This window comes from Myxococcales bacterium, from assembly GCA_016716835.1.
Classification (GTDB): Bacteria; Myxococcota_A; Polyangia; order Haliangiales; family Haliangiaceae; genus JADJUW01.
In genome coordinates this window covers 461,372-519,042 of the sequence record JADJUW010000001.1, presented here as the reverse complement: position 1 = coordinate 519,042, position 57,671 = coordinate 461,372, and the positions used below count along the sequence as shown (strand labels likewise).

The 57,671-nt window shown below is 64.5% G+C and carries 47 protein-coding genes and 3 pseudogenes (2 of these 50 running past the window's edge); 26 read left to right on the top strand and 24 right to left on the bottom strand.

Features of this window, described 5'->3' with window-relative positions:
* Together IPL79_02195 and IPL79_02190 are read left to right on the top strand one after the other, a co-directional pair.
* Positions 1–871, top strand: the 3' portion of a protein-coding gene (locus IPL79_02195) for a hypothetical protein (protein ID MBK9069810.1). Its footprint begins 116 nt before the window's first position; only the last 871 of its 987 coding nucleotides appear in the window; its start codon lies beyond the left edge, outside the window; it ends in the stop codon at positions 869–871.
* 64 nt (positions 872–935) lie between these two features.
* The gene (locus IPL79_02190) at positions 936–1,907 is read left to right on the top strand and encodes a squalene/phytoene synthase family protein (GenBank protein MBK9069809.1); all 972 of its coding nucleotides are present in this window, start codon (positions 936–938) and stop codon (positions 1,905–1,907) included.
* A 24-nt stretch (positions 1,908–1,931) separates the two neighbouring features.
* On the opposite strand, the gene IPL79_02185 is transcribed toward IPL79_02190, so the two are convergent.
* Together IPL79_02185 and IPL79_02180 are read right to left on the bottom strand one after the other, a co-directional pair.
* Positions 1,932–2,189 carry a hypothetical protein gene (locus IPL79_02185; GenBank protein ID MBK9069808.1) on the bottom strand — a complete coding sequence of 86 codons (258 nt, stop codon included), beginning with the start codon at positions 2,187–2,189 and terminating at the stop codon, positions 1,932–1,934.
* Between the two features lie 20 nt (positions 2,190–2,209).
* A pseudogene (locus tag IPL79_02180) lies at positions 2,210–3,516 on the bottom strand (replication-associated recombination protein A).
* Between the two features lie 231 nt (positions 3,517–3,747).
* Here IPL79_02180 and IPL79_02175 point away from each other — a divergent pair.
* A complete protein-coding gene (locus IPL79_02175; protein ID MBK9069807.1) occupies positions 3,748–4,290 on the top strand; it encodes a hypothetical protein in 543 nt (180 codons plus the stop codon).
* 28 nt (positions 4,291–4,318) lie between these two features.
* On the opposite strand, the gene IPL79_02170 is transcribed toward IPL79_02175, so the two are convergent.
* On the bottom strand, positions 4,319–5,857 hold the full coding sequence (locus IPL79_02170) for an ABC transporter substrate-binding protein (protein ID MBK9069806.1): 1,539 nt from the start codon (positions 5,855–5,857) through the stop codon (positions 4,319–4,321).
* Between the two features lie 14 nt (positions 5,858–5,871).
* Between IPL79_02170 and dacB the strand changes: the two genes are divergently transcribed.
* From dacB to greA, 5 genes are all read left to right on the top strand, one after another.
* A complete protein-coding gene (dacB, locus tag IPL79_02165; protein MBK9069805.1) occupies positions 5,872–7,416 on the top strand; it encodes a D-alanyl-D-alanine carboxypeptidase/D-alanyl-D-alanine-endopeptidase in 1,545 nt (514 codons plus the stop codon).
* Positions 7,417–7,473: 57 nt separating this feature from the next.
* Positions 7,474–8,169 carry an SDR family oxidoreductase gene (locus IPL79_02160; protein MBK9069804.1) on the top strand — a complete coding sequence of 232 codons (696 nt, stop codon included), beginning with the start codon at positions 7,474–7,476 and terminating at the stop codon, positions 8,167–8,169.
* A 1-nt stretch (position 8,170) separates the two neighbouring features.
* Entirely contained in the window at positions 8,171–8,815 is a 645-nt protein-coding gene (locus tag IPL79_02155; GenBank protein MBK9069803.1) for an LON peptidase substrate-binding domain-containing protein, read from the top strand.
* A gap of 103 nt (positions 8,816–8,918) precedes the next feature.
* Positions 8,919–12,182, top strand: a complete 3,264-nt coding sequence (gene carB, locus IPL79_02150; protein MBK9069802.1) for a carbamoyl-phosphate synthase large subunit — start codon at positions 8,919–8,921, stop codon at positions 12,180–12,182.
* A 6-nt stretch (positions 12,183–12,188) separates the two neighbouring features.
* A complete protein-coding gene (gene greA, locus IPL79_02145) occupies positions 12,189–12,704 on the top strand; it encodes a transcription elongation factor GreA (protein ID MBK9069801.1) in 516 nt (171 codons plus the stop codon).
* A gap of 478 nt (positions 12,705–13,182) precedes the next feature.
* On the opposite strand, the gene IPL79_02140 is transcribed toward greA, so the two are convergent.
* The 3 genes from IPL79_02140 to IPL79_02130 all read right to left on the bottom strand — a co-directional run bounded on the left by IPL79_02140 (position 13,183) and on the right by IPL79_02130 (position 18,444).
* A complete protein-coding gene (locus tag IPL79_02140; GenBank protein ID MBK9069800.1) occupies positions 13,183–14,496 on the bottom strand; it encodes a hypothetical protein in 1,314 nt (437 codons plus the stop codon).
* Between the two features lie 54 nt (positions 14,497–14,550).
* The gene (locus tag IPL79_02135; GenBank protein MBK9069799.1) at positions 14,551–15,699 is read right to left on the bottom strand and encodes a hypothetical protein; all 1,149 of its coding nucleotides are present in this window, start codon (positions 15,697–15,699) and stop codon (positions 14,551–14,553) included.
* Positions 15,700–15,918: 219 nt separating this feature from the next.
* Positions 15,919–18,444: a sodium-translocating pyrophosphatase gene (locus tag IPL79_02130; protein ID MBK9069798.1), complete on the bottom strand. Its 2,526-nt coding sequence runs from the start codon at positions 18,442–18,444 to the stop codon at positions 15,919–15,921.
* A gap of 147 nt (positions 18,445–18,591) precedes the next feature.
* Here IPL79_02130 and IPL79_02125 point away from each other — a divergent pair, with 147 nt between their 5' ends.
* Together IPL79_02125 and IPL79_02120 are read left to right on the top strand one after the other, a co-directional pair.
* Complete coding sequence (locus IPL79_02125) at positions 18,592–19,122, top strand: hypothetical protein (GenBank protein ID MBK9069797.1); 531 nt, start codon at positions 18,592–18,594, stop codon at positions 19,120–19,122.
* A gap of 146 nt (positions 19,123–19,268) precedes the next feature.
* Entirely contained in the window at positions 19,269–19,532 is a 264-nt protein-coding gene (locus tag IPL79_02120) for a GlsB/YeaQ/YmgE family stress response membrane protein (GenBank protein ID MBK9069796.1), read from the top strand.
* 16 nt (positions 19,533–19,548) lie between these two features.
* Here IPL79_02120 and IPL79_02115 read toward each other — a convergent pair whose 3' ends face one another.
* From IPL79_02115 to IPL79_02105, 3 genes are read right to left on the bottom strand one after another with little or no spacing between them, the layout of a single operon-like run.
* On the bottom strand, positions 19,549–20,463 hold the full coding sequence (locus tag IPL79_02115; protein ID MBK9069795.1) for a phosphotransferase: 915 nt from the start codon (positions 20,461–20,463) through the stop codon (positions 19,549–19,551).
* A gap of 4 nt (positions 20,464–20,467) precedes the next feature.
* Positions 20,468–21,199, bottom strand: coding sequence for a HEAT repeat domain-containing protein (locus IPL79_02110; GenBank protein ID MBK9069794.1), 732 nt, complete (start codon positions 21,197–21,199; stop codon positions 20,468–20,470).
* Positions 21,200–21,203: 4 nt separating this feature from the next.
* Positions 21,204–22,874 carry a hypothetical protein gene (locus IPL79_02105; GenBank protein MBK9069793.1) on the bottom strand — a complete coding sequence of 557 codons (1,671 nt, stop codon included), beginning with the start codon at positions 22,872–22,874 and terminating at the stop codon, positions 21,204–21,206.
* A 206-nt stretch (positions 22,875–23,080) separates the two neighbouring features.
* Here IPL79_02105 and IPL79_02100 point away from each other — a divergent pair, with 206 nt between their 5' ends.
* Positions 23,081–23,692, top strand: coding sequence for a hypothetical protein (locus IPL79_02100; GenBank protein ID MBK9069792.1), 612 nt, complete (start codon positions 23,081–23,083; stop codon positions 23,690–23,692).
* 134 nt (positions 23,693–23,826) lie between these two features.
* Positions 23,827–24,342 (top strand): hypothetical protein, encoded by a 516-nt coding sequence (locus IPL79_02095; protein MBK9069791.1) that lies wholly within the window; start codon positions 23,827–23,829, stop codon positions 24,340–24,342.
* A 143-nt stretch (positions 24,343–24,485) separates the two neighbouring features.
* On the opposite strand, the gene acs is transcribed toward IPL79_02095, so the two are convergent.
* Positions 24,486–26,441, bottom strand: coding sequence for an acetate--CoA ligase (gene acs / locus IPL79_02090; GenBank protein MBK9069790.1), 1,956 nt, complete (start codon positions 26,439–26,441; stop codon positions 24,486–24,488).
* A gap of 100 nt (positions 26,442–26,541) precedes the next feature.
* Here acs and IPL79_02085 point away from each other — a divergent pair, with 100 nt between their 5' ends.
* Both IPL79_02085 and IPL79_02080 read left to right on the top strand, forming a co-directional pair.
* Positions 26,542–29,088, top strand: coding sequence for a U32 family peptidase (locus tag IPL79_02085; protein MBK9069789.1), 2,547 nt, complete (start codon positions 26,542–26,544; stop codon positions 29,086–29,088).
* Between the two features lie 28 nt (positions 29,089–29,116).
* Positions 29,117–29,605: a hypothetical protein gene (locus tag IPL79_02080; GenBank protein MBK9069788.1), complete on the top strand. Its 489-nt coding sequence runs from the start codon at positions 29,117–29,119 to the stop codon at positions 29,603–29,605.
* Positions 29,606–29,648: 43 nt separating this feature from the next.
* Here the strand turns inward: IPL79_02080 and IPL79_02075 are convergent, their stop codons facing one another.
* Complete coding sequence (locus IPL79_02075) at positions 29,649–31,505, bottom strand: hypothetical protein (protein ID MBK9069787.1); 1,857 nt, start codon at positions 31,503–31,505, stop codon at positions 29,649–29,651.
* 505 nt (positions 31,506–32,010) lie between these two features.
* Between IPL79_02075 and IPL79_02070 the strand changes: the two genes are divergently transcribed.
* The 3 genes and pseudogenes from IPL79_02070 (at position 32,011) to IPL79_02060 (ending at position 37,126) form a co-directional block, all read left to right on the top strand.
* Complete coding sequence (locus tag IPL79_02070) at positions 32,011–34,158, top strand: (Fe-S)-binding protein (protein MBK9069786.1); 2,148 nt, start codon at positions 32,011–32,013, stop codon at positions 34,156–34,158.
* Positions 34,148–35,709 (top strand): annotated as a pseudogene (locus IPL79_02065) (MFS transporter). Before IPL79_02070 ends, IPL79_02065 begins: the two are co-directional and overlap by 11 nt.
* A 109-nt stretch (positions 35,710–35,818) precedes the next feature.
* Entirely contained in the window at positions 35,819–37,126 is a 1,308-nt protein-coding gene (locus IPL79_02060) for an NnrS family protein (protein ID MBK9069785.1), read from the top strand.
* A gap of 21 nt (positions 37,127–37,147) precedes the next feature.
* Here the strand turns inward: IPL79_02060 and IPL79_02055 are convergent, their stop codons facing one another.
* On the bottom strand, positions 37,148–38,524 hold the full coding sequence (locus IPL79_02055) for a tryptophanase (GenBank protein MBK9069784.1): 1,377 nt from the start codon (positions 38,522–38,524) through the stop codon (positions 37,148–37,150).
* A 132-nt stretch (positions 38,525–38,656) separates the two neighbouring features.
* On the opposite strand from IPL79_02055, the gene IPL79_02050 reads away from it, so the two are divergent.
* Positions 38,657–39,463, top strand: a complete 807-nt coding sequence (locus IPL79_02050; GenBank protein ID MBK9069783.1) for a hypothetical protein — start codon at positions 38,657–38,659, stop codon at positions 39,461–39,463.
* Between the two features lie 50 nt (positions 39,464–39,513).
* The gene (locus tag IPL79_02045) at positions 39,514–39,720 is read left to right on the top strand and encodes a hypothetical protein (protein MBK9069782.1); all 207 of its coding nucleotides are present in this window, start codon (positions 39,514–39,516) and stop codon (positions 39,718–39,720) included.
* On the opposite strand, the gene IPL79_02040 is transcribed toward IPL79_02045, so the two are convergent.
* The 3 genes and pseudogenes from IPL79_02040 to IPL79_02030 form a co-directional block, all read right to left on the bottom strand.
* Positions 39,700–40,107 (bottom strand): hypothetical protein, encoded by a 408-nt coding sequence (locus IPL79_02040; protein MBK9069781.1) that lies wholly within the window; start codon positions 40,105–40,107, stop codon positions 39,700–39,702. The two genes, IPL79_02045 and IPL79_02040, sit on opposite strands and share 21 nt — an antisense overlap.
* 400 nt (positions 40,108–40,507) lie before the next feature.
* Positions 40,508–41,041 (bottom strand): annotated as a pseudogene (locus tag IPL79_02035) (GMC family oxidoreductase N-terminal domain-containing protein).
* An 81-nt stretch (positions 41,042–41,122) separates the two neighbouring features.
* Positions 41,123–41,272 (bottom strand): hypothetical protein, encoded by a 150-nt coding sequence (locus tag IPL79_02030; GenBank protein MBK9069780.1) that lies wholly within the window; start codon positions 41,270–41,272, stop codon positions 41,123–41,125.
* A 63-nt stretch (positions 41,273–41,335) separates the two neighbouring features.
* Between IPL79_02030 and IPL79_02025 the strand changes: the two genes are divergently transcribed.
* A complete protein-coding gene (locus tag IPL79_02025; protein ID MBK9069779.1) occupies positions 41,336–42,736 on the top strand; it encodes a tyrosine phenol-lyase in 1,401 nt (466 codons plus the stop codon).
* Between the two features lie 11 nt (positions 42,737–42,747).
* On the opposite strand, the gene IPL79_02020 is transcribed toward IPL79_02025, so the two are convergent.
* A complete protein-coding gene (locus IPL79_02020; protein MBK9069778.1) occupies positions 42,748–43,248 on the bottom strand; it encodes a cyclic nucleotide-binding domain-containing protein in 501 nt (166 codons plus the stop codon).
* Positions 43,226–43,996 carry a tetratricopeptide repeat protein gene (locus tag IPL79_02015; GenBank protein MBK9069777.1) on the bottom strand — a complete coding sequence of 257 codons (771 nt, stop codon included), beginning with the start codon at positions 43,994–43,996 and terminating at the stop codon, positions 43,226–43,228. The genes IPL79_02020 and IPL79_02015 overlap by 23 nt, the downstream gene beginning before the upstream one ends.
* A 191-nt stretch (positions 43,997–44,187) precedes the next feature.
* Here IPL79_02015 and IPL79_02010 point away from each other — a divergent pair, with 191 nt between their 5' ends.
* Positions 44,188–44,598, top strand: a complete 411-nt coding sequence (locus tag IPL79_02010) for a GtrA family protein (GenBank protein ID MBK9069776.1) — start codon at positions 44,188–44,190, stop codon at positions 44,596–44,598.
* 121 nt (positions 44,599–44,719) lie between these two features.
* Positions 44,720–45,349 carry a glycosyltransferase gene (locus IPL79_02005; GenBank protein ID MBK9069775.1) on the top strand — a complete coding sequence of 210 codons (630 nt, stop codon included), beginning with the start codon at positions 44,720–44,722 and terminating at the stop codon, positions 45,347–45,349.
* Here IPL79_02005 and IPL79_02000 read toward each other — a convergent pair.
* Positions 45,346–46,158 (bottom strand): hypothetical protein, encoded by an 813-nt coding sequence (locus tag IPL79_02000; GenBank protein MBK9069774.1) that lies wholly within the window; start codon positions 46,156–46,158, stop codon positions 45,346–45,348. The genes IPL79_02005 and IPL79_02000 overlap by 4 nt on opposite strands.
* Positions 46,159–46,189: 31 nt before the next feature.
* Between IPL79_02000 and IPL79_01995 the strand changes: the two genes are divergently transcribed.
* From IPL79_01995 to IPL79_01985, 3 genes are read left to right on the top strand one after another with little or no spacing between them, the layout of a single operon-like run.
* On the top strand, positions 46,190–48,079 hold the full coding sequence (locus IPL79_01995) for a bifunctional homocysteine S-methyltransferase/methylenetetrahydrofolate reductase (GenBank protein ID MBK9069773.1): 1,890 nt from the start codon (positions 46,190–46,192) through the stop codon (positions 48,077–48,079).
* A 2-nt stretch (positions 48,080–48,081) separates the two neighbouring features.
* Positions 48,082–49,140, top strand: coding sequence for a dipeptidase (locus IPL79_01990; GenBank protein MBK9069772.1), 1,059 nt, complete (start codon positions 48,082–48,084; stop codon positions 49,138–49,140).
* The gene (locus tag IPL79_01985) at positions 49,137–49,580 is read left to right on the top strand and encodes a hypothetical protein (GenBank protein ID MBK9069771.1); all 444 of its coding nucleotides are present in this window, start codon (positions 49,137–49,139) and stop codon (positions 49,578–49,580) included. Before IPL79_01990 ends, IPL79_01985 begins: the two co-directional genes overlap by 4 nt.
* A 20-nt stretch (positions 49,581–49,600) precedes the next feature.
* On the opposite strand, the gene IPL79_01980 is transcribed toward IPL79_01985, so the two are convergent.
* From IPL79_01980 to IPL79_01965, 4 genes are all read right to left on the bottom strand, one after another.
* A complete protein-coding gene (locus tag IPL79_01980) occupies positions 49,601–49,876 on the bottom strand; it encodes a CsbD family protein (protein ID MBK9069770.1) in 276 nt (91 codons plus the stop codon).
* Between the two features lie 252 nt (positions 49,877–50,128).
* Entirely contained in the window at positions 50,129–50,737 is a 609-nt protein-coding gene (locus IPL79_01975) for a hypothetical protein (GenBank protein MBK9069769.1), read from the bottom strand.
* Positions 50,694–51,704, bottom strand: a complete 1,011-nt coding sequence (locus IPL79_01970; protein MBK9069768.1) for an NAD(P)-binding domain-containing protein — start codon at positions 51,702–51,704, stop codon at positions 50,694–50,696. Before IPL79_01970 ends, IPL79_01975 begins: the two co-directional genes overlap by 44 nt.
* Complete coding sequence (locus IPL79_01965; GenBank protein ID MBK9069767.1) at positions 51,701–53,338, bottom strand: 1-acyl-sn-glycerol-3-phosphate acyltransferase; 1,638 nt, start codon at positions 53,336–53,338, stop codon at positions 51,701–51,703. The genes IPL79_01970 and IPL79_01965 overlap by 4 nt, the downstream gene beginning before the upstream one ends.
* A gap of 207 nt (positions 53,339–53,545) precedes the next feature.
* Between IPL79_01965 and IPL79_01960 the strand changes: the two genes are divergently transcribed.
* Positions 53,546–56,296 carry an ATP-dependent DNA helicase RecQ gene (locus IPL79_01960; GenBank protein ID MBK9069766.1) on the top strand — a complete coding sequence of 917 codons (2,751 nt, stop codon included), beginning with the start codon at positions 53,546–53,548 and terminating at the stop codon, positions 56,294–56,296.
* Positions 56,297–56,979: 683 nt separating this feature from the next.
* Here the strand turns inward: IPL79_01960 and IPL79_01955 are convergent.
* Together IPL79_01955 and IPL79_01950 are read right to left on the bottom strand one after the other, a co-directional pair.
* Positions 56,980–57,348 (bottom strand): hypothetical protein, encoded by a 369-nt coding sequence (locus IPL79_01955; protein MBK9069765.1) that lies wholly within the window; start codon positions 57,346–57,348, stop codon positions 56,980–56,982.
* Positions 57,349–57,356: 8 nt separating this feature from the next.
* Positions 57,357–57,671, bottom strand: partial view of a hypothetical protein gene (locus tag IPL79_01950; GenBank protein ID MBK9069764.1) — the 3' end only. 438 nt of this gene lie beyond the right edge of the window; only the last 315 of its 753 coding nucleotides appear in the window; its start codon lies off the right edge, out of view — the gene reads right to left on this strand; the stop codon is at positions 57,357–57,359.

Genomic DNA, 57,671 nt, shown 5'->3' with positions numbered 1-57,671 from the left:
CGCAACGGCGCGCGCGCTGAAGGCAAGCGACGCGCCGCTGCAGCTTGACGATCGGTTTGTGCGCGCCGCCCTCGCCGTGCTCAGCGCCGAGTTTGGTGAAGCCAGCGCCGCGGTCATCGCCGCGCGCGCCACGCGCGTCGACACCAGGGCGTTCTATCAAGGCGACGAAAAGCTCGGCCTGGGCGCCAGCGCCGCCACCGTCGTCGCGCTCATCGCGCGCGCCGTGGCATGTCATGCGTCGCAGGCATTCGCCAACGACGCGCCGACGACGCAGCGTATTTTCGCGCTCGCCGCGCGCGCGCATGCCGAGGAGCAACGCAGCGCCGGTGCGAGCGGCAGCGGCATTGACGTCGCTGCCGCCTGCATTGGCGGATTTGCCGCCTTTGTCCAAGGCGTAGCCTCGCCGCTGCCAGCCCCGAGCGTCGCGTGGGTGGCGTTTTATACCGGCCACGGCGCCAGCACGCCGGCACTGTTGGCGGGCGTCGCGCGCGCCGAGCAGGCCGCGCCCGGGCCGGTGCAAGATGCGCTGCTCTCGCTTGCCAAGGCCGCCGGCGCCGCCATCGAGGCCTGTCGCGACGGTGACGCCGATGCCCTCATCGGCAGCCTTGGCTACGGCCATCTCGCGATGCACCAGCTCGCGCACGCCACTGCGCTGCCGTTGGTGCCACCCATCGTAGATCGCGTCGCGGCACTGGCGAGCGCACTTGGCGGCACCGCCAAGACAACGGGCGCCGGCGGCGGCGACGTCGCGCTTGCCGTGGTGCCCATCGCGCAAGGGCAAGCGCTCGAGGCCGCCATGATCGCCGCAGGCGCCGAGGTCCTACCGCTCACATTAGGCGGCGCTGGCGTGCATGTTGCGATCGAGCCATAATTCCACGGCCCAGCGGCGGTTAGCCAGGTTTGCCTTTCCCCTAGGCGCGCGGTACACCTGACGCGTGAAGTCCGCGTCGCAAGCCGCCCCCTCGACCGCCAAGGTCGTCGCCCTGCCCTTGGTGGCCCCGGCGCCCAGTGGCATGTCGCTGCCAGCGAGCTACCGCTACTGCGAGAGCCTGTGCCGCAGCAAGCACAATAACTATCCCATCGCGTCTTTTTTCGCGCGCTCGACCCTGCGCGACCACATCTACGCCGCGTTTGCCTTCGCCCGCATTGCCGACAACTACGCTGACGAGCCCATGTACGAGGGGCAGCGCGCCCGCGCCCTCGACGAGTGGGAGGGCATGCTGACGAATACGTATTTTCGCCGCGTCCCCGACCACCCAGTTTTTGTTGCCCTAGCCGATACGATCAAGCGATATCAACTTCCGATCACCGAGTTTCGTCAACTGCTCGCCGGCATTCGCGCCGACCTCGACACCACCAGCTATGCCACCAGCGACGAGCTGGTGCGCCACTGCAAGCAGGTCGCCGCGCCGCTCGGTCATATCTTTCTCTATATCGCCGGGTACAGCCAGCCGCACCAGCTGGCATATGCCGACGACCTGGCGTGCGCGCTGGCGTTCACCCGCATGTTACAGCAACTCGACGCCGACCTCGCGCGCGGTCGGCAATACCTGCCGAGCGAAGACTTGCGCCACTTCGGCGTTACGCCGGCAGATTTACAAACCCGGCGCACCTCACCCGCGGCCGATGCCTTGATTCGCTTCGAGGTCGCCCGCGCGCGCGCGTGGCTGATGCGCGCCCGCCCCTTGGTCGATAGCGTTGGCCCCGACATCGCGGTCGAGCTCGCGCTCATGTGGCACGGCGCTGACCGCATGCTCAGCAAAATCGAACGCGCCGGCAGCGCGGTCCTGACCACGCAGCCTCGGCTGAGTCGCCTCGACAAGGCCATCGCGCTCGGCCACGCGATTGCATGGCGGGGCTCATCTCTTACGCCTCGAGCCGTTTCGCTCGCGAAGCGATTTATCTAGTGCCCTGGCGCTAGCTGGCGGCAGCTACGAGAGCCGCAGCCACTCTTCTTGCGCGAAGCGAATCTTTTTTTCCATGCTCGCTGGGAAACACTTGAGCACGTACGCCGTCGACTGCTGCACCAGCTCTCGGTCGAGGTCCTTGGGGACTTCGAGGTTGCCATCTTCTTGATGCGGGCTGATGCGCAGGCGCACCACTTCAGTGAGCCGCAGGACGTGCAAGCGATTCATGAAAAGCGCGTGCGCAATGCCCAAAAATACCTCTTCGGTAGCGGGGTCAAACATTGCGACGTCGGTACCACACCTTATTTGCGGCGTCGAGACTCAAGTTCTTGCTCGAACCCGTTTTGGTGGGCGTGAACGACGATCTGGGCGCCTTCCAGGGCCTGGGGCATGTAGCTTTCGGCGACGTAGGCCCCGGCAAAATCGTGCGGATACTGGTAGCCAGCCCCGTGCCCAAGCACCTTGGCCACCGTCGACGAGGCGTTACGCAGCTTTGGCGGCACCGGCAGCTGGCCGTGTTCCTTCATCAGCCGGCGCGCATTGGCGTACGCGGTCAAGGCCGTATTTGATTTGGGGGCGAGCGCGAGGTAGATCGCGGCCTGCGTCAGCGCAAAGCTCGCCTCGGGCATCCCGAGAAATTCAAAGGCGCGCTGCGCATTGGTTGCCACGGCCAGGGCCTGGGGATCCGCATTGCCGACGTCCTCTGAGGCAAAGATGACCATGCGTCGCACGACAAACCGTGGCTCTTGCCCCGCCTCCAGCATGCGCACCATCCAATACACCGCCGCGTCCGCATCCGAACCGCGCAGGCTCTTGATGAAGGCGCTGGCGAGCGCGTAGTGCTGATCGCCGCGGCGATCATGCCCCCACACGGAGCCTTCCGCGGCAGCTTGCACGTCCGCCTGTTCGATGGTGCCTTGCCCCCTCGACGTCGCACGTTCGGCCGCGATCTCGAGCAGCCCCAAGCAGCGCCGCGCGTCGCCGCTTGCCGCCAGCACCAAGGCCGCGGCCCCGTCATCGGCAAGCGCTAGCGCCTGCGCGCCCAGCCCGCGCTGCGCATCGCTGAGCGCCCGCATCGCGATGTTGCGCAAGGCCTCATCATCGTGCGGCTCAAAGCGCAACAGCAAGCATCGCGACAGCAACGCCGCGGTGAGCGCGAACGAAGGATTTTCGGTGGTGGCGCCGCACAAGATAAACACGCCGCGCTCGACGTGCGGCAATAGCGCATCCTGCCCCGTCTTGGAGAAGCGATGAATCTCATCGACAAAGAGCAGGGTTTGCCGACCGTAGTGACTGCGCTGTAACTCCGCCTCGGCGGCGACCTCGCGCAACTCCTTGACGCCGCTTTGCACCGCCGACAAAACCACCGCGCGCGCCCCGCCGCATCGGCGAGCAAAAGCGCAAACGTCGTCTTGCCTGTGCCTGGCGGCCCGTACAAAATCATCGAGGGTGGCATGTGGCCCGCCGCCAACCGCTCGACGATCCGAGGGCCCCCAATGATGGCGCTCGCGTTGACCATCTCGGCCAGCGTGCGCGGCCGCATCCGTTCGGCCAAGGGCTGCCCGAGCCGGCTTTGCGCGGCGGCGTGGGCAAACAGCGACTCGGTCATTTTGCCACCCTACCTCACACCCACCGTGTGACAAATACATCAGCGTGGTGAGCGTTACCCCGGGAGGCTACTCATCAGCTACGTGCCTGCGACAAGTTGGGCGCCGCGCGTATTCGGTAACTTGCGCCGCTAACCGCCGCCAAAGCCCATGGGGTCCCCCAGCCTTTGGCACGATGTTCAGGGATCGGCTCGGCTTCGCGGCTTGGCACCAGGTTTGCTTTAGTTTCTGTCATGAACCTCCTCGACCTCGTCTTTCACTACCGTCAGCTGCTCGCCAAGAGCCGCGCCGCTTTAGGCTTGACTTGGGACGAAATCGACCTTGTCGGTCAGGTTGAGGGTCTGTTTGCGGCGCCGGGCCTTGATGGCCGCCAATTTCGCCGCCAGACGGTTTGCATGCCCGCCACCATGCGCGGCGACGGCCTGCGCGATCCAATTGCCATTTCCGAGTTGTCACCGGGCGGCCTCATTTGCCATGCCGCGCCGTATGTCAGCATCGGCGACGCGCTTGAAATCATCATCGAAATCGCCATGGCACATCCGGACGAACCCCGACCGGCGACCACCTCGCTGACGTTTCCGCGCGCCACCTCCGAAAACGAAGCGGCGCCAGGCACGCAACTTCGCTCGTATCGTTTCGCCGCGGTGGTGGTATGGCTGCGCGAAGATGCCGATGACGCGTTCACCGTTGGGCTCGCCTTCATGGGGATTCCCGTGGTCGTCAACTACGTTGCGGGCGAAAAGTTTCTCCTCGACCAGCAGCGCTCCGCGGCGTAAGGCCAGGACGGTGCGCCAACGCGCGGGCTCACGGCTTAGCCGCGACCGTGAGGCCGCCAAACCGCGCATTGGCTGAGAGCTCGTAGCCCTGCAGCGTGATGTTGCGCACCGCGATGTTATCTTCATGCCATAGCGGGACGACCGGCACATCCTGCGCGAAGATCGCCTGGGCCTGGCGATAGAGGTCGAGGCGCTTGCCGCGGTCGAGCTCGCGCCGCCCCGCCTCGCACAAGGCATCGAACGCGGGATTGGCGTAAAACCACCGATTGGTCCCATTCGGGTTGGTCTTGCTCGGCGCCTGCGCGCTGTGGAAATAGATATAGAGATAATCAGGGTCGGTAATTTCCGAGGTCTGCATCGACGCGAGCTGGTAGTTGCCTTGCTTGACGTCGGCGAACATGGTCGCGAATTCAAACGCGCGCACCTCGACGGCAATGCCGACGGCGCCAAGCTGCGCCGCGATCACGCGCGCGATCGCGACGCGAAACTGGTCCGAGCTGGTCTTGTAGACAAGCGACAGCCTAGGCAACGGGCCCTCGCCGTCGGGGTCCGGGTAGCCGGCCTCATCGAGCAGCGCCTTCGCGCGCGCCACGTCATAGGCATAGGTCGCGACGTCGCCAAAATAGGACCAATGCGTCGGCGCGATGAGCCCGGTCGCGAGCACCGCCCGGCCGCCAAACTTGGCGGCAATGATGCCCGGGCGGTCGACGGCGTGGGCGATGGCACGTCGTACGCGCACGTTGCCGAGCGCCGCGTCGCGATGGTTCATCATGAGATAGGTCAAGATGACGCTGGGCGCGGTCTCGATGACGAGCCGCGGTCGCTTGGCCAAATCGTCGAGCAGATCGACTTGGATGGCGTTTTGCACCAAATCGGCGGCGCCACCGGCCATCATCAAGGCGCGCGCGGGTTGGGCGGTGACAAAGCGCATCTCGATCTTGGGCGTGCGCGGCGGCACCCCATCAAAATACGGATTCACGACGAGCCGCGCGCGCTGCGGCGTGAGGTCTTGCAGGACATACGGTCCCGCACCAACGACGCGCCCACCGGCGAACTGGCCCTTGGCGTCGGCGGCCGCACGCGACACAATGCCGACCTCAAGATCGGACCACAACGTGGCGAGCGGCGCCTGCAGCGTAAAGCGGACCACCCGCGCATCCACGGCGGTGACGTCGACAAATTTTTCGCGCGTCGCCGTCGTCAGCGAGCTATCGCTGCCCGGCGCGATGATCGATTGGTACGTGAACGCGACGTCATCGGCAGTTAGCGGCGTGCCGGTGGAGAAACGCAGGCCCGGTCGCAGCGTCACCCACGCCTCCGTCGGCGATCGCATCTCAATGGCGGCGGCGAGATCTAGCGTGGGCTCGAGCGAGAGGGGGTCGAGCGTCGTCAGCCCGCGCGTCACCAAGCGCGAAAGTTTTTGATCGTACGCATTGGACGTGTAGCGCCCATCGGCCGTCTTCATCGCCTTTTCGACGAGCATGACGATCGTGTCATCCGCCGTCTGTCGCACCTTGCGTTCGCACGCCCCGGCAAGCGCCGCAAGGCCCACCAGGCAGGCAAGCATGGTAGGCTGACCGGGTGCGAACCTACCAGGCCTGGGCGTTTGTTGCGGGGTTGTCGGCAATCGCGACAAGTATGATCGCAACCGCGTCCAGGCGGCAAGCGCCGGGGCCAGCTGTTGCGGCCGCCGAAGCGCCCACGCAGGGCGCGCCGCCGCCGCATTTCTTGACCGACAAGCAGGCGTGGATCACCGCGCACATCGATGCGCGCATTGCAGCCACCCCGAGCCTGGCACAGGCACGCATCGCGGTATTTGCGCAGCGGCTTGCCGACGGGGCCATCCTGTATCAGCGCGATGGCGACGCGCCATACAATCTCGCGTCTAATGCCAAGCTGATCACCGCCGTCACGGCACTCACCGTGCTCGGCCCAAGCTATCGCTTCACCACCGCGGTCTACGCCAAGGGCTACCATGCTGGCGCGGGCACCATTGAGGCCTTGTTCTTGCGCGGCGGCGGCGACCCGACGCTGACCGAGGATGACTTATCAGCGCTGGCCAAGGCGCTAGCGGCCCGAGGTGTGCGCACCGTGCGTCAGGTGTATTGGGACGACGGCATGTTCGATGACGTCGGCGATCCGCCGCGCTTTGACGACGCGCCCGAGGAGCGCGCCCCGTTTCGCGCCTCGACCTCGGCGCTTTCGGTCAACGGCAACGTTGTCCGCGTCGAGGCCCTTGCAGGCAACGGTGGCAGCGCCGCCATTGAGGTGCATCCGCCCACCCTCGGCGCGATCAAGGTGAAGGCCGCCGCCATCGTCGTTGGCGACGATCGCCGCAGCGCCATGATGATGTGGGCGCGGCCACAGCGCGGCAAGGACGGCGCCATGATCACAGAAATCGAAGTCCGCGGCTCGATGGCGCGCCGCGATGGCGTGATTTCACAACGCCGTCGCCTGGAGTCGCCGGCGCGCGTCGCCGCCGAATGCTTCGTCTATTACCTGCGCAAGCAGGGCATCAAGGCCGCTGCCCCCGCCGGGCGACGGATCGCGCCCCCCGCGCTCACGTTGGTGGCGGCACATACGAGCGCCCCACTCGCTCAAATTCTCGGCGCGGTCGGCAAGCACTCCAACAATTTTGTCGCCGAAATGATTTTCAAGGCCACGGGCGCGGTGGGCGCTGGCGCCTCGGGGGCAACCTGGGGCGATGCCCAGCGCGCCGCCACCAACATGCTCGCCTCGCTCGGCATTGATACCGCGTCGGTGCGCCTCGAAAACGGCTCGGGTCTCTATGATGCCTCCGCGGTTTCAGCGGCGCAACTCGTCGCGGTCATCGCGGCCGGCATGCGATCCTGGCGCCTGCAACCCGAATTTATCGCCTCGCTCGCCATCGGCGGCCATGATGGTACGCTCGCCAGCCGCTACTACGACATGCCGGTGCGTGGCTATGTCCGCGGCAAAACCGGCACGCTCGATCGAGTGTCGACGTTGGCGGGCATCATCGGCACCAACACCCTGGACCCTATTGCGTTTGCCATCTTTGTCAATGACATGCCCATCGCCGCGAAGGCCGACGCGCGGCAACTCCAAGATGAAATCGTGGCGGCCCTTTTTTCGGGCTTGCGCTAAGCACGTCGACCCGCCGTAGCTGCTTTCCTTTAGCGCATTAGGTGCTAGGATCGCCCGATGACGCTCGCCGGAAAGATCGCCGTGGTTACCGGCGCCAGCCGCGGCATTGGTCGGAGCACCGCGCTAGCCCTGGCGGGACGCGGCGCCCAGGTGGCGTTATGGGCGCGCCGCAAGGACGACTTGTTGGCGGTGGCCAAGGAAATCAGTGACCGCGGCGGCAAGGCCATCGCGGTGGTCTGCGACGTCAGCAGCAGTGATGCCGTGGCCCAAGCCGCGTTGGCCACGCATCAGCAGCTCGGCCCGGTTGATATATTGGTCAACAATGCTGGCGCCGTGATGCGCGGCGCGACGCATGAAGTGACCGACGCACAGTGGCGCGCAATGTTCGCCGCCAATGTCGACGGCGCGTTTTACTGTTATCGCGCGCTCGCCGTTGATCTGCGACGCGCCGGCAGTCGAATTATTTCGGTCGCATCTATCGCGGGCCGAGAAGGCACGCCGATGCTGGCGGCGTACTGTGCCGCCAAGCACGCCCTCGTCGGCTTTACGCGGGCGCTGGCCGAGGAACTGCGCGTCGTCGGCGTAAGCGTCAACGCCGTATGTCCAGGCAGCGTCGATACGGCCATGCTGCGCGAGGGCCTGCCGGAGGCCAAACCCGCCATGTCGCCGGACGATATTGCGCGCACCATCGAATTTCTCGCCGCCGACGCGCCCGCCGCGCTGACCGGCGCCTGCCTTGACGTCTGGGGCTAACATGAGCGAGGTACCCGCGGAGCTGCCGATTTTCCCGCTGGGGGGCGTCGTCTTATTGCCCGGCGGTTTATTGCCGCTGCACATTTTTGAGCCGCGATATCGCGCCATGATCGCCGCCTGCCTCGCGGGCGATCGCATGCTCGGCATCGCGCGGCTGCGACCTGGTTTTGAGGCGAGCTACGAGGGTCGGCCGCCGGTGGTGCCTATTTGCGGCATCGGGCGCATCGTCGCCTGTGAAGAGCTAGCCGATGGCCGTTACAACATCTTGGTCCAGGGCGTGGCGCGCGCCGTCATCAACCGCGAGCAGCCGCCTGCCCAGCCCTACCGCGTGGCGTGCGTTAGCGCCGTCGCAGATGCCGTCTATGATGCAACGGCCATGCAGGCCCGGTGCGACGAGTTCTTGGAAATCTGCCACCGCATGAAACCGCATCTCGGTGAGAGCGGCGACGCGCTGTGCGGCATCGTCGCCAGCTGCGCCGATCCGCGCGAGTGCCTCGACATGGTCGCCTCGGCGCTCATCCGCGATCCCGACGTCCGCCAGACGCTGCTCGAGACCCTCTGTCCTCTCGCCAGGGCCACGGTCGCGTCTGGCTATGTATCCCAGCTCTTGGCACAGCTGCAGCACGAAGCCGACGACGTCAATTAGCTCGATTTTTGCCCCATGCGCAGCCCGGCGTCACGCCGGCCGCCGCGGCAACCATGCCTGCGGAACGCTAGAGATCTAGCACGCCGTCCGGTAGAGTCCGGCCATGCCACGCCGCGCCGATTTACGCTCCATTCTCATCATCGGATCAGGCCCCATTGTCATCGGCCAGGCCTGCGAGTTTGACTATTCGGGCACCCAGGCGTGCAAGGCGCTGCGCGCCGAGGGCCTGCGCGTCATTTTGGTAAATTCCAACCCGGCCACCATCATGACCGACCCCGAGTTAGCCGACGCCACGTATGTCGAGCCGCTCACCGTGGCGGTGCTCGACAAGATTCTCGAGAAAGAGCGGCCGGACGCGGTGCTCCCGACGCTCGGCGGCCAGACCGCGCTCAACCTCGCGCTCGAGCTGCACAAGCAAGGCATTCTTGCCAAGCACGGCACGGAGCTGCTCGGCGCCTCGGTCAAATCCATCGAGATGGCGGAAGACCGCGCGCTGTTTAAAGAGGCCATGGCGCGCATTGGCCTCGCCTCGCCGCGCTCGTATCTGGTGAACTCCGTCGCCGAGGCGCGGGCCTGCATCGACGACATCGGTTTTCCCGCGATCCTGCGGCCGTCGTTTACGCTGGGCGGTTCGGGTGGCGGCATTGCCTACAACACCAAAGAATTCGACCGCATGGTCCAATTCGGACTCGACCAAAGCCCGGTCAGCCAAATCCTCATCGAAGAGTCAGTCCTCGGCTGGAAAGAATTCGAGCTCGAGGTGGTGCGCGACAAAAACGATAATACCGTCATCGTGTGTTCGATCGAAAACCTCGACCCGATGGGCGTACACACCGGCGACTCCATCACCGTGGCGCCGGCCATGACGCTGACCGACAAGGAATACCAACGCATGCGCGACGCCTCGATCGCCGTCATGCGCGAGATTGGCGTCACCACCGGCGGCTCCAATGTGCAGTTTGCCGTCGATCCAAAAACCGGTCGCCAATTGGTCATCGAGATGAACCCACGCGTTTCGCGTTCGAGTGCGCTGGCGTCTAAGGCGACGGGCTTTCCAATTGCCAAGATCGCCGCCAAGCTCGCCATTGGCTACACCCTCGACGAGCTCACCAACGACATCACCAAGGTCACGCCGGCGTCGTTTGAGCCGTCGATCGACTACGTCGTGGTCAAGATGCCGCGCTTTGCCTTTGAAAAATTTCCTGCCGCCACCGCCGTGCTCGGTCCGCAGATGAAATCCGTCGGCGAGGCGATGTCGATCGGTCGCACGTTTCGCGAGGCGCTCGGCAAGGCAATTCGCTCGATGGAAACCGGTCGCGCGGGGTTTGACCTGCCGACGGCGTCGCACAACGACGACCTCGGCGAGCTATCGCGCGCCATCGCCATCGCCGGCCCCGATCGGCTGCTGCTGCTTGGCCGCGCCTTTTACCTCGGCATGACCGTGGAGCGCGCGCATGAGCTGACCCGCATCGACCCGTGGTTCTTGGTGCAAATTCAGCAAATGGCGCTGGGCGAGCGCGCCGTCGCCGAGGCCGGCAGCCTGGAAGCCATCGCCCCAAGCCTGCGCGCGCTCAAGGCGCACGGCACCAGCGATCGCCGCATCGCCGCCTTGCTCGGCATCACCGAGGCCGCCGTGCGTGGCAAGCGCCACGAGCTCGGCATTCGACCGGTTTACAAACGCGTCGACACCTGCGCCGCCGAGTTCGCCGCGCACACGCCCTACATGTATTCGACGTATGAAGAGGAATGCGAGGCAAAGCCAAGCAGCCGCCCCAAGGTCATCATTTTGGGCGGCGGCCCCAACCGCATCGGCCAGGGCATTGAGTTCGACTATTGCTGCGTCCACGCCGCGATGGCGCTGGGCGAGCTCGGCGTTGAGTCGATCATGATCAACTGCAACCCCGAAACGGTATCGACCGACTACGACACCTCTGATCGCTTGTACTTCGAGCCGCTCACCCTGGAAGACGTGCTGGAGATTTGCCATCTCGAAAAACCCACCGGCGTCATCGTGCAGTTTGGCGGCCAAACGCCGCTCAAGCTCGCGGTGGCCTTGGCCGAGGCCGGCGTGCCGATTCTTGGCACCAGCGCCGATGCCATCGATCGCGCCGAAGACCGCGAGCGTTTTGGCGAGGTAATGGCAAAGCTGGCGCTGCGTGCGCCGGCGTGGGGCATTGCGCGCAGCCTAGACGAGGCGCGCGCCGCGGCGACGGCGATTGGCTTTCCGGTGATGGTACGCCCATCCTATGTGCTGGGCGGTCGCGCCATGGAGCGAGTCTACGACGCGCGCGGCCTCGAGTCGTATTTTGAACGCGTGCTGGGCGCCGGCACCCATGCCGCGACCACCGGCGCGGCCGACCGCGCCGGCGAGGCGCTTGGCGGAACGATTGGCTTTCCGCTGCTCATTGACCAATTTCTCGCTGACGCCGTCGAGCTCGATGTCGACGTGGTCGCCGACAAGACTGGCGCCGTGATCGTCGGCGGCGTGATGGAACACATCGAAGAGGCCGGCATCCATTCCGGCGACTCGGCGTGCGCGCTGCCGCCGTATTCGCTCGGGGCCGATATCATCGCCATCGTCAAGCAGCAGGCGTGTGCGCTCGCGGTGGAGCTGGGCGTGGTGGGCCTCATGAACGTACAATTCGCAGTGCACGACGGCACCGTCTACATTCTAGAGGTCAACCCGCGCGCCTCGCGCACCATCCCGTTTGTCTCCAAGGCCATCGGCGCGCCGCTGGCCAAGATCGCGGTTAAGGTCATGTGGGGCAAGACGCTAGCCGAGCTAGGCGTCCGCGAAATCACCCCGCAGCACGTCTCGGTCAAGGAAGTCGTCTTTCCGTTCGTCAAATTCGACGGCGTCGACACCCTGCTCGGGCCCGAGATGCGCTCGACCGGCGAGGTGATGGGCATCGACGTCGACTTTCCGCGCGCCTTTGCCAAGTCGCAGCTGGCGGCCGGTTCGCCGCTGCCGACCAGCGGCTGCGCCTTCTTATCGGTGCGCGATCAAGACAAGCCGACGCTGGTGGACCTGGCACGGCGCCTGCGCGCCATGGGCTTTACGCTGGTCGCCACCGCCGGCTGCGCGCAAGTCATTAGCAATGCCGGCATCGAGGTGCGCCCCATTAACAAGGTCCTCGAGGGCCGCCCGCACTGCGTCGACGCGATGAACAACGACGAGATCCAATTTGTCATCAACACCACCGAGGGCACCCAGGCCATCACGGATTCGCAATCGCTGCGCCGTACCGCCCTGCTCAATCAAATTCCGTACTTCACCACCATCCGCGGCGCCGAGGCCGCGGTGGCCGCCATGGAGGCTTCTGGCCGCCACGACTTGCAGGTGAAAAGCCTTCAGATGTACCAATAGGCCCTTATGAGCGACAAATTCCCAATGACGCCGGCCGGCTATACCTGGATGAAGGAGCGCCTGAAGTTCCTCAAAGAGGTTGCGCGCCCGAACAACGCCAAGGCGATCGAAATCGCCCGCGGCCACGGCGATCTCAAGGAAAATGCCGACTACAGCGCCGCCAAGGAAGAGCAAGGCATGATCGAGGGCCGCATCCGCGAATACGAGGCCAAGCTCGCGCTGTCGGAAGTCATCGACCCGCTCAAGCTGTCGGGCGACCGGGTGAAGTTTGGCGCGACGATCACGATTGAAGAAACCGAATCGGGCGACCGCCAGACTTTTGCCATCGTTGGCGAACACGAGGCCGACATCAAAAAGGGCCGCATTTCGATTGGCGCGCCCATGGTGCGAGGGCTCATCGCCAAAGAAGTCGGCGACACCGTCACCATCACCACGCCTGGCGGCAAGCGCGAAGTCGAAATCGTCAGCGTCGACTTTCTCGACATCGGCCCGCCGGACGAGATTACGTCCAATACGCGCTAGTGTTGTCCCTTCGATCGGTTAGGTGCAACCGCGAGGCGTACCGGCTGGTGGGCGCACGTGTCTTCCTGCTCGCAGATAGATTATTGACCGGCAGGTGGGCGCACGTATCTTCCTGCTCGCAGATAGCGGCCCTCCGGGGTGAGGCGAGACGGCTGTGGTATCCACCGCGCTCGGTGCCAGCACCACTTCCCTGCAATCTATGCTCGCGGAAGAAACGTGCGCCCACTTGCCGGTACGATAGCGCGCAGAAGCGGCGTGCGGCACATGTTCGGATCAGAGCGTTTCGCTAAGGCACGTTGACGCCAGCGATTTGGCAGGCGGTGCCCTCCTGAGCGCAAGGCGTCGTGAGCAGCGCGAACAGCCGTAGCTCTGAGACGAAGCATGTGGTCGTGCGCCGCTGACCACCGCCCCGATGAGACGACGCATGTGTTGCGCAGGGGTGACGGGCACTGGCAAGCGTGCGCGGCCTTGCCGCCGCTCAGTTCGGCGTCGGCAGCTCGATATACTTACCGCGCAGCCGGAAGTCGTTGCCACCAACACCTTCGCTCCAGGTGATAAAGTAATAATCGTCGATGGCGTGCGTGATGCTGACGCCGTAGTGGACGCTGGCGGCGGCGGTTAGCTCAAACTCGTTGCCTTGGGTGAACGTGTTGTTGGCATACGCAAACGGTAGCGCGCGCACGCGCGTGGTGCCGCCATCGCGCTCCAGCCACGCCACGGCGCCGCCGCCGGTGCGCGCGACCACCATCGGCGCGATGTTCGTATTGCCGACCGAACCAAGCGTCATCGAGAACTGAGGGAGGCGCGCATCGAGCACCGCGGCTTGGCCGGTTGCCGCCGCGGTGCCCATGGCGAGCAGCAGCGGCGCGTTGGCCTCGACCTTGGTGCCGAACGACGGCCTTGTGCCCGCGCCCAGAATGGTCGGCTCGGTATCGATCGGCGCGCGATCCTCGGCGTCGAGACGCATCAGCGCGACCGACCACGAACTTTCGTCGGCGCCCTCACGCTCAAATGCCAAATAGATGGTGTCATCATAGAGGGCGGCGCTGGTAAGGCCGTGGGCCGCGCCGTCCGTCTCGACCAGCGGGTGCACCGCGTCGCCTACGCCATTGCCCTGGCGATCGAGTTCCTGCAAAAACACCGTCCAGCCTGGCGCGTCGGACACCGCGCGCACGCCCGTGATGTAAAAGTGCCCGTCGGGCCCCGCGGCGAGGCCTGAGGGCAAGACGTTTTGATTGTAGGCGGTGCCGTCGTAGCGCATGAGCAACGTCTTGTCGTTGAACAGGATCGGCGACGCGGCGTCGTTCTTGTTGTAGCTGCGGACAAACGCGCGCAGGCAACTGCCGGCGGTGCAGTTGGAGGCGGTAATGTCAGGGTCAAGCTCTCCGGTCCAGGCGTACATGATGGCGTTGCCGGAAACCGCGACCAGCGGCTGCGTGTCGTTGGCAGACGCGGTCGTAGAAATGCGCTGCGGGCCGCCAATTAATTGCCCGTCGCAGCCCAGCCGCACCGCAAAGGTACCGAGCCTGCTGGTTGGATCGCCGCTGGCGTCAATTTCACGCGTCGAATAGGTCGTCCATACCGTCTTGCCATCAAATGCGGCGCGGCCATAAATCCCAAGCACGCTGGTGAGCGTGATGCTCTGGTTGGTTAGCGGCGTCTCGCAATCCTCGATGACACTGGGCCCATCGGGAGGCGCGTCCACCATGGCGTCTGCATCGCCGAGTGGCCTATTATCGCCGCACGCCAAAAGAATGGATGGAACCAGCACCAACGTCGAAATCCGCTTCATGGCGCGGAACCTAGCGAAATTGACGCGAGATGCAATGGCCAATTGAGTTGCCAGTTAAGGCGGCGTCGCCACGAAAAAGGTGCCCATAGCACGGCGATCCCCGGCACTGGTCAACGTCCAGCCGACGACATAGATATTGTCCACGACGTGCGCTACCGCGGGGCCGTAACTTAGCGCCAGCGGTGCAACCTCCTGGGGCGCACCCACGACGATAGCCCCGCCTTGCACCGAAAAAGGCGCCGCCATCACCCTGCTGGTGGTGGGCGAAATCGCCTCGTGCCAGCTCACCAGGCCCGCGTGCCCATGCATGGCCGCAGCCGGCAGGACATTGCGCAGTCCGGGATCGCCTACAGAGGCTAGCAGCGCCCCGCCCTCTGTCTCAAGCCGCAAGCCGACCGGTCCGGGGCTGGTGCTGGCGCCCCATACCTGCACCATGGGCGCGGCGCGATCGCCACGAGCCCAGCGCGGGGACGCCGCATTGGCCCCCGCCTCAAAATCGGTGATCGCGAGGTGTTCGCCAACGAACGCGCCCTGCGCGAGCTTGAGGGCACCGTCGACGTCGCGCTCAAAAAGCACCTGCATGATCGAGGCATCGTCGACGCGAATATCGGGATTGTGATGAAACACGCCCGCCTCAGGCGCCGCATGCGACCGCACGCCGCTGAGCTGGCCGGCCTCATCGAGGCGATGCACAAAGAGCTGAAAGGTATTCGCCGACGGCACGACCTGCGTGCCCGCGAGCCAGAAGCCAAGGCCGGCGCTGGTGACGCGCGGCACCCAGGCGCTTGTGACCTCACCCTCGGCCTGCAGGTCTAGCCTCAGCTCCGATGCGCCGATTGCCGTGCCGTCGGGATGATAGGCGCGGGTTCGAATGGATAAGTTATTGCTGCTCACCTTGTCATCGGCCAGCCAGGCGACGACCGCGCTGCTGCCATTGACCGCGATGGATAGGTCGCCATCAAGCGTGTTTGCGGCCGTTGAGGCCACCACGGGCGGTCCCAGCAAGGTTTGCGCGCAGCCCAGCCGCGCCACATACACATCGGAATCCGAGCTGCCGTCGACAGCGGCGCCATCATAGGCCACCCACAACACGCCATCGTGAAAGGCGAGGTCAAGGTTGACCTGGGTCGCGACCTCCTCCGACAGCGCGAACGGCTCGCCCTGCGGCGCCGCGCGGCACGCACTAAGATCCACCGGCTGCACGGGCGGCAGGTCCTCCGTGCACGCGCTGAGGGCGGCACCGAAGAGAAGAAGACTAACCAACCAGTAACGCAAAATAAAAGATCTGGCAAAGCCGATAACAGAGCGTCGTGAGTGGAGGAAATTGTGGTGCACGCCTGCAGCGAGGCCGAGGCGCAGCCGTCTGGCTGTAACGAGGCTCGCGAAGCCGTACACCGCAAGATCCCCACTCACGGCGTTCTGTTACGCGGCTTTGCTGTCGCTGCCTATGCGCATGCCATAAAATGACCGCCAGGCAAAGAACGCCGACACCACAAAGCAGCTGATCGCGATGACCATGTTCACGGTGTCAGAGAGCTGAACGGCCATGCCAACCGCCAACACGCCAAACAGCGTGGTGAACTTGATGACCGGATTGAGCGCGACAGACGAGGTGTCCTTGAACGGGTCGCCGACGGTGTCGCCAACCACGCAAGCCGCGTGCAGATCCGTGCCTTTTTCCTTGAGTTCGGTTTCGACGATCTTCTTGGCATTGTCCCAGGCGCCACCGGCGTTCGCCATAAAGATGGCTTGGTAGAGGCCAAAGAGCGCCATCGAGATGAGGTAGCCGATGAAGAAGAACGGATCGGCGCAGGCAAAGGCGAGCGTCGAGAAGAAGATGGTCATGAAGATGTTGAACATGCCCTTCTGCGCGTAGAGGGTGCAGATTTCGACGACCTTCTTGGAGTCTTCGACGCTGGCCTTGGTGGCGCCGTCGTCGAGCTTGATGTTGGCCTTGATGAATTCCACCGCGCGGTAGGCGCCGGTCGAAACCGCCTGCGTCGAGGCGCCGGTGAACCAATAGATGATGGCGCCGCCGGTGATGAGCCCGAGCAGAAATGGCGGATGCACCATCGAGAGGAAGCCGACGAACTCAGGCTTGAGGCCCTGGGTCAGCATCATGATGATGGCAAAGATCATCGTGGTCGCGCCAACGACGGCGGTGCCGATGAGCACCGGCTTTGCCGTGGCCTTGAAGGTGTTGCCAGCGCCGTCGTTTTCTTCGAGGAATTCCTTGGCTTTTTCGAACTGCGGCTCAAAGCCAAAGTTTTTCTTAAGGTCTTCCCTGATGTTCGGCTCGCTTTCAATCATCGAGAGCTCGTAGACAGATTGCGCGTTGTCGGTGACCGGACCGTACGAATCGACGGCAATGGTGACCGGGCCCATGCCGAGGAAGCCAAACGCTACCAGGCCAAAGGCGAACACCGCCGCTGCGGCACTAATCGCGAACGGATTCATGAAGGTCTCTGAGCCTTCGCCGCCGGCATTGTTGACGGCCATGAGCAGTTCGCCCAGGCCGGCCGAGGCCGACACTTGCCAGGCAATCGCCATGAGGCCGACAATGATAAGCCCCATCCAATAGGCCGAGAAGTTGCCTGCGGTGAGACCGGCGAGCACGTTGAGCGAGGCGCCGCCTTCGCGCGAGGCTTGCACGACCTCTTTGACGTGACCCGACTTGGTTGAGGTGAACACCTTGACCGCTTCAGGAATGACCGCGCCGGCGAGCGTGCCGCAAGAAATAATGGTCGAGAGCTTCCACCACAGGCCATTGGGTAGATTTGCGATCTCTGAGCCACCTGGGCCGATGAGGAAGTAGGACACCAGGTACGTAAGGCCGATGGAAACGATCGAGGTCAGCCACACCAGCACGGTGAGCGGGTGCTCGAAGTCCATCTTGTCGACGTTGGCGTTCTTGGCCTTGGTGACCATTTCGTTCACCAGGTAGCTGCCGATCGAGGCGAGGATCATGATGACGCGAAGAAAGAAGATCCAGACGAGCAACACGGCCTGCATTTGCGCTCCGAGGTCGATGCCGGGGAGAACCGGGATCGCGACGAGGATGAAGGTGATGAGCGCGACGCCGGTGACGCCGTAGGTTTCAAAGCCGTCGGCGGTTGGGCCGACCGAGTCGCCGGCATTGTCGCCGGTGCAGTCGGCGATGACGCCTGGGTTGCGCGCGTCGTCTTCTTTGATGTTAAAGACGATCTTCATGAGGTCAGAGCCAATGTCGGCGATCTTGGTGAAGATGCCGCCGGCAATGCGCAGCGCCGCGGCGCCCAGTGATTCACCGACCGCAAAGCCGATGAAGCAAGGGCCAGCGTACTCGGCAGGCATGAACAGCATGATGGCGAGCATGAGCAGAAGCTCAACCGAAATCAGCATGGTGCCGATGCTCATGCCGGCTTGCAGCGGGATGGCATAGGTTGGGTAAGGCTTGCCACGCAGCGCCGCAAAGGCCGTGCGCGAGTTGGCAAAGGTGTTGACGCGGATGCCGAAAAAGGCGACCAGCGTCGAGCCGAGAATGCCAATGACCGAGAACAGCGCAATCGCGGCGACCTTGGGCACTTCGACTTTCTCGAGGACGCCGAAGTAGACGACGATAATGGTGGCGATGAACACCCACAGAATCGCGATGAACTTCGCCTGCGTCTTGAGATAGGTCTTGCAGGTCTCGTAGATGAGCTCGGAGATGGTCTTCATCGAGCCATGGACTTCCATGTTCTTGAGGCGGTTAAACACCACCATCCCGAAGATGAGGCCAATGACGCAGACCACCAGGCCAAGGGCCAGGAGGCTCCACCCCGACATGCCGAAGTAGGTCAACGTGCCATTAAACGTGTTGGAGAAATCGGGTAGGACGAGGCCGGCTTCGCTGGTTGGACGGGCCGACGCACCATGTGGCGAGGCCGCCGACATAGCGGCCGCAAGGTAACTGAGCGCTGCTATCATATTGTATCCTTTGGCTCCTTAATGCCGCGCGTTATATAGATGGTCGCGCAGTGAGTAAAGCGCCATCGAACGCCGAATGCGGGATCTCCCCAAGTTCGAATCGCGTTCAGGTGCGTTGTCGCGCGATGTAACGTAGTGTCGACGGCGATGCATCCCTGCCTTGCCTTGGCGCCGTCGGCGACGCGGCGATTGTTCTGGCTTTTTTTAATTTTCACGGCCGTCGTCGGCGGCGTCATGGTCGTCACCGGTAACGCCCTCAAGAACGCCGCGGTGCCCGCGGGCGTGTTTTCGCTCGAGCTCAATTTCGGCGCGCTGCCGGCGATGATGACCAGCTATGGCGAGCGCGCGGTGCGCATCTTGGCCTTTCAACTCGGCATCGATTTTTTATTTATCCCGCTCTACACCACGGGCCTCATCTTGGGCCTGGCGATGACGTGGCAACGCGCGGGCGTGGCGCCGCCGCGCTGGGCAACGCCGCTCGCGTGGTCGGTGTGGGGTGCCGGCGCGTGTGACGTCGTCGAAAACATCTACTTGTATGTGGCGTGCTTGGGTCAACCCACGGCCACCCTTGGCTGGGGCGCCACGGTATTCGCCGCGATCAAGTTTGCGATTCTCGCGGTCGCGCTGGTGGTCTGGGCGTACGTGGCGCTTGCCCGCCGCCATGCCCCGCGTCGCTAAATGCGATGTGCGCGAGCGCGCATGAGCACCCACGCTCGCGACTGCCGCGCGTGCAGATTGCCCGGTTGCTGCGGCCGTAAGGCGTGCGACCTGGAACGGAACCTGCATAGGTTCCCACCATTGCTAATGCAAAGGAGTTTCTCATGATGTCATTTATTTGGATGTTGATAATTGGTCTCGTCGTTGGCGCCCTGGCCAAGTTTGTAATTCCGGGCAAACAAGATGGTGGCATGCTAGCCACCATGCTGCTCGGCGTCGCCGGCGCCGTGCTGGTGGGCTTCCTAGGGCGTGCCATGGGTTGGTACGACACCGCAGGCGAAGGCCCGGGCATCATCGCCAGCGTCATCGGCGCGGTGGCGTTGGTTCTCATCTATGGCGCGGTCACGGGCCGCAAGGCAAGCCGCGCATAGCGCGCGCGTGGCGCACTTAGCCCATCGTCAGCCAAGCTGTTGCTAGCAGCATCTCTCGCCTTAGGTCTGCGTCATCTTGCGCATGGGCATAGGCGAGTGCGGAAACAGCGTGGTGCGTACCGATCACCTGCGCAAAATCTGCATCGGCAGTCGTCGCACCGTACCCGCCGAGGAAGTGTTCTCGCGCCCGCGGTGGGAACATGGTAAAGGCCACGGCGAGATCGCGCGCTACGTCGCCGAACTCGACATCGCCCCAGTCGATGATGCCAGCGACCGTGCGCCCCGCGTCCATTACGATGTGACGGACATACAAGTCCCCGTGCAGCACCACCGCGGTGCTGGGGAGCCCTCCCCCTCCGCGCTCGATGACGCTCATCAGCGCCGCACGTCGCGATGGTGGCACGAGGCCGGCGGCGACCAGCGTGTCTAGCCGTGAGGCGGTGCGCTCTTCCCAAGTCGCTAGCACGGCGAAGTCAAACCGCACTTCTGGGAGGGCCGCCGCCGCCAGCTCCGTACGATCGATCGCGTGCAACGCGCGCAAGAAGTCCGCTACGCGCGGCGCGGCCGCAAGGCGCTCGTCGTCGGACAAGGCCAACTTGCAAGCCGTCGCGCCGGGCACCACCGGGTAGGCGGCAAACGGCCAGTCAAACGAGGGTGTGCCGTCGCAAACAAATGTCGGCACGGGAATCTTGAGCGGCAGCTTGGCGGCGAGCAGCGGCAAGGCAGCGATTTCGCGACGCATCGAGACGACGCAGTTTTCGCGACGAGGAAACCGCACCACCCACGCCTGATTCACCAGAAACGCGGTGTTGTCCCAACCGGCGCCAAAGGCCACGATCGAGTCGATTTGAAGCGATGGCCATGCCTCCTGCATGAGCGCCTGCGCCTGCGCGGCATCGACCACTCGCTGTGGCACCCATGGCGCATTCATGGCGTTAAGGATTTGTCGACGCCAGCGATCGCGCGAGCGCACGGACGCGCTCGTCGGTGTCGGTAGCCATACGGCGTACCAGGGCGGTGTCGTGAGCCGCCGTCGGCGCGACGCGCGCATAGGCGCGAAAGGCCGCGACGCGAACGTCTGGATTTGCATCGCTCGTCGCCGCTAGGAGCGCGGCGCCGCCTGCCGTGAGCCCAAGCACGCCTATCGAAGCTGCCGCCGCTTGCCGCACGTCGGCATGGTGGTCGGTCAACGCGTGGGCGAGCTGCGCGTGAAATTGGGCGCCATCTGCGAGCGATGCCGCCGCGCGCGCGGCCTCGGCGCGCACGTCAGCTGCGGCATCAGCAAAACCACGCGCAACCAACAACGTCGCGGAGGAGGCAGGCGCACGCCGCGAGGTAGCGACGATGGCGCCCCGCACCGAGGCGTCGGCTTCGCGAGGTAGATACGCGACGAGCGCCTCGGCAAACGCGCCGCCGGTCCGCGGTAGCGCCTCGACGAGTGCAAGGCGAACCGCGGCGGACTCGCCACCGGCTTGCAGGCGTTGCAAGAAGGCGGCGGCAGCTTCGGCCTGATGAATCTCCGAGGTGGAGAATCGCAAGTGGCCTGCGCGCGTGGGCGTGGGCGCCAACGTCAAATAATCGACGTGTGGCGCCGCTGCCGGTTGCGCATCATCGGCGCACGCAACCGCGGCTACCAAGGCCAAGCAAAAAAAACAGATGCGCTTCATACGATCACCATCCTAACAACGCTTGGGTATTGGTCCACCAACCGCTCGTGGCGGGCGCGCGGCGAACATTGCTGCCGCAGTGCACCTCACCGAGACCCATATGATAGGTGTCCCAGTCGTCGACAAAATGCATGGTGAGGCCGGCGGGCATCGCGGCCTTGAAGGACTGGATGACCGGATCGGCGACCTGCCCGCCCGCGCTGCGAAAAAATGGGTCGGCGGTAAACAGGTGCGTCGTGCTGCCGACGCGCGCCACGGTCAAATTGACCATGCCAGGGATCAGCGCCGCGACCCGCCCGCCACAACCGCCAACGGTTTCAAACAGGCTCGGCACCAAGACGATGTCGCTGTCATCAAGCCCAAGCTCCGTCTTAAAGCGATTGCGAATCACGTCGAGCTGATCTTGCTGCAGGTCGTTGTTGAGCGCGACCAAATCGTTGTCCCCGAGCAATTCGCCAACGGTGCCGTAGCCATGATCGTTGTCATACAAGGGCAGCGCATAGTTGCTCGGAAGGCCTTGCAACAGGGTCCAGGCGCTGCGTACGTCGGCGAGCACTAACTTAAATCCTTTGGGCGAACTTGCGTCTGGGACGAAGCTCGAAAACTCATCGACATGGCCCACACAAAGCCACCGCGTCGGCAACTCAAACGGGGCCTGCACTTTTTGGCTAGTGAGGAACTCAGCAAGCACGCCGCTGATGCCGACGCCATTTTCGCGTCCGTAGTAGATGCGCCCAAACGGGTACGCCACGCCACCAACGGTCACGGGCGGCGAGGCCTCGAGATTGCCGAACGAGTCATACGAGCTGCGGTCGGCCACAACACCCCACGTCTGTCGCAAGGCATCGCGGCCATCGCCGACGAGCACGTGCTTATACGCGTCGATGCCTCGATTTCGAATCGAGTCGATGACGACGTCGACGCGCTGGCCTGCTTCGCCAGTCAGCGTGGCAAATTCGAATTCGTCCTGCACCCAGACATCGCCACCGTAGCCGCTGCTGGGAATAGCCGTGAACTTGCTGCCAAGGGCATCCTCAAAGGCGTCAATAAAGGCCGCGTTATTGCCGCTGCCCTGCCGCAGTGCCCACACGTGCTCGGCGTCTTGCAGATGATGATTGGTGATGAGCGGCGCGGCCTGCAAGCTGATTTCCTTGCCCGGCAGCTGCTTGCCATCCGCGGCGCGATGCGACAGCTTCAGGGTGCCTGCCCCCGCATAGTTTCCAAACGAGATGCGAAGTTCCACATCACTGCGCTCCGCGGCGGCGGGCAACGCAAGGTCATACGAGGTCGCGGCGACATTCGCGCCGAGAATCTGCGTGTCGCCAAAATAAATCTTGATAGCCGCCGCCTCGCCTTCGAGCATCAACGTCAGCGTTTCGCCTTCGCCAACAAGCGCCAGGTCGCTCGCCGCCAGCACCACCAGCGACGCATCGTCATCGCCGGCCCACCACGGCTGGAAAAAATCCGCGACGTCGTTGGCGTCATCGTCGTCGAGATTGGGCACGCCAAACACGCCCGGGATATCCCATTGCGGTTCGGTGGGTTGCCCCGGGACGCACCCTGCGCCAGCGCACGGCACGTTGGTGGGCGGTGCGTCGTTACTGCAGGCGCCAAGCACGGCCGCAAGCACCAACGCGACCCGCCATGTGCCTGCCCTTACGCCGTGGACCACCATGCGCCGCAAGGTCCCGCAAACCCGGATGCGATGCAAGGCAAAAGGCGCGGCAGCCGGCGGGTCGCGAGGCTAGCCGCAACGGATTATTAGTTTCAACCCGTGAGTGCCCCCGCTGCGGCATAACCGAGGGCGCTTGACCGGCGCCAGTCGTGCGTCACTGGGGTGATGGACCACCTAGGCTTTGCTGCTACCATTGCCGCCTCACGATGAAGGCCCTCCCGTTTTCCCCGGCTGACCTCGCCTATCTCGACGAGGTCACCGACGTGCTGCAACGCCGCGGCGCCAAAACATCCATGGCCCAGGCATTCGCCCCAATCATCGAGCGCCATCGCACGGTCCCGATTAATGGGATCATCCGCGACGTCATGACGGATGTTGCCTGCCATCTGGGAACTTACAGCTCGCTGTCGCACGCCCCCGTGCCGCTCGACGAGACGATGAGCTTCGCCGACGGCTTGGATCGCCTGCTGGCCGCCTTGGGCGAGCTGCGCGGCATTAATCAACTCCACGACCTTCCGCCCGAGGAAGGCGATGCGGTGGCGTGGGAGCCTCCAGCCCGCCTTTATCTCTTGACGTGGCGCAAGCTCGCGCACAACGGCCAGATTATCGATGTGACCGAACTCGCGCAGGTCCCTTTTCATTTCGTGCTGCTGAAGGCTGTGGAGGCCGACGTCTATTACTTGGCAATCCTGAAGAATCATTCGGCGGCCTATTATGAAGTCATTGTAAGACTCGACGAGGCCCAGGCCGCGCGGGCGCGTGCCGCACTTGCCGTGCGCGATATGGCGGCGCTTGGGCGCCTCGCCGATGCTTGCTAACGTCGCGAAAGTTAGCAACCCTTCCCGAGTTGCACAGATTTCAGATGTGACCTATTCAACTGCACTGCATGGCAATGGTTGGCAGCTATTTGATTCCGGTTGACTCAAACTGACTTATAGATAATGAATTGGAAATGAAGAAATCCCACTTAGTGGTGCTTGTTTGCGGCTTGTATACAAATGCGCTCTTGGCTTGTGCCGATGGCCCCGCCGCTCACGACTTGGACGACAGGCTCGTCTCCTCATTGTCGACCGATGAAATCCATGCAGCTTGCAAGCAGATTCCGCTACCTTCCGCGGACGCTCTCGTCGGCTACAAGGCAGAAGTCTGCTTGCTTGCTGAACAGACGTCCTGCAATCCAACGACGTTCGAGGCTTGCGTTGCCAGTGCCGATGACCTGCCAGCGTGCATCATCGAAGAAGGCGACTGTGAAGCGACCGAAGACAGTTGTATTTTTCTGCAAGACGACAACGATGTTCAGACGTGCAACGCAACGGTAGACGAAGTCTACAGCTGTGACAAAGACCTATACCTGAGGTACGAGTCGATGGCAGCTGTGAATTGCTCCAACCAAGAAATACCAGCCTCAGAATGGCCAGCATCTTGCCTGGTGGTTAATCAGAAGTGTCCAGGCTTTTTTGACGACTAGCAGGGTCACTCCCTGCCCGAAATTCAACAGCTATTTCAAGATATTAACTAGGCTACTGCGTGATCACGGTTAAGCGAAGGTGACTACGCAGCACCGGGTTTAACCGGTGGTAATTACGAGGCAATCGGAAGGTGGGAGTGACCCTAATCTTCGTGCTGATACGACTGGGCGAGGCGCTCGAGCGAGGCCTGGTCTTCGAGCGTGGTGACGTCGCCGGCGACGCCCTTGCCGCTGGCGATTTCGCGCAGCAGGCGGCGCATGATCTTGCCCGAGCGCGTCTTGGGCAGCGATTCGGTGAAGCGAATCTCGTCGGGCCGTGCCAGCGCGCCGATTTCGGCGACGACTTTGGCGCGAATGGCGGTGGCGAGCGCGTCGTCGGCGACCACGCCTTGCTTGGGCGTGACAAACACAACGATGCCCTGCCCTTTGAGTTCGTCGGGGCGACCGACCACGGCGGCCTCAGCCACCGACATGTGCGAGACCACCGCGCTTTCGACTTCCATGGTGCTGAGGCGATGCCCCGAGACGTTGAGGACGTCGTCGACGCGGCCGAGTACCCACAGATAGCCATCTGCATCTTGCCGCGCGCCATCGCCGGCAAAATACATGCCGGGGATGTCTTTGAAGTACGTGTCAATGAAGCGCTGATGATCGCCGCGAATGGTGCGCGCCATCGACGGCCACGGCGCGGTCACCGCGAGGTAGCCGCCTTCGTTGGGCGCCGCCAGCGTGCCGTCTTTGTGCGCAACTACGGCCGCGATACCCGGCAGCGGCTTGGTCGCCGAGCCGGGCTTGGTCGCGATTTCGCCTGGGAGCGGCGAGATCATGATGCTGCCGGTTTCGGTTTGCCACCAGGTGTCGACGATCGGGCAACGGCCGCCGCCGATGTGCTCGTGGTACCACATCCACGCTTCGGGATTAATTGGCTCGCCGACGCTGCCTAGCAGGCGCAACGACGCCAGCGAGTGCGCCTTGACGTGGTCGACGCCGGTGCGCATGAAGGCGCGAATGGCGGTGGGTGCGGTGTAGAAAATCGACACCTTCCATTTTTCGATCATCTGCCAAAAACGCGCTGGGGTGGGATGCATCGGCCCGCCCTCATAGATGAAGACCGTGGCGGCGTTGAGCAGCGGCCCATAGGTGACATAGGTGTGACCGGTGATCCAGCCGATGTCGGCGGTGCACCAATAAATGTCGTCGTCGCGCATGTCGAACACGAGCTTGGTCGATTGGTAGGCCGCGACCATATAGCCGCCGGTGGTGTGCACCAGGCCCTTGGGCTTGCCGGTGCTGCCGCTGGTGTAAAGCGTAAACAACGGATGTTCGGACGGCAGCCACACCGGCTTGTGCTCGGCGCTCGCGGCGCCGACGACGTCGTGCCACCACACATCGCGCCCCGCCTTCATGTTGCAAGCGGCGCCGGTGCGCTTGACCACCAGCACATGTTTGACGTCGAGGTCGGCGACCGCGGCATCGACGGCGCTCTTGAGATCGAGCGCGGCCCCTCGGCGATAGCCGCCGTCGGCCGTGATGACAAACTTGGCGTCGCAGTCGACCATGCGATCGCCCAGCGCGGTCGACGAAAAGCCGCCAAACACCACCGTGTACATGACGCCGAGCCGCGTACACGCCAGCATCGCGATCATCGCCTCGGGCACCTGCGGCATATAGATCGCGACGGCATCGTTGCGCGTTACGCCCAGCGCCACCAAGGCATTGGACGCCTTGGCGACCTCCGCAAAGAGTTGGTCGTAGGTAAACTCGCGGCTGTCGCCCGGCTCGCCTTCCCAGATCAACGCGCGCTTGCCTCCCAGCCCTGCGGCGATGTGGCGGTCGAGGCAGTTGTAGGCGAGGTTGGTGGTGCCGTCGGCAAACCACGTGGCGTCGTGAAACGCACCCGGGGTGTAGGTGGCGATTTGGGTCGGCACGCGCTCCCAGTAGAGATGCTGCGCGACGCTGCGCCAATACTTGTTGAGGTCGGTGGCGGCGAGCTCGCGCAAGGCGGCGCCCGAGGCGGCATCGACGCGCGCTTTGGCGGCAAATGAGGGTGGCGGCGGAAACGTCCGCAGCTCGTGTAGGTGGGACTCGATTTCGGTCATGGCGGCACAGTAAGGCAGGGCCGCCGCGCTGACAACGCGGGCCGCGGGAAACGTCGTATTTGCTTGCGCCGTGGGCGCGCCCATGCCAAGTGGAGCGACGATGACGACGACGCCACGCAAGCCCGAGGTCCTCGCCCCCGCAGGTGGGCGCGAGCAACTTTTCGCGGCACTCGCCACCGGTGCCGACGCGATTTATTTTGGCCTGCAGGAGGGCTTCAACGCGCGGGCGCGGGCCAGTAACTTTGCAATCGCTGAGCTGCCCGAAATCATGAGCGTCATCCACCGCGGCAACGCGCGCGGCTTTGTTACCTTTAATACGCTGGTCTTCGAGAGCGAGCTCGCCACCGCGGCGGGGTTGCTTATCGCGCTGGACGCCGCCGGCGTCGACGCGGTCATTGTGCAAGACCCGGCGGTCGCGCTGCTGGCACGCGCACTCGACCTTTCGCTTGAGGTGCATGGCTCGACGCAGATGACGGTCGCCAGCCCGCTCGCCGCTAATCTGGTGAAGGGGCTCGGGCTCTCGCGCGTCGTGGTGCCGCGCGAGCTCTCGGTCGCCGACATCGCGGCCTATGCCGCGGGCACGGATGTGGAACTCGAAGTATTTATCCACGGCGCGCTGTGCGTTTCGTGGAGCGGGCAATGCCTCACCAGCGAATCGTGGGGCGGGCGCTCGGCCAATCGCGGGCAATGCGCGCAATCGTGTCGCCTGCCGTATGAGCTGCAGGTCGATGGCCAGGCGCGCGCGCTGGGTGACGTCCAGTATTTGCTTAGCCCGCAAGACTTGGCGGGCATCGACGTCGTGCCGGCGCTGGCGGAAATCGGCGTTGCCAGCCTAAAAATCGAAGGCCGGCAAAAAGACGCCAACTATGTCGCGACCGCGGTGACGGCCTATCGCCACGCCGTCGATGGCGCGGCGGCGGCGCGCGATGAAGACGTCGCCGCGATGGCGATGGCGTACTCGCGCGGGTTTTCGCCGGGCTTTTTTGCCGGCGCCAATCATCAGGCGTTGGTGGTGGGCAAGGTGCCGCGGCATCGCGGCGTGTACCTGGGCACGGTGCGACGCATTGAGCGCGAGCTGGTGCTGGTCGACGAACAGCCGGCGAGCGGCGAGACAATTCCGGGCCGCGACAATGGCCTGATGCCGCGCATCTCGCCGATCGCAGGGCAAGGCGTGGTGTTTGATTCGCATGAAGGCCAGGCCGCGGAAACCGGCGGCCCAATTTTTGACGCCTTCGTCGCCGGCCCCGGGCAATGGGCACTGCGTTTTGGCAAGCCAGGCCCAGAGCTAACGCGCGTCAAGCCCGGCGCGGAAGTTTGGATTACGTCGGCGCCAGCCGTGGAAAAGCAGTCGCGCGCCGACGTCGCGCGCGGGCAAAAGCCGCTTGGGCGCCTGCCGGTGGCGGTTGACGTGCGTGGCGCGGCGGGTGCACCGCTGGTGGCGCGCGCTAGCGTCGACGGCGGGGCGACGTGGGTCAGCGCGAGTTCTACATCGGCGCTCGCCGCGGCGACCGGCGCAGGCCTGGCTACCGAGGTCTTGCGCGACAAGCTGGGCAAATTTGGCGGCACCGATTTTCATCTTGGACAGTTCGTCGCCGAGGTCGAAGCGGGCTTGCACGTGCCGGTTTCCGAAATCAATGCCATGCGTCGCGAGCTCACTACGCAGCTTGAGGCCGCGATGGTGGATGGACCTCGCCGCCCTGCCCCGGCGCAAACCGTCGAGATTGCCTTGGCGTCGCTGCGCGCCGAGCTGGCTGGCGCCGAACCTGTGGCGACAACGCCGCAGTTGGTCGTCATGTGCCGCAACGATGCGCAGCTCGACGCCGCGATCGCCGCCGGCGCGACGCATGTCGAAATCGACTGGATGGAATTTGTCGGCATGGGGGCCGCGGTGGCCAAGGCGCGCGCCGCGGGGCTGGCCGTTGGCATCGCCACCGTGCGCATCCAAAAGCCCGGCGACGAGAAGCTCGACCAGCGCATCGCCAAGCTCGCGCCCGACTGGGTGCTGGTGCGCAGCTGGGGTTCGCTGGCCTTTTTTCGCGACCTGCCCGTGTCCGATCGGCCGGTGCTACACGGCGACTATTCGCTCAACATCACCAACAGCCTTACCGCGGCGTGGGTGTTACAGGCGGGCCTTGCGACCTACACTCCGTCGCATGACCTAGATGTCGAGCAACTCACCGCGTTGCTCACCGCGACCGGCGGCGCCTGCGCCACCGTTACGTTGCATCACCACATCCCGACGTTTCACACCGAGCATTGCGTCTATGCGCATTTGCTATCAAAAGGCGCCGACTACAAGACCTGCGGCCGGCCGTGCGAAGCGCACCAAGTCTCGCTTAAAGATCGCACCGGCCTGGTGCACCCCGTCGTGGTCGACGTCGCTTGCCGAAACACCGTGTTCAACGCGCAGGCACAGTCGGCGCCGCGCGTGCTTGAGACCTTGCGCCCCCTTGGCCTGGCGCGCGTCCGCGTCGAGCTGGTGCGGGAAACCGGCGAGCAGGCGCAGACGGTGATCGCCGCCTATCAGGCGCTGCTGGCCGGGACGATAAACGCGCAAGAAGTGCTTCGGCGCGTCTCAGCCCACGAGCAGTTTGGTGTGACGCGCGGCACGATGAACACGATGAAGATGTTGAATGTGCTTGCCTAGCGTCCGTCGCCTTTGCGAAGGTTTCGCGATGTCCAGCCTCTCAACCTCGATCACCCGAACGCTGCTCGCCGGCTTCATGGGCCTCTTGGCCGTGGCCGGCTGCGACGACAACACGCAAACCGATGTCCCGCCTGCACCCAATCTCGTGCCCGATGGCGTGTTTACGATCGACTTCGTCGACGCCGAGGGCTTTACGCTTGAAGATTTTACGGGGCTAACCTTGACGGTGAACCGAAGTGAGATGAGCGCGACGTTGGCCGGCACGCCATTGGAAGCGCCGCTAACGTTGAGCCTGGAGGCGGTGGCGGAATCCGCATGGATCCGCGACTGCTATACCAACGGAGACAACTACAGCATCAGCGAGGTATTTACGCTGGGAGCGGGTCCAATCTCGATCGGCGAGCTCGACATGATCGACCCCGCCCTATCGACGAAGTGCGGTGGCCGCGTCCTGCTGGGCACGTGGACCCTGGATGTGCTGCAGGAAGATCCTCCGGTGCTTGGGTTTGTGCCTTAAAGCAGCCGCCTCGCGGTCATGCGTTGCGCCGGACGGCACGTCCTTATGGATTCTCCTCGCTATAGACAAATTCCGTTGCGCCGTAGTCGCACGCTTGGAGTTGTGGCCTCGTGCGACCGCGCTGGTCATCCGAAATACCCAGCGGGCAGGAATACGCATCCACGATGGGGCTATTCGCGTACATTTGCAGGGTCGGCGCAAAGCCGCCAAAATATCCAAGGGCTCCATAAATCGCATCGGCGCCGCCCGACACGTTGCCGCCGCCAATAGGCAATTGGCACGTCCCGTCGGTGTCATAGTTGTTGGTAAATGGCTGCGTAGACGTCGTGCCAAGCTTCACATAGCAATCCTTAACGTTCCCGGGCGCGTTGCCGACATAGTTGCCATGCAGCGTGTATTCGCCAGTGACGCGCAGCTGGTCCCCACCCCAGATCTCGGCGGTTCCGTTGAGCGCGATGGTGGAATTGTAGAGATATAATCGGTAACCAGATCCGACATTGATCGCGGCGCCTCGGTTGGCTTCCGATGTATTGCCGGTAAAAGTTGACGAGTAAATATTGAGGTTCCCCCAGGCTCCACCACCGCTGCTCGCGGCGTGATTCCCCTCAACGGTCGTCCGGTAAATTTGCGCCGTGCCAAATATCGAACCAGAAATGCCCCCGCCGAGATTCGCCGAATTATTAAAAACATGAGAATCATACATCAAAAGATTCTGCCCGCACACGGCGCCCCCGTTACCGCTTAATGCGCCATCAGCCAGCTCCACTGAGTTCTGTTCAAACGTCGACCAATGAACCTGTACGTATTCGGCATTAATGTCACCGATCGCGCCGCAGCTACTGCGAGCCACATTTGCAAAGAAGGTGGCGTACCTAATCGTTACCCGAGAGTCCGATTGCGTGGACAAAGCGCCGTTATAGACGGCGACGTTGCCCTCAAACCGGTCGCCATTGAAAATTCCAATCGTGTTTTGCCGGACAAAAACCGCGCCCGCAAGGCTCTCAGCAGAGTTCTGCAAAAACCGATTGTCTCGGCTAATGATATAGGAAAACTCAACAGCATCGAGCGCCCCCGCGCTGACATCCGCGGCGTTTACGTAAAAGAGGTTATCGACCATCTTGCTATGCGACTGACGCAGCTTGAGCGCGCCACCGCTCCCCTGCGCATAGTTGCCGATAAACTTGCAGCCGTCAAAATTTACGACATTTTGCCACGCCCAAATGGCGCCACCACTTGCAGAGCTCGTGCCGTCAACGACGTTTACCTCGAAATCGGTATCAACGAATGACGTGGCGCAATCGGGCAAATACGTCGGCGTTGGGTCGAGGTCGATGGCACGAGGAATCCAAAACGGGCCGACGGTCGTACAGTACAAAAACGCCCCACCGCCATTGCCGTTATATCCCTGCACATCTGAAAATGCGTAGTTGAGGCGAAATTTTGAATTGGCCACGGTTGCATTCAAATTTACACCGTAGAGCCCACCGCCTTCCTTCGCGGAGTTCCCTTCGATCACGCTATCGGTCATCAGCAGGCTGGCACTTGCTGACGTGTGAATCGCCCCCCCATTTTCGTCGGAAGAGTTTTGGAAAAACGAAGTGTTTGAAATCGTGCTGGTGGTCCCAATCATACTGATCGCCCCACCTGCGTCCGTGGCATGATTGCCCTCAAACCAGCTATTTCGCACGATAAACTCGTACTTCGAGACCCAGACGGCGCCACCATACGTCGCGTTATTGCCTCTAAAGGTGACGGACTCCAACGACAGCGGTGCAACCTGCGAACGTATGGCGCCACCGTAGCTGGCGTGCCCGCCGGTGAGCGTCAGCCCCACCACGTTGACGACACCTGGCCCATGGTTGTCGATGAGTCGCTGATTTTCGCACGTCGTGGTCAGCAAGACGTACCCAGAATTGGGCCATCCTACCGCTTGGAACGTAAGGCTGCCGCCCGACGGATCGATGACGTCGAGATCGCCGTTGAGGTTAAGGTCGAAAAAATCCTCATCCGTGGTCGCGACTGGGCAAGCGCTGAGGACGTACGTGCCTGCCTTCATCACGATGACATCGTCGCCCGGGTTGGCATTGGCCGCGCTCACCAGCCACCGCAGGTTATTATCGCCTGGCTGCGTGTAGTAGGTCGCGGCCGAGGCTGACGTTGCGCTGATGGCCAGCATTGCGATCACAAACATGGTTCTCTTCATATGGTTCTCCGTGGACCCGCCGTGCGTCTTCGCTGCGCGGGCGGCGCAATCAACCAGAGGGCGGGCTTAAGAGGGAAACTAATTGGCTTAACTCGGGGGTACTGGCGGGGCTGCGACAATCGGGCGCGAAGGCGCCTCAAAATGCGCGCAAGGCCGCGCAGCGCATAGGCAGGGCGCCGCGGACCGTGCTAACAACGCGATAATGCAGCAGGTTATCTTTGCCCTATTGCTGGCGTCGTCGTTCGCGTTCTTCGTGCGCACGGTGATTATCTTCGGCCGCGCGGCGCGCCAAGGCGTCGCCGACCCCCGGCCGCGGTTTGACCAAATTCCAGCGCGCCTGGCCTCGGTGCTCATCTATTTTTTTGGTCAAAAAAAGGTCATCGAAGAAGGCCCGCTGCACCGCACCAGCAAGCACCACGTCTTTATTTTCTGGGGCTTTTTGGTCATCGGCGCCGCCACCACCGACATCTTCCTAAGCGGCGTGTGGCCGGCGCTCGCCATGAAAAACTGGATGCCTGGCTTTCTCTACGTGCCGCTATTTTTCTCGATCGACCTCTTTAACTTGCTCGTGCTGCTGACCGTCACCTGGTCGGTGTTTCGACGCCTGGTGGTCAAGCCGCACCTGATCCCGTGGAACCTCGACGCCGGGCTCATCTTGGGCGCCATCGGCTCGCTGATGATCACCCACTTCTTGTCGCACGGCTATCACATCGCCGGCGAGGTCGCCGCGGGCGGTGCCTATAGCGAGGCGCTAAAGCTCTCTAACGTCGTGGCGGGCTGGATGCTGCCAATCTCGGCCGAGACCGCGCATCGCGGCGCGATGCTCGCCTACTGGGTGCACGTGCTGATTCTGCTGACGTTTCTCAACTACCTGCCCTACTCCAAGCACATCCACCTGCTCGGTGCGCTGCCCAACATTTTTGCGCGCAACCTCTCGGCCCGCAAGCTCGACCTGCCCAAGCTCAACCTCGAAGACGAAACGCAATGGGGCGTTGGCAAGGTCGAGCAATTTAGCTGGAAGTCGCTGATGGACACCTACGCCTGCACTGAGTGCGCGCGCTGTTCAAACTATTGCCCTGCCTATGGCACCGGCAAGAACCTCTCGCCGATGCAGCTGGTGCACGACATCCGCTACGACATGATCGACCGCCTAGCCTTCAAAGACAAGATTGCGGCCCTTAAGGGCGACGTCGCGTCGCTCGCCGACTATGCGCAAAGCCATGGCTTTGACGACGCGCACCCACACCCCGAGCTCGTGGCCACCAAGGCGCAGCTCGCCGCTACCGAGAAAGAGCTCGCCGACCTGCCGCAAATTACCGGCGGCAAGATTGCCGAGGACACGCTGTGGGCGTGCACCACCTGCGGCGCCTGCCAAGAAGTGTGCCCGGTCTTCATCGAACACCCGATGAAAATCATCCAAATGCGGCAGAGCCTGGTGATGGAACAAGACAAGTCGCCGGGCGAGCTGGTGCGCACGTTTAATAATCTCGAGCGCCAAAGCAACCCGTGGGGCATTGCCTCGGACCAGCGCATGGACTGGGCCAAAGACCTCGACGTCAAGACGATCGAAGACAATCCCAACCCAGACTACATCCTATGGGTGGGCTGCGCCGGCGCGTTTGACGCCCGCATCATCAAGCAAACCAAGTCCATGGTCGCGGTGCTCAATGCGGCCGGCGTCAATTATGCGGTGCTCGGCCACAAAGAGGGCTGCACCGGCGATCCGGCGCGGCGTGCCGGCAACGAGATGCTGTTTCAGATGCTCGCGGCGCAAAATGTCGAGGTACTCAACGCGACCGGCGTCAAGAAGGTTATTACGTCGTGCCCGCACTGTTTGCATACCCTGCGCCACGACTACCCGCAGTTTGGCGGCGACTACGAGGTGGTGCACCACACGCAGCTCATTGCGACGCTGCTTGCCGACAAAAAAATCGTGCCGGTCTCCTCACCAGTTGAAACCTTGACCTATCACGACAGCTGTTATCTCGGGCGGTGGAACGGTGAGTTCGATGCACCGCGAGACATCATCGCCGCGGTCAAGCCGCCTGGCGGCTACAAGGAACTCACGCGCAACAAGAAGCACGGCTTTTGCTGCGGCGCCGGCGGCGGCCGCATGTTCATGGAAGAGCACGGCGAGCGCGTCAACGTCAACCGCACCAAAGAAATCATCGCCGCCGACGTCGGCGCAGTGGCGGTCGCCTGCCCGTTTTGCAGCATCATGCTGACCGACGGCATGAAGGACCAAAATGTCGACGAACAAATCCAGGTGCTCGACATCGCCGAGCTGGTGGCGCAGAGCCTAGTGCCGGCCTCGTCGCTGGTGCGCCGCAAGAAGCCCGATGTCGCCTAACGCGCCGCAGGTGCCGCTGCCGCGGCAGATCCCGTACATCATCGCCAACGAGGGCTGCGAGCGCTTTTCGTTCTACGGGATGCGCAACATCCTCACGACGTTTCTCGCGACGTCAATGCTGCTCTACCTGCCCGAGGCCGAGCGCCAAGGCGCCTCCAAAGACGTCTTTCACACCTTCGTCATCGGCGTGTATTTCTTTCCGCTGCTTGGCGGCTGGCTCGCCGATCGCTTCTTTGGCAAGTACCACACCATCTTATGGCTGAGCCTGCTGTATTGCGCCGGCCATGGCATGTTGGCGGCGTTCGAGGACAACCGCACCGGCTTCTACACCGGCCTCGCGCTGATCGCGCTGGGCTCGGGCGGCATTAAGCCGCTGGTTGCCTCGTTCATGGGCGACCAGTTTGACCAAACCAACAAGCATCGCGCCCAAGTGGTGTTTGATGCGTTTTATTGGATCATCAATTTCGGCTCATTTTTCGCCTCGCTGTTTATGCCCATCCTGCTGCGACGCTACGGCGCGGCGGTGGCGTTTGGCGTGCCGGGCATCCTGATGTTCATCGCTACCTTTGTGTTTTGGCTGGGGCGGCATCGCTATGTGAATGTCGCGCCGGCGCCGGCCGACCCCAATTCGTTTCTGCGCGTAGTGCGATCGGCGCTGCTAGCGGCGCCGGACGTGCGCGGCGCGGCCGGCATTGGCCAGCTCGGCCGAGGCATCGCCGCGCTTGGCCTCTTGGCCGCCGTGGCAAGCCTCGCCTGCTTTGGCTATGTCGGCATTGTCTCGGCGCTGTGCCTGGCGCTCGTGTTTGCGATCGCGGGCGTCGGCGGCGGGGCCTGGCTCGCCTTGCCGGCGGCGCGGGCGCGCCATGGCGATGAGGCGCTGGTCGCCGTGCGCGGCGTCTTGCGCGTGCTGGTGATCTTTGCGCTCGTGACGCCGTTTTGGTCGTTGTTTGACCAGAAGGCGTCCACCTGGGTATTTCAGGCCGGGCAGATGAGCAAGCCCTCGTGGTTTTCGCCGGCGCAGATGCAGGCGCTCAACCCGGCGCTGGTCATGTTGCTGCTACCGTTCAACAATCTTATCGCGTATCCGTTTTTTGCGCGCCGCGGGGTAGAGCTGACGCCGCTGCGCAAGATGACCCTCGGCGTAATGTTCGCGGGCCTGTCGTGGATCGCGATCGGCGTCATGCAGGTCGCCATCGACGGTGGCGCGCAGCTTTCGATCGTGTGGCAGTTGTTGCCATACGCGCTGCTCACGCTCGGCGAGGTGTTGGTGTCGGCGACGGGCCTCGAGTTCGCATACAGCCAAGCACCGCCGTCGATGAAGGGCGCGATCATGAGCTTTTGGAACCTCGCGGTGACGATCGGCAATCTGTGGGTATTGCTCGCCGATACGACCATCAAACAACCCGCGGTGCTGAGCCAAGTTGCCGGCACGGGGCTATCGCCGACCGCCTTTCTCATGTTCTTTTCGCCGGCTTTGCCCTGCTCACGGCGTTGGCTTTTCGCGCCTTTGCGCGTCGCTATGTCGCGGTCGACAACTACCGCGGCGGGTAATCGCACGCAGCCGCGCAGCGACAAGACGCCACATGGCGAAGCGAGCTAGGGCGCGCGGTTCCGTGCCGAAGCTCGCGGCATGGTGCTACATGACTACGCACGAGCGCTTATGTCAACTCACGCCTCACCTGCTCCGAGTCCTGTCACCGCTAGCGCGCCCAAGCCAGGCGCGGCCGGCCTGCGCTTGGCGGGCGCCCCTGGCGAGACCTTGCCCGCGTCGCCGGCTTGGATTGCGATGGGGTTTCGCCCATTTTTTTTGCTGGCCGCGCTCGGCGCCATCGCCCTGATCGCGCTGTGGCTCTACGCGCTGTGGACCGGCCGCCATCCTGGCGGCGGCGGGCTGACGCCCTACGACTGGCACGCGCACGAAATGCTGTTTGGCTTTGCCATGGCGGTGATCGCTGGCTTTCTACTAACTGCGGCGCGCAACTGGACCGGCCTTAACACGCTGCACGGCTATCCCCTGCTCGCGCTGGCGCTGCTATGGGTTGCGGGCCGTTTGGCGATGGCGGGCGCGCTTGGCGGTTCGGCGTGGCTTGCGGCGGCGCTCGTCGTGGGCTTTCAGCTCGCGCTGCTGGCGGCCGTCGGCCACGTACTCGTGCGCGCGCGCAGCCACCGCAACTACGGCATCTTCGCCATGCTCACGGTGTGGGTGCTCGCGGCGCTGTTGGTACACGCGCAGGCGGTCGGCGCGCTGCCTGGTGCCGCGCGGCCGGCGCTGCTCGCGGCGTTGCACGTGGTGATCCTGCTCATCGTCGTCATGGGCGGGCGCGTCGTGCCGATGTTTACGCGCAATGCCACGGGCGTCGCGACCATCGCGGGTAACCCGCTGGCAGATCGCTGGGCGACCGGCCTTGCGATCGCGGTCGCGGCGACGGCGCTGCTCTTGGCGGCGCTGCCACACGCGGCATGGCTGCAAGGCACGCCGGCCCGTGCGGTGCTGGGGACGATTTGCTTAGCGTCGGCGGTGGCGCAGGGCTGGCGCATGCGCACATGGGGCCTGCGCGCCGCGATGCGCGTGCCGCTGGTGGCCATTCTGCACGGCGGCTTTGTCTGGCTGGCGGTTGGGCACGCGCTGCTCGGCGTGGCCATCATCGCGCCGACGCTGCTGGCCTCCTCGGTAGCGCTGCATGCGCTCACCATCGGCTGCCTGGGCGCGATCACGCTCGGCATGATGGCGCGCGTGACGCTGGGGCATTCAGGGCGACCGCTTCACGTTAACGCGATCGGCATCGCCGCGTTCATCGCCATCAACTTCGCGGTGGTGGCGCGCCTGGCCGCGCTGCTGGTCCCCGCCCGGCACTGGCGCACTACCTGGGCCGTCGCCGCCGCGCTGTTTGCGCTGGCCTTTGCGCTTTATCTCGTCGCCAACGCGCGGGCGCTGCTCACGCGCCGTGCCGATGGCAAGCCCGGTTGATGCGCCCCCGGCGACGCGGCGCTAACAGGCTTCGAAGTGCGCCGTAAAGTGGCGCAGGGCCGGCGGCTCGTAGGTTAGGCGATAGCCGGTCGCGCTGGCCTTGCTGCCCGCCAACGCCTCAAATACCTCGACCACGTAGTCCATGTGACTCTGCGTATAGACGCGGCGCGGAATCGCCAGGCGCACTAGCTCCTGCCGCGCCGGGATAAAGCCGCCGGCGGCGTCGCGCTTCCCAAACATCACCGAGCCGAGCTCGACCGCGCGCACGCCGCCCGCAAGGTAGAGCGCGCACACCAGCGCCTGCCCAGGAAACTGCGCCGGCGGGATATGCGGATACATGCGCCCGGCGTCGACATAGACCGCGTGGCCGCCAATGGGATACACTACCGGCACGCCCATCGCGCGCAGCTTCTCGCCGACATAGGTCGTGCTGGCAATGCGGTAATGGAGATAATCGGGCTCAAACACCTCGCGCAGGCCAACCGCGATCGCCTCCATGTCGCGCCCGGCCAGTCCGCCGTAGGTGGTGAAGCCCTCGGTCATGATGAGCAGGTTGGTGCAGGCCGTGGCCAGCGTGTCGTCGCGCAGCGCGAGAAAGCCACCCATGTTGACCAGGCCGTCCTTCTTGATGCTCATGACCGCGACGTCGGCGAGCGCGAACATGGCCTGCGCGATGTCGCGATAGGTCAGGTCGGCACACGCTGGCTCGCGATGCTTGATGAAATACGCATTTTCGGCGATGCGGCAGCAATCGAGCACGAACAACACGCCGTTGGCCTTGCACAGCGCGGCCACCTCCTGAGCATTGCCGAGGCTGACCGGCTGGCCGCCGCCGCTGTTATTGGTCACGGTCAAGATCACCGCCGCGACGTTACCCGGGCCCACCTCGGCCAACCTGGCGCGCAGCGCCGCGACGTCGAGGTTGCCCTTAAACGGCGCCGCGGCGTCGAGATCTTTGGCCTCGGCGCACGGCAGATCGATGGCGATCGCCCCGGTGTGCTCGATATTGGCGCGCGTCGTATCGAAGTGGCTATTGGAAAAGAAGTGCTTGCCCTTGCCACCGAGATGGCCATAGAGAATCCGCTCGGCGGCGCGCCCCTGGTGGGTCGGCAGCACGTGCGGCATGCCGGTGAGATCGGCAATTTCGCCGTAGAAGCGCTCCCAGCTCTTGGCGCCCGCGTAGGACTCGTCGCCCACCATCATCGCCGCCCACTGCTGGCTGCTCATCGCCGAGGTGCCTGAGTCGGTAAGCAGATCAATTAGCACCTTGTCGGACGGCAGCAAGAACGGGTTGTTGTGCGCGGCGCGCAGGCAGGTCGCGCGCTCGGCCGGCGTGGTGAGGCGAATCGGCTCGACCGACTTGATGCGAAACGGCTCGATGATGGTCTTAAAGGTCATACGTCAGCGCACGATACGGCAGCACGCCGCCGCGCAGCCGGCCCCACTTGTGCAATGCGGCACGGCTGGCTGTGGCGTTGTGCCGCACGCGTTCGTCCGCGCGCACCGCTACCTCCGCGGCATCATGGATGCGTGCCCCATTCGCGCACCGAGCTGTTTGCCGCGCACCTGCGCGCGCGCCTCGCCGCGCTGCCGTCGCATGGCTGGGTCACCGCGCCGACCGCCATCACGCCGCTGCCCGACGTCGCGGCGCGCCTCGGCGCCACGTGGATCGGCATCAAGCGCGACGACCAGCTGGCAACGATGGGCGGCAGCAGCAAGATCCGCAAGCTCGATTTCTTGCTCGCGCAGCCGCGGTATTTGCAGGCGGCGGCGTGGCAGAGCGCGGGCGCGATTGGCTCGGGGCATCTGCTGGCCTTGGCGCAGGCCGCGCGCGCTTGTGGCAAGCGCCTGCACGTCCACCTGTTCGACGAGCCGCGCTCGCCGGGCATCGTCGAAAATCTCGCGGCGACGGTCTCGCTCGCCGACGCCGCGACGTTTTATCGGACGCGCGCGACGCTCGCCTTACGCGCGCCATACCTGCTGCGCGCGGCGGCTGGCGCCGATGCCGGCACCGTGCCCGTCGTCGCCCTCGGTGCCTCGGACGCGGCGGGCACGCTCGGCTGCGTGCTCGCTGGCCTCGAATTGGCAGCGCAGCTGGCGACGCTGCCGTCAGCGCCGCTCGACGCGATCTGTCCCGCTTGGCACCGGCGGTACCGCGCTTGGCATCGCGGCCGGCCTCCTTTCTCGCCGGCGTGCAGACGCCGGTGCATGCGGTGGCGGTCGTCGAGCGCGCGCTGGCGACCCGGGCCGCGCTACAACATCAATATCGCAGCTTCTTTGCCGCCATGCACCGATGGGGCCTCGTGCCGACGCCGTGGTGTCCACCGCCGCCGATGATTCGGCGAGGGTTTGTTGGCCGTGGATATGGGCACCCGACCCCGGGATCCTTGGCGGCGTGCAGCGCGCTGGCTGCGCATGGCATCGCGCTTGATGCCGTCTATACTGGCAAGGCCTATGCCTGCATGGCGCAGGATCTCCAGCACGGCCGGGTGCGGCGCGCCCTCTTCTGGCACACGCTGCGCGGCGCGGTGCCAGAGCCTGCGCCCGCGTGGCAGGCACGGCTGCCGCCGTGGCTACGCCGCAAGCTCGCGTAGCAGTTGCTCGGCGGCGCGCTCCGCGACCGCGGCTATCGTCAGGCTGGTTGGCACGCCGACGGCGTCGGGCACGATGCTGGCGTCGACGATGCGCAGGCCGCGATAGTGGCCGCCGCGCGGATGAAACACGCGCCCATACGAATCGACCACGCCATCTTCGAGCGACTTTCCCATGCGACATCCGCCGAGTGGATGGACACCCATGCCAGGCATCAGCGGCCACGTGCCGACTTCGGTAATAATGCGCCCGCCGACAACTGCCGCCCAAGCGTGCAACCCGCTGCGCCGCAAAGACCATGATCGGATCGCGCGCGTAATCAGGCCACGACAGCGCGGCACGCCCCTCTCGATCAAAGGTGGCGTGGCCCTGTGCCGAGTCTTGCGCATCGAGCTTGAACATAAAGGAATGCGCCAGCGCGCCGTCGGCGAACGCGCCGCGCAAGTCGCGCGCGCGCCGACGCAACAGCTCGCCGCGCGCGATCACGGGCGCCGCCTCGTCGCGTCGGTGTGGCGATGGCGGCGGCAAACTTGGCAACCACTGCGCCATCGCCGCCAGCGTTGGCGCCAGCCACGGCGTGAGCGACGCCGGCACGCGCCCACTCATCACCGTCAGGGTGCGTCGCTGCTGCTGCGCGTCGACAAATGGCAGCCGCACCGCGGCCGAGATGGGCGCGCCGTGCTCGGTCGACGTCCGCAGCGAAGTATTGTAGAGAAACGCCACGCCATCGCCATTCATGCTCATGCGCGTGCCAAACACCGGGCTCAGCGGCAAGGTCCCGCGCAGGCGATGCAGCAAATCCAGGGTGCCAAACGTCCCCGCCGCGAGCACGACGTGACGCGCCTGCAAGGCCTCATAGGCGCCGGTGGCGGTGTCTTGCAAGGTGAGCTGCCACGGACCGTCACGCTCGGCATGCGCCAAGACCTCGACGCACGTGCGCTGCAACGCCAGCTCGACGCCGGCCGCCTCGGCCATCGCCAAATAGGTCTTGTCGAGTGATCGCTTGGCGTCTTGGTTGCACCCAGGGCAGCAATGGCCACACGAGGTGCAGTGCGACCAATCGATGGTGTTGCGCAGCTCGACGCGGCGCCCCGGCTCGACGCGGTCGAGAAACGCGCGGTCGGCTAGCTCGCCGCCACGCGGGTTGGCGGCGGGTTGCAAGACCTCAAGGGCGCGCGCCAGATACGGCCGCCAAGTTGCCACTGGCTCGGGCCAACGCGCAAAGGCGTCGTCGTCGGGCGCGCTGGTGATGCCGTAATTCACCAGGCTCGCGCCGCCATAGCCGCTGGCGAACGCATTGCCCGCGCCGTCGCCAAAGCGCATGCCCCACAGGCCCAGCGGGTTGCCGGCGTGCTGCCGCGCACGCCCCACCCCCGCGAGCGTCGAGGGAAACTCGCCCGATCGCTAGCGCCGGCCGCGTTCCACAAGGAGCACCCGCGCGCGCCCCGCCAAGCGCGCCGCTATCACCGCGCCACCGTATCCCGAGCCGATGATCGCGACGTCGTACATGGCGCCGATGATCACCGATCGTCGGCGCAAGTTCAAATGCGACACTCCACCGCAGCATGCGCCTCCGCGAAGCTCATCGCCCCATGGCGCCTCGCTCGCACGGGCGATATGGTGCGCCCCATGCAACCACCAAGCCGGCGTTCGTGGGCCGAACCTTACAAGATCAAAATGGTCGAGCTGCTCCACATGAGCACGCGCAAGCAACGCGCCGCCGCCCTGCAAGAGGCCGGGCTAAACACCTTTTTACTGCGCTCGCAAGACGTCTATATCGATCTGCTGACCGACAGCGGCACCGCGGCCATGAGCGATGAACAGTGGGCCGGGCTGATGCGCGGCGACGAGGCCTATGCGGGCAGCCGCAACTACTACCACCTCGAGGAAACGGTGCGGGCGTATTACGGCTACAAGTACTTAGTCCCGACGCACCAAGGCCGCGGCGCCGAAAATATTTTATCAAAGGTGCTGATCAAGCCTGGCGACATTGTGCCGGGCAACATGTATTTCACCACGACGCGGCTGCACCAAGAGCTCGCGGGCGGCACGTTCGCCGACATCATCATCGACGAGGCGCACGATCCGCTTAGCGAGCATCCGTTTAAGGGAAATGTCGACCTCGGCAAGCTCGACGCGCTGGTGAAGCAGCACGGCGCGGGGAAAATCCCCTATGTCAGCATCGCGACCACGGTCAACATGGCGGGCGGGCAGCCGGTCAGCATGGCCAATCTGCGCGAGCTGCGCGCGTATACGCAGGCGCACGGCCTCCGCATCATCCACGATATGACGCGGGTGGCGGAGAACGCCTATTTTGTCCAGCAGCGCGAGCCTGGCTACAGGGACAAGTCCATTCGCGAGATCGTGCTCGAGACGTGCTCGCTGACCGACGGCGCCACCATGAGCGCCAAAAAAGATGCGCTCGTCAACATTGGCGGCTTCCTCGCGGTGAACGACTGGGACGTTTTCGAAGAGGCGCGCAATCTAGTCGTGGTCTACGAGGGCCTGCACACCTATGGTGGCCTCGCGGGCCGCGACATGGAGGCGATGGCGATCGGCATCAAGGAAAGCGTCAGCGATGCGCACATGCACGCGCGCGTCGGCCAGGTTGAGTATCTCGGCAAGCAGATGGCAGCCTACGGCATCCCCATCGTGTGGCCCATCGGCGGCCACGGCATCTTCGTCGATGCCAAGCGCTTCTTGCCACACGTGCCCCAGGAGGCGTTTCCGGCGCAGGCGCTGGCCGCGGAGATTTATCTCGACTCCGGCGTGCGGACCATGGAGCGCGGCATCGTCTCGGCGGGGCGCGGCGCCGATGGCCGCAATCACACGCCCGAGCTTGAGCTGGTGCGTTTTACCCTGCCCCGCCGCGTCTACACCCAGGCACACATGGACGTAGTGGCCGAATCAACTGCGGCGGTGTGGGAACGCCGCCAGACAATTAACGGCCTGAAGATGACGTACGAGCCAAAGTACTTGCGATTTTTCCAAGCGCGCTTTGAGCCGCTGGGCGGCTAGCCAATGCTTCGCTAAAGCAGCTCGACGTGGCCGACGTCGCTGGCGCCCTGGACGCGCTGGTCGGCCAGTTCTGACAAAAACGCGACCACCTGCGGATGTGTCATCGTCAGCCTGCGAAAATCGGCGACGGGCAAGAGCAGCAGCAGGCACTTGCTGTGCGCGGTGACCGCCGCACCGGCGACGTCGCCCCCCAGCAGGCTCATCTCGCCAAACAGGTCGCCAGGGCCAAGCACGGCGACGCGCGCGCCATCGCGCGCCACCTCGGCATGACCGGCCATGAGCAAGAAAAGGCCAGGGGTCGGCGCGCCCTGCGCCACCAATGGCGTACCGGCCGCCACTTCCAAAAAGCGAAACTTACGAATGAGTTCGTCGCGCTCGCCGCGGTCAAACTGCTGAAACAGCGGGCTGGTCGCCAGCAAGCGATCGAGCAAGCGCGTGCGGAGAAAGCGCAGCAGCACCGGCCACACCGCGGGCTCGGCGTTTACCAACTCATGGATGAGTTGGCGCGACATCGCTAGCAGCTGCGTCGGCGCCGTGGCTACCACGTTCGCGCACGGCGCGCAGCGCGGCGGCGGCGGGGTCCACGGCGGCAACGACCGGTGGCGCCACGGCGACGCCACCCTGTGGCGGTTCGCTTGGCGTCAGCGCCGAGTCATCGAGTTCCTCGACCTCTACATCGTCGAGATCTAGTTCGATAAAGCCCGCGCGACCACCCGCCGCAACGGCATGCGCCCCAGGCACCGCGCGCGCCAGCTCGACCTTGTCGATCGACGTGCCCGCGGTCGCCGAGCGCTCAATGACAAACTCGCCATCGTCGGGCGGCAGCTCCAGCGACATGTCCAATCCGCCACGCGAAGACGCCGCGGGCACGTCCGCCGCGCCGCGAGCCGTGATGCCCGGGTTGGGGGTGGCCGGGCTGGCCAGCATGGGCGTAACCGCCACTCCTTGTTGCAACGTCGCCAAGCGCGCCATCACCACCGGATGAGCCGGGTGTAGCTGCAACGCCATCTTGCACATCGCCACGGCCTGGATCAAAAACCCAGCGCGCACGTATGTTTCGACCGCGCGCAAATACGCGGCAAGCGCCTGCTCGCGGTCGTCCAGTTTGCGCCACATCTCGGCGGCGCGGCGCGACCAATTGCCATCGCTGGCGTCGTGCTGTTCGAGCTGCTCATAGCACTGCAGCGCCTTTTTGAATTTACCGCGGTCCACCGCTTCGGCGGCGTCATCCTTGAGCTTGCGCAGATCTACCTGAGCCATGCGCAATCATAGACCAATTTTCGCGCGAGGTCACACGCCGGCCCGCTGTGTCAGCTTCTTAACGCCGCTGCGCAAGACCTGCCGCGCCGCTCACCTAAAGCTGTCATTAGGCGCCGCCTGCGCCCGCCAAATGCCTGGATTTGCCGCCCTTGGGCGTCTTGGCACGCAGGTTGCTCTTTGACCAGCCGCAGATGCGTAGCGAACCACGCCACCAAATGCTACGCAGCGCCGCCAGCGGCGTCGCCGGCACCGTCGTCGACTTTACGGCGATGGCGTGCTTGGTCGAGATCATGCGGCTTGGCTACGGCATCGCCGCGGCGTGCGCCTCGCTGGTGGGCGCCGTGCTGTGTTTTGCGCTCAATCGGTATTGGGCGTTCGGCGACGTCTCGCCGCTACGCGCCGACCAGCTCGCCCGCTTCGCCTTGATCGTGCTCGGCACCATGCTCATGGTCGCAACCACCGTGCATGTGCTCGCCGGCCTGCTGCACGTCGCCTACCTCGCGGCCAAGGCCATCGCCGCGGTCGTCATCTTTGCCATCTGGACCTATCCCATGCAGGCGCAGGTGTTTGCGCCAAACGCCAAAGGAGCGGAATCAATATGAAGCCTGAACTTGACCTATCCATCATCGTGCCCGCCTACAATGAAGAACATCGCGTCGTGCCGACGCTGCGCGCGCTCGCGGCCCTACCTCGACGACGGCGGCCTGGCCTATGAGCTGCTCGTTGTCGACGACGGCTCAATCGACCGCACGCGCGAGGTCGTCGAGCTGGCGGGCCGCGACCTGCCGCACCTGCGCTACCTCGACGCCAGCCCCAACCGCGGCAAGGGGCAACGCCGTGCGGGTCGGCATGCTCGCCGCGCGCGGCGCCGTGCGCGTGATGTACGACGCCGACGGCGCCATCGCGGCCACCGAGCTGCCCAAGATCGTTGGCCCCGTGCTCGCCGGCGACGCCGACCTCGCCATCGGTTCGCGCCGCGCCCACGGGGCGCAGGTCGACAACCCTCCGCCGCGCTATCGCGTCATGTGGAGCGAGCTGTCAAACTTGGTCGTGCGGTGGACGCTGGTGCCAGGCATCCGCGACACGCAATGTGGCTTCAAGGCTTTCTCGGCGCGCGCCGCCATCGACCTTTTCTCACGCGGCCGCATCAACCGCTGGTCGTTTGACCTTGAGATCTTGGCGCTCGCCCGCATGCGCCAGTACGCCATCGCCGAGGTCGGCGTGCGCTGGGCCGACGATCCGCGCTCGCGCGTGTCGCCGCTGCGCGACGGCTATCGCGCCATCAAGGAGCTCATCCAAATCAAGCGCAACTTCGCCGCCGACCGCTATCGCCTCGCGCATGCGGTGACTTAACGCCGCGCCGGCAACAGCGTCAGCGTCAAGTCCTCATCAATGGCGCACGTCAGCGAAAACTCATCGGCCACCGGCGCCAGCGCGCAGCCCGCATGCTCGCTGGCGGCCTTGCTGTCGCCCTTGCCCGGCTTGCCAAATTGCAGCTGCACGCCGCCAGGAGTCGCCGCCTCAAGCTTCCACGTGCCGCGAAATTTCATGGTCGACACCTCGCCGTCGCAGCGCGTCGTCACGCGCAAGGCAAAGGCGCGCGTCTGCCGCAGTTGCAACGCCACCTCGGCGCGATCGCACGCGGTGCCGCCCTGCTCCCACTGGCCGCCATGGCCCATTAGCATTTCATAGTCCGTCGTGGGTGCGCGGCCTAGGCCAACGAGGTCGCGAAAGGACGCCTGCGCGCGAACCGCCTCAAACGCCGCATGCCGCCTGGCCTCGATCAAAAACTCCTGCGCGTCGTCTCGCGCCTGCTTGCTCAACAGCGTTAGCCGCGCCATCGCCTCGGCGGGCCGTTTGCCGGCCATATCGAGCACCGCCAGGGCAAACAAGGCCTCGCTATGATGTTCGTCGGCGCGAAGCACGGCCTGCCACGCAGGGGCAGCCTTGGCGCCTTTCGCCTTGCGCGCGGTGGCGAGCAAGGCCTTGATGGTCTCGGCGCTGGCGGTGGACGATGCCACCGAAGGCGTGACGGCGGGTGCCACCACGGGCACCGGCGCGGGCGCGGCTGGCTTTTTAAACGGGTTGGCCGGGGTGCCGGCCGCCAGCAAAAAAGGCCAGCTGCTCGCGGCGGCGATCCCAAGCGCTAGGCGACGCATCATTGCTAAAGCCTACCACACCGCTTAGGCCGAGCTGGGGTATAGTTCCGCCGTGCAGCCCTTCCTCGCAGCCCTGGCTCGCGGCCCGCTTTTGTTTGACGGCGCCATGGGTTCGCTCCTCTACGATCGCGGCTTTCTCCACACCCGCAGCTACGAGGAGCTCACGCTTACCCAACCCGACGTCATCGTCGGCGTGCACCGCGACTATGTGCAGGCGGGCGCGGACGCGATCGAGACCAACACCTTTGGCGCCAATCGCATCGCGTTGGCCAAGCACGGCTTGGTCGAAAAGACCGCCGAGATCAATCGCCAAGCCGTTGCGCTCGCCCGCCAAGCCGCGTCCGACCGCGCCTACGTCGTCGGCGCGGTTGGCCCCACCGGCGTGCGCTTTGGCATCGCCAGCGCCAGCGAACGCAAGCTGGCGCGCTTTGCCCTCGCCGAGCAAATTGACACCCTCGTCGTCGCCGGCGTCGACGCGATCAACCTCGAAACCTTTGGCTCCATTCTCGAGCTCGAGACGGCGATCGAGGTCGCGCGCGAACGCGGCCCGAAAGTGCCGGTCATCGCGCATCTCACGTTTAATCACCTCGGCCTGGCCGAAGGCGAGCTCTCCCCCGCCGAAGTTGCCGACCGCCTGATTGCCGCCGGCGCCGATGTCGTCGGCGCCAACTGCATCGTCGGTCCCGGTGAACTCTATGGCGTCGGCGTCGCGATGACCGGACGCGGCAAGCCCGTGATCATCCGCCCCAACGCCGGCCTGCCCGCCAACATCGAGGGGCGCACGCTCTACGTCGCCAATCCCGAGCACTTTGGCGTCTTTGCCCGCCGCATGCTCAAGAGCGGCATCAGCATCGTCGGCGGCTGTTGCGGCACCACGCCGGCACACATTCGCACCATGGCCGGTGCCGTGCGCATGATGCGCAGCAGCGACGATCTCATCGCGCGCGAGTCGTCGCCGGCGATCGAACTGGTCAGCAAGCCACCCGCCACCAAGCCGACCATGCCAATGGCCGAGCGCAGCACGCTGGGTGGCCGCCTCGCGCGCGGCGAATTTGTCGCCTCGGTCGAAATCACCGCGCCCACCGGCACCGACCTCACCCAGACCACGGCGCAAGTAACCGCGCTCCTCGCGGGCGGCGTCGATATCATCAACATCGCCGACGGCCCTCGCGCCTCGGCGCGCATGTCGAATCTCGCCGTCTGCGCGGAGTTGGCGCGGACTACAGGCATCGAGCCCATTTTGCATGTGTGTTGTCGCGATCGCAATTTGCTCGGGCTCACCGGGCACTTGCTCGGCGCCCACGCGCTAGGCATTCGCAACTTGGTGATCGTCACCGGCGATCCACCCAAGCTGGGCGACTTCCCGTTCGCCACGCCCGTCTACGACCTAGACTCGATTGGCCTCTTGCGCATGGTGCGGAACCTCAACGCCGGCATCGATCCGGGCGGCAAGCCGTTCGACGGTCAGACCTCGTATGTTATGGCGACGGGCGCCGAGCCGGGCGCCATTGATTATGACCGCGAGCTGCGTCGCCTTGCCGAAAAAGTTGAGGCCGGCGCTGAGCTCATTATGACCCAGCCCGTCTACGATCCGCGCACCATGGAGCGCTTCTTAGACGACGTGCAAGGCTGGAACATCCCGGTCATGCTTGGCGTGCTGCCGCTGGCATCGCATCGCAACGCGGAGTTTCTCCACAACGAAGTGCCCGGCATGTCAATTCCGCAGGAAATCCGACGCCGCATGGAACTCGCGGGCACGGGCCCCGCCTCGCGCAGCGAAGGCGTCAAGATCGCGCAAGAGACGCTGGCCGCGATGAAGCATCGCGTCGCCGGCGTTTACATTATGCCGCCATTTAATCGCGTCCAGGCGGCGCTCGACGTGCTGACCGCGGCGAGCGATCGCCTAGCGGCGAGGACGGCCTAGCCTTGTCGCTATCGCTCGCCGAGGCCCGCGCGTTGCATGATGAGGTCTGCGTCATCGATCTGCACGCCGACACCACCAAGCTCATGGACCATTTTGATTTCGATCTGGGCGAGGCGCACGCGCGGCCCCTGCCCGGGCCAATGAATATGATGGGCCACGTCGACCTCCCGCGCATGCGGCAAGGCGGCGTCACCGCACAATTTTTTTCGCAATGGACGTTTCCTTTGCCGGAGGCGGGCTGCGCCCAATCTGTCGCCAACCAGCTGCTCGCGCTTGAAGCCGCGACGCGCAAATATCCCGAGCAGATGGCGTGGGCGATGACCGAGGGCGAAATCCTCGCCTGCCGCGCCGCTGGCAAGGTAGCCGCGCTCGGCGGCATCGAGGGCGGCCAGGCGCTTGAGGGCAGGCTTGAGCGGGTCGAGGAATTTGCTCGCCTCGGCAGCCGCTACCTCGGCCTGCTGCATTTTTCAAAAAACGCGATCGGCGCGCCCGCGATGGGCAAAGGCGCCGATGGCGCGCAAGGCCTCACGGGTTTTGGCCGCGACGTCGTGCGCGAATGCGAACGCACCGGCACCATCGTCGACTTGGCGCATATCAACCGCGCTGGTTTCTTCGAGGCGCTCGCGCTGTGCGAACGGCCGGTCTTTGTTTCGCATACCGGCGTCGCCGGCGTGCATCCACATTGGCGCAACATCGATGACGCGCAGCTGCGCGCGGTGGCCGACAACGGCGGCTGCGTCGGCATTATTTTTGCGCGGCAGTACCTCGGCGGCAAGCGCATCGACGACGTCGTCGACCACATCTTGCACGTCATCAAGGTCGCCGGCGCCGATGTCGTCGCGCTTGGCTCAGACTTCGATGGCTTCGTCGTGCCGCCGGTAGGCCTTGAAGACATCGCGGCCATGCCCAATCTCACCGCGGCGCTTTCGGCGCGCGGCGTCGCGCCCGAGACGCTCGCCAAGATCTTGGGTGGCAACGTGCTGCGCGTGCTCGCCGCCTCGCCGCCGACCGCTTGGCAAGCCGAGCGCGCCAGCCAATTCTATCCAACTACCTTGTCATGAATCACAAGCGCTATTTTGTCGCGTTGATTGTGCTGCTCGCGTTGGCCTCACTCCCGAGCGCCCTCGAAGAGGCGCGGCATGTGCGCTGGCAGCGCGAAGCCGATCGCATGCTGACCCAGCTCGCCGACAACGCCGCCGACTACCTCATCACCCACGATCGCCTACCGCCGTCGACCGGTCCGACGCCACCGATTGGCTCGTGTTGCTGGCGCGACGACGGCATTTGCCAAGCCGACCGGGCGCTGTGGCAAGGCCCGTGGCAGGCGTGGGGCTTCGCCATCGCGGGCGAACACCGTTTCTGGTACGAGGTGACAACCTCGGCCGATGGCCAACAGGCGACGATCACCGCCACCGCCGACCTAGGCTGTCGCGGCCGCTTCGTGCGCAAAGCGCGCACGCTGCGACGAACTGCCGCCGGTAGGCTAACGCTCGAAAAATAGCCGCGAGCGAGGCCCCGTGCCTACGCGACGGGCTTGTTGTTGCCTGCGGTGTGCGACGCGGCTGGCGGCGGCACAATGACGTCGGCATCGTGGTCTGGCTTCAATTTGGCCATCCACTCGTCGACTTGTTTTTCCGCCGCATCTTGCATGATGCCGTAGCGCTCTTTGACCTTGCCAATGAGCTGGTCTTTTTTGCCGCCGATTGAGGTCATGTCGTCATCGGTGAGTTTGCCCCACGTCGATTTGACGTGACCTGTAAACTGCTGCCATTTGCCTTCGATTTGATTCCAATTCATAGTGTGCTGCTTTCGAGATGTGGAGATTTGAACGACGGCACATGCTGTCGTTCTTGCCCCGAAGGTATGCAGCATCTGTGCCGCGACGCACAAATGCCGAGAGCCCGCGCTGGCCTAGCGGCTGCGGCTCAGCCGGCAGAAATGCACTCACGCTGATGGGCGTACTGGCACATCAATCGAAAAATCGAGCGCCTGCGCACGACTCAGACCTTGCGGGGGGACAACGACGTGGTCCGCCCAGGGCGCGTCGAATCAACCTAGTGCCCATCCGCCGTAAACCAGCAGCGCCAGCACGGCGGCGAGCTGCGCCAGATCAAGCGGAATGCCGTAACCCGCCATGTGCTCGCGCAACGTCGGCCGCCCCTCCTTGGGGGCCACTGCCACGCCGCTGCGCGCCAGCGCGTCGGCAAGCGGCGTCACGTCGCCCCAATCGCGGCTGCTGAGGTACCACACGCCGCCGTAGCGCGTACGCAACGTCAGCGCATCGCGATAGCGGCTGGCGCCGGTGAGTGACGCCAACGAAAGGCGAAACCGCAGCAGCGACCATCCCCACGCCACCGCATCGCCGTGAAATTCCATCGTCGCGCGACGAATCGCAAACGCGAGCAGATTCATCGCGAGCGCGGCCATCACCAGGCCGCTCGCGCTGCCCCACGTCGCCGGCAGGCGCATGCTGCGACGCACCACCCAGATCGCCAAGATGCCAGCCGCGATGAGGGCAGCCGCGAGAACCGGCGGCGGCGCAACGGCGACGTCAGCCGCGCGCGTTCGTCGGCGGGCAGCCCAATGCCGGGTGGAAAATCGACGGCGCTCATGGTTATTCGCGGCTGTCGACCGATTCGCCAGCCAGGCGCGCCGCATCGCGCGCCGATAATTCGCCCGCTAGCACGCGGCCAAGCGCGGCGAGCAGTGGCATGCGTACCCCTTTCCCATCGGCCAGCGTTCGCAGCGCGGCTACCGCGCGCACGGCCTCGGGCACCACGTCGGTGGCCTGCCCGCGCGCCAGGCCGACGCCATAGGCATATTCTGGCGATTTCGCCTCGGGGCCGCCGGCACGTACCAGCAAGTTGCCCAGCCAGGACAGGCCGGAAAAGGTTTTCGCCTCGCCGCCAAGCGCCACGCCGAGTCGAATCGATTCCGCCAGGGCGCGCGTCACCAATACCGCACGCGGCCCAATGCCGAGCGCGTTGCCGTCGACCAGCCCCAGCGCCAGCGAATACACGCCTGATAAGGCGCTCGCGATTTCGACGCCCACCAGATCGGCCGAGCCGTAGATGCGCAAGACCGGCGGCGCGTTGAGTAGGCGTCGGCCTTCCGCGATTACTTCTTCAAAGCGCGAAGCGACCACCATGCTGGCAAAGCCCGTCGCACTCACCAGATCGCGCGGCAGCGACGGTCCGGCGAGCACGCCCACGCGCAAGATGGGCGTGCGGTGACAGATGACATCCGAAATGCGCGCCGCACCCGACGTGGCTCCGAGCGCATGCACCATGACGTGGCGCCCGGTGACGTGCGGCGCCAACGCATCAAGGCGCTCATCGACGTTTGTCGAAGACACCGCCAACACCATGAACCGGGCAACACTAGCAAACTGCGCCACGTCGGAGGTGATCTCCACCTCATCGGGTAACACCACGTCCGCCAGGCGAGGCGAGCGGCGCGTCGTACGCACTAACTCCGCCATGCTCGGCTCGGTGGTGAGTAGCACCACCCGCCGCCCCGCGCGCGCCATGGCATAGGCCAGGCCCAGGCCAAAAGAACCGGCGCCGATGATGCCGAGCGCATCGCGGTCGAGCGCAGTCGTAGCGCTAACGCTTGGCCAACTCATCGCCCACCTCGCTCGCCGTCAGGCGCAATATGTGCCGTTCGATTTTGATAGTAGAAGATGAGCTTGACGTCCTGTGCCACTAACACCTCGCCATGTTGCGCCAACACCGCCTTGGTATGATACGTCGCCAGCGCGTGCATCGCGTCTTGCACCACGGCGGCGGCGTTGGCGGTTAGCAGCGCGCTATGCAGCCGGCCCACCGCCGAGGGCTCGCGCAGGCGCTCGAGCAGTTGCTCGGTGCGTCGCACCACCGCGCCACGCCCAACCACCAAATGCGCCGCCGGCAAGCGCGAGAGCTTGTAAATGTCCCGCGTCTCAAACTGGCTCGCGAGCTCATCGAAGACCGCGCGCGCCACGATATGCGTGGCGTGAAATACGGTCAGCGCCGGATAGGCCGCGGCCAGCCGCACGCCAAGCAACTTGGTGTACTCCGCATCGCGTTGGTCATCATCCACGATCGCGCCGCTGGCATCGCGCAGGTATTCGACCGGGTCGATCACGACGCCACGCTGGTCGACGGATTCGCCGTCATCGTTGATATCGTTGCCCAGCGGATCGAGCGGGCGGCCAAACCGCACCACGACCGCGCCCTCCAAGGCGAAGATCTTGCGCGCGAACTCGAGAATGCGCGAGGCGCGCGAGAATTCGTCATCGGTGATGATGTAACGCGATTTGCCGTCCTCGGCGAGAAAGTCTTCGATCAGCGTCTCGGCCTCCAGCACCAAGCGATAGTTGATCGTCGCCGGCACGATATAGAGCCGCTGAGGGTTACCGGCGCGCGCGCGATGCTTGCTCGCCCCAACCGTCGTGCCTAGCAAGCCCAGCTTGAGATGCCGCTCCACTAACCCCGAGCGACAGCGCGTGCCGCCAGGAAAAAACAGCGAGTGATAGCCGTTCTCAAGCAGCACCGTCGAGTACTCCTTGAGCACCAGCTTGTAGAGCCCATACTTAAGACGCCGATCGACGCGATAGGCGCCGAGGTTGCGCATAAAAAAACTGATGAACGGGTTGGTAAATAGGTTCTTGCCGGCGCCATATGCCACCGGCGGCAGCCCGGCGCGCAGCAGCGCCAGCCCAATGACCGGCGAATCCATATTCGACGCGTGCGTTGGCGCGACGGCTATCGTGCCCTTGCGCGCGACGTGCCTGATTAGGTCGAGCTCGCCTTCGATGGTAATGCGCGCGTCCAGCTCGCCGATGGCCTCGACGCCCTGCCGGATGCTCGCGACCGGCGAGAAGAGAAAGCCAAAGGCGGGGGGCAGCACCGTGGTGACGAACTTGTAGACGCGGCTATCGAAATTTCCCACGACGTCGCGACACAGTTCTTCGACGAGCTCTTCGACGGCGCGCCGCCGCTCAGGATCGCTCATTTGATTGATGCGAAACGCCAGCTTTTGCCACTTGGCGTGCTCTTTGCTATCGCTGCCGGCTAGGCGCGCCAGCTCGTGGTAGCAAACCTCGTTGAGCACATATTCCCACGACGCCACCGCATCCGATGCCACATCGTCGGTCAGGCGCTCCATCACGCGTCGGCGCACCTCGGCCAACATTCGCTGGCGATCCGCGTTGAGCCCATGCAGCCGCGAGGGAACAATTTCAAGATCTGACGCCGCAGCCACGGCGTACGATATCATGGGTTTACACCGGGTAGCCGGCGCGAAATCCGCGCTTTGCCGCTTGCGCCAGGGCCGGCCATATGGTCCAAGTATGGGCAGGCACCGCCGCACAATCGTGCTGGCGCAAAAGCTACCAGCCCGCTGGAGCTTGCCAGGGGCCCGCAGGGGCATCGCTCACGCAGGTCGTTGTTTGACCGGCGTGGCCAACGTCCGAGGAGAAGCCGCATGGCAACCGCAAAGAAAGCGCCGACGCGCAGCAAGACTGCGCCCAAACGCCCGACCACCAAGGTCAAACCTGCCGCCCGCACCGCCGATGCACCACGCCGTGCGACGACGGTCGACGAGTTGCTGGTTATCGGCAAAGAGGTCCTCGGGATTCCCGATTTTCGCGCCGGCCAGCGCCCCGCCCTTGAGGCGATCCTCGCCGGCAAAGACGTCCTTGCCGTCATGCCCACCGGCGCCGGCAAGTCGCTGCTCTACCAGCTGCCCTCCCTCATTTTACCCGGGCTCACGGTCGTGGTTTCGCCGCTGCTGGCGCTGATCAAAGATCAAATCGACAAGATGAAATCGCGCGGCGTCGCCGTCGTGCGCATCGACTCAACCCTTACCGTCAAGCAGCGCCGCGAGATGAACGAGCTCGCCAGCGCCCCCGGCGGCAAGCTGCTGCTCACCACGCCCGAGCGCATGGCGGACCCGGAGTTTCGCACCTTCCTGCGTCAATGCGCCGGCAACCTCGGCGTGTCGCGCTTTGTCGTCGACGAGGCGCATTGCGTGTCGCAATGGGGCCACGATTTTCGCCCCGCCTATCTGTCGCTGCGCAAGGCCATCGACGACCTCGGGCGGCCGCCGGTGCTCGCCACCACCGCCACCGCGCCGCCGCATGTGCGCGACGACATCTTGCATCAGCTCGGGTGCGAAGACGCCACCATCGTCACCACGACGTTTGAACGCGCCAACCTGCATTTCGAAGTGATTCCGTTTCCCGGCGAAGACGACAAGGTCAAGACCCTGGTCACGCTGCTAAAAAAATTGCCTCGGCCTGGCATCGTCTACTGCGCCACGGTCAAGAAAGTCGAAGACCTCGCGCAGGCGCTATTTCGCCACGGCCTGCCGATGACGATGTATCACGGCCGCCTCACCAAGAATGAACGCGAGGCCAACCAGCAGCGCTTCATGGACAACAAAGACATCATCATGGTCGCCACCAACGCCTTTGGCCTGGGCGTCGACAAGCAAGACATTCGCAACGTCATCCATTATCACGTACCCGGCTCGCTGGAGGCCTATGCGCAAGAGGCCGGGCGCGGTGGCCGCGACGGCAAGCCCGCGCGGTGCGTGCTGCTGTTTTCGCCGGACGACGTCGCCATCCAGGAGTATTTTCTCAGCGGCAGCTATCCGACGCGACGCCAAGTCAATCAGGTCTATGCGACGCTCGAGGCCTTTGGTGGCAGCAGCAACCGCACGCCCGAACAGGGCCCGACGATCGCCAACATCGCCCTGGGCTCGGGGGTCGGCCAGCAGCGCACGCGCACGGTGCTGGCGCTATTTAAAGAAGAAAAGTTTGTCCACGAGCTCGAGGGCGGATTTTTTGAGCTCGCCTCGCCGCCGCCTTCGCCCGAGGTCTTGCGCGATAAGGCCCGCCAATACGAAGGCCGCCGCATCGCCGACCGCCAGCGCCTCGACGCCCTGCTCGCCTATGTCAACGCCTCGGGCTGCCGCAACCAAGTCATCCTCGACTACTTAGGCGAGCCCGATGCCCCCGCGTGCGGTCGCTGCGACAACTGCCTGCGCTCGCGCGACGTTGCGATGGCCGCCGCCCGCGAGAGCAGAAAGCTCGGCGAGTCGCTCACCCGGTTGCTCGACGAAGAAGGTGAGACGGCGGCGCCGCCGCCGGTCAAGCCGGCGCGCTATCGCCTGATTCGCGTCGAAGAGCCCGTAGCCGTGACCGCCGATGGCGCGACGCCCCCCGCGGCGCCGTCCGTTGCGGCGGCAGACGCCATTGTCGCCAAGGCGGCCGTCGGCGGGCAGGCCGCTGACGACCTCAACGACGATGACGATGACGATGATGAATTTGAAGATGATGAAGACGGCGACGAAGGCGGGGACGACGAGGAAGATGACGACGAAGACGACTTCGAAGACATCCAGCGCACCGCCGCCGAGCTGGCGGACGAAGGCTATGAAAGCGGCGACGCCATCACCATCTTGGCGCGCAAACGCCAACCCAAGGTGGCTAAGCCCAAGCGCCGGCTCGTCGGTGCTGCGGACGAAGCGGTAGCCAGCGGCGATGTCGGCATCGCGGGCGATGGCACGCGCAAGAAACGCCGACGGCGGCGCAAGAAAAAAGCCGTGCTGCCGCCGCCCTCGGCCTTTAGCAGCCCGGTGATCACTAGCGTGGTAAATCCGCCGCCTCGCGCCCGCTATGCAGGCGCCCCGGTCGTCGAATACGTCCGCGGTCCGATTCGCATGAACTCGGCACCGGTTGCATCGGCCAACCCCAACGAGGCGGGCCGCAGGCGGCAGGGCCCATTTTCGCGCCCTGGCGGTGGTGGTGGCGGCAGCAACGGTGGTGGGTCGGCCTCCGGTTTTGTCCGCCGCGACGCCTTCGCGCCAGGCAAAGGTCCGGGCGGAGCGCCTGGCGATGGCAGCGGTGGGCGGAAACGTCGACGGCGGCGAGGTCGAGGCGGTGGCGGTGGGCCGGGTCGCGAGCAAGGCGGCCAAGGCACGACGCCGGCCATGCCAGGGAACGGCAATCTCACAGCTCCGCCGGCGCGATTTGGCCCGTACGATGGCGCACCCGCGGCGAACGGCGGCCTGTTTCCGCGTAGCGGCTTTGGCGCCCCGAGCGCCAGCGCGTCGCCTGGTGACAATGCCCCAGGCGGCGGAAGCGGCCGACGGCGCCGCCGTCGACGTGGTGGCGGTGGAGGTGGCTCCGGTAATGGCAGTCCTGGCAACGGCGGAGGTGGCGAGACGTAAAACCGCTTAATGGTTGAGTAACCAGAAACGCATTAGTTCGCTAGCTCAAGGCAAATAGGCGCCGGGCGCGGCTGGTCTATTGCGGAACAGGGGCCAGCGGCCCGGCGCTTCATCGCAAACCCATTCCAACCTCGCGTTGTTGCATGCCATCGCCGGCGCGATTGGCGACACGCTTTTATTAGAGCCATTGAATTGAGCGACGTTTTTTCGTTGATTGCGACATTGTCGCCGCACCAACGCGGCAACCAGGTCGCGCCGGACCGCTGGCCTTTTTTGGGGCCGCGGCCGGCGCATGTGCGGATCGATCCACGCGTGGTGCCGAGTCAGAAACAACGAATGGTTCAATTTTTGAGTATGGGCGAGCCGCCGCACGCTTCATTGAATAGGGCGACCTTAGCAAACTTCATCAAACTATTGCGGCCGTGCTGCAACGTCGAATAAATTGAAATCTTCTCGTCAGCGCCCGGCGGCGGCGGGGCATCGTCAAAAACACCCTGGCCGGGGCCGGGCGGCGGCGGGAGAGATTTTATTTTCCAATTCCGTTGCCCGACTCAATTTGTTTTAGTGCCGAATCAATGCAACGCGCAGGTGTCAAATGCCGCAAGGTCGGCAAGGTGTGGCGCGACCGCTGCCACGTCCCGCCCTGCCCTGCGTCCCTTTCGTTACCGAAAAAGTTGCTCCGCTTATCGCGCGCCGCAGAGTGGATCCTTTTTAGGATCGCAGGATGCGCCTGCTAACTTTTTCGTTCGCGGCGAGTCGATAACCCAGGGCATTTTGCACCAAATCGCGTTGTCCAGCAGCGCTTGAAATGCTGCTTCCCTTTCAGCAATTTCAACAAGCTGTAAAGCGCTACGATGAAGAGTGGCACCAAGCTCAGCCCCCATTTCGCGAATTTTTTGGGCGTTACGAGCCGCATCAACCGGCGCCTCTTGATGGCGCTGATACGCCAAAAAACAAAGCCTGCCACCCGTAATTGCCAACCCCGCAACTATGGCAACCAGCCAGGGTTGGCGCGACGTAGCCGCTTGCGGTGCTGCTTCCGGCGTAGCCAAGCGTCAGCTTAGCGAAGACCGCAAAGTGGATCCTTCTTAGGATCGCACGATGGGCCTCGTGGCTTGACGGGCTTGTCCGGCTGCGATGCACCTGCGGGTCGCGACCGTGGCGCCGAATTCTTGAGTGCTTCCAGCGCCGCCTTCTTGACGGCAAGTTCGGCCTTGAGTTTCTCGCGTTCAGCATCGGTCTGCGCGGCTGCAATGCGCGCGTCGACTTCGGCGATGCCGCCTAAGGCCTCATCGATTTTCTTGCTGAGTTCCTCGGTGGCCTTGCGCTCTTCCTCGAGGGCAGCCGCATTTAAGGCCGCGACTTTTTGCGCCTC

Coding starts and splice junctions, on each gene's coding strand:
- IPL79_02175 (MBK9069807.1), top strand. CDS start 3,748: ATGAACCTCCTCGACCTCGTCTTTCACTACCGTCAGCTGCTCGCCAAG.
- IPL79_02020 (MBK9069778.1), bottom strand. CDS start 43,248: ATGTCGCGCCAACTCATCCATGAGTTGGTAAACGCCGAGCCCGCGGTG.
- IPL79_02060 (MBK9069785.1), top strand. CDS start 35,819: ATGTCAACTCACGCCTCACCTGCTCCGAGTCCTGTCACCGCTAGCGCG.
- IPL79_02185 (MBK9069808.1), bottom strand. CDS start 2,189: ATGTTTGACCCCGCTACCGAAGAGGTATTTTTGGGCATTGCGCACGCG.
- IPL79_01980 (MBK9069770.1), bottom strand. CDS start 49,876: ATGAATTGGAATCAAATCGAAGGCAAATGGCAGCAGTTTACAGGTCAC.
- IPL79_01975 (MBK9069769.1), bottom strand. CDS start 50,737: ATGCGGCGCGCCTGGCTGGCGAATCGGTCGACAGCCGCGAATAACCAT.
- IPL79_02105 (MBK9069793.1), bottom strand. CDS start 22,874: ATGGTGGTCCACGGCGTAAGGGCAGGCACATGGCGGGTCGCGTTGGTG.
- IPL79_02000 (MBK9069774.1), bottom strand. CDS start 46,158: ATGATGCGTCGCCTAGCGCTTGGGATCGCCGCCGCGAGCAGCTGGCCT.
- IPL79_02140 (MBK9069800.1), bottom strand. CDS start 14,496: ATGAAGCGGATTTCGACGTTGGTGCTGGTTCCATCCATTCTTTTGGCG.
- IPL79_02130 (MBK9069798.1), bottom strand. CDS start 18,444: ATGATAGCAGCGCTCAGTTACCTTGCGGCCGCTATGTCGGCGGCCTCG.
- IPL79_02115 (MBK9069795.1), bottom strand. CDS start 20,463: ATGAATGCGCCATGGGTGCCACAGCGAGTGGTCGATGCCGCGCAGGCG.
- IPL79_02080 (MBK9069788.1), top strand. CDS start 29,117: ATGTCCAGCCTCTCAACCTCGATCACCCGAACGCTGCTCGCCGGCTTC.
- IPL79_02070 (MBK9069786.1), top strand. CDS start 32,011: ATGCAGCAGGTTATCTTTGCCCTATTGCTGGCGTCGTCGTTCGCGTTC.
- IPL79_02040 (MBK9069781.1), bottom strand. CDS start 40,107: ATGCGCAAGACTCGGCACAGGGCCACGCCACCTTTGATCGAGAGGGGC.
- IPL79_02025 (MBK9069779.1), top strand. CDS start 41,336: ATGGTGCGCCCCATGCAACCACCAAGCCGGCGTTCGTGGGCCGAACCT.
- IPL79_02120 (MBK9069796.1), top strand. CDS start 19,269: ATGTCATTTATTTGGATGTTGATAATTGGTCTCGTCGTTGGCGCCCTG.
- acs (MBK9069790.1), bottom strand. CDS start 26,441: ATGACCGAAATCGAGTCCCACCTACACGAGCTGCGGACGTTTCCGCCG.
- IPL79_01965 (MBK9069767.1), bottom strand. CDS start 53,338: ATGATATCGTACGCCGTGGCTGCGGCGTCAGATCTTGAAATTGTTCCC.
- IPL79_02055 (MBK9069784.1), bottom strand. CDS start 38,524: ATGACCTTTAAGACCATCATCGAGCCGTTTCGCATCAAGTCGGTCGAG.
- IPL79_02170 (MBK9069806.1), bottom strand. CDS start 5,857: ATGCTTGCCTGCCTGGTGGGCCTTGCGGCGCTTGCCGGGGCGTGCGAA.
- IPL79_02160 (MBK9069804.1), top strand. CDS start 7,474: ATGACGCTCGCCGGAAAGATCGCCGTGGTTACCGGCGCCAGCCGCGGC.
- carB (MBK9069802.1), top strand. CDS start 8,919: ATGCCACGCCGCGCCGATTTACGCTCCATTCTCATCATCGGATCAGGC.
- IPL79_02110 (MBK9069794.1), bottom strand. CDS start 21,199: ATGAAGCGCATCTGTTTTTTTTGCTTGGCCTTGGTAGCCGCGGTTGCG.
- IPL79_01985 (MBK9069771.1), top strand. CDS start 49,137: ATGAATCACAAGCGCTATTTTGTCGCGTTGATTGTGCTGCTCGCGTTG.
- IPL79_02015 (MBK9069777.1), bottom strand. CDS start 43,996: ATGGCTCAGGTAGATCTGCGCAAGCTCAAGGATGACGCCGCCGAAGCG.
- IPL79_01960 (MBK9069766.1), top strand. CDS start 53,546: ATGGCAACCGCAAAGAAAGCGCCGACGCGCAGCAAGACTGCGCCCAAA.
- IPL79_02100 (MBK9069792.1), top strand. CDS start 23,081: ATGAAGGCCCTCCCGTTTTCCCCGGCTGACCTCGCCTATCTCGACGAG.
- IPL79_02155 (MBK9069803.1), top strand. CDS start 8,171: ATGAGCGAGGTACCCGCGGAGCTGCCGATTTTCCCGCTGGGGGGCGTC.
- IPL79_02010 (MBK9069776.1), top strand. CDS start 44,188: ATGCGTAGCGAACCACGCCACCAAATGCTACGCAGCGCCGCCAGCGGC.
- IPL79_02085 (MBK9069789.1), top strand. CDS start 26,542: ATGACGACGACGCCACGCAAGCCCGAGGTCCTCGCCCCCGCAGGTGGG.
- IPL79_01970 (MBK9069768.1), bottom strand. CDS start 51,704: ATGAGTTGGCCAAGCGTTAGCGCTACGACTGCGCTCGACCGCGATGCG.
- IPL79_02125 (MBK9069797.1), top strand. CDS start 18,592: ATGCATCCCTGCCTTGCCTTGGCGCCGTCGGCGACGCGGCGATTGTTC.
- IPL79_02095 (MBK9069791.1), top strand. CDS start 23,827: ATGAAGAAATCCCACTTAGTGGTGCTTGTTTGCGGCTTGTATACAAAT.
- greA (MBK9069801.1), top strand. CDS start 12,189: ATGAGCGACAAATTCCCAATGACGCCGGCCGGCTATACCTGGATGAAG.